We start from the raw sequence: 54435 nt of genomic DNA, 5'->3' as shown, positions 1-54435 counted from the left end.
AGCTGATTGGAAGCGGAGGCGCCTAGAAATTGGCGCCGGCCGCCGAGTTGTGCTCCCGATCGACGGGCGGCCCGATTTGTCTAAACGCCTTGAAAATTCAGCGACCCAGCCGCCGACGCAGTCTGGCGACGCCCGTCGCTGTCCAATCACCGCGGCCGGTTGGCGTTGGCACACCATCGGCTGTCAGCTTGGCAGCCAGTGCGCGTAAGCTGTCTGTGCCGTCCGGATCTAGGCGCGCGATTGTGTCCGAAATAGATGCCGCCCGCTGATCGGCGCGCCGACTGCGCGCGGCGCGCGCCAACGCTGTTTCCCGCGCCGTTCCAGCCCTGCCCCGAAAGCCGCCAAGCTTCACGCCTTTCGCTTTTGCAGCGGCAAGTGCGGCTTTCGTCCTGGCCGAAATCATCCGACGCTCTTCCTCCGCCACCAACGCCATGATTCCGACAGTCATACGGTTCGCGGATGGCATGTCAGCGGCGACAAAGTCGACTCCCTCTTTCGCCAAGCCGAGTAGGAAGTGAGCATCGCGTGCAAGCCTGTCTAACTTGGCTACCAGCAGCGTCGCGCGGTGCGATCGACACAAAGCCAAGGCCTCCGACAGTTTCGGGCGGGTGGCTTTGGCTCCGCTTTCTACTTCAATGAGCTCCGCGACCTGGCGCCACTGTCCGCTGTGCGTGAAGTCCGCAACGGATTTGCGTTGCGCCTCGAGGCCTAGTCCGGAACGTCCTTGCTTGTCTGTCGACACGCGTAGGTAGGAGACAAAACGCCGGTCCGACATAAGGAACTCTCCTCTGTATCAAAATATGCAACGCTCGTTGCTCACAATGATACTTTTTCGTTGACGCTCCGGCAAGCATGGCGCATTGTGCATTCGGAGCTTCAAACACTCCTCTTGTGACGCAAGCCGCCCCGATAGCAGCGGCGCTTATTCAACCGCTATCAGTCTCTTCCGGAGGACTCGCGCTATGTCCAAGGCGCAAGCCCAAAGGCGCGAGTGCCCGATCACATGCGGGTGTTTGAACCTCCGGAAGGCTGGCGCTTCAAACCGCCAGACGTCGCCAACGAAGCATGTGAGGTCACGTCGTGGACAACGTTCTTAAGGTCAAATTCGGAAAGGCAAAGTCGGCCAAGGCGCTTGCAGCGCGCGACGCGGCACGGGAGCGCGAGCGCTACGATTTCCTCGAAAAAGTGATAGACGCCTTCGATTGCCTCCGTTTCGTAAGGCAAGACTACATGGCGCGCTTTGGAGACGACCCGCTCGACTCATTCGATTCGCACAGTTCCGGGTTTGATATCTCTCGAGCTCTAGCCATGGCCGAAAAGTACAATCAGACGGAAGACGGACCGCCGCGACCAGTTCGCCACGAGCGCTCGCTGAAATGGTTCAATGGTGACGACGGTTACAAGCGTTTCGAGTTAACCGTACCGTCCGAAGGCATCGACCCCCAACTGTTCATGCGTTTGCACGACCTTGTGTTCGGCGAATGGCGCAAAGAGAATCAACCAGCACTCCCATTCCGCGTGATTTGGGAGCCGTCGGGGACTGAAGCGCCCGTTCACTAGGGGCCATTGCAATAGCCTGCGATGTGACGGCGGATGCGATGCATCCGCCGTTTTTGTGTGCGTCTGCTGAATGAGCGGGCCAACAGCAATCCGCGGTGGGAAGCTCGAGCGAGATTCCGGCGCGCAGACGCGCCGGCGGATATCGCCTGGCCGCGGCGTGTCAGTCGATAGCTGACAGGGCGGGCGCACCGGACCCACCCCCTGGTAACGGCTTGAAGCGCGAGTTCAAGTCGCCGTTTAACGGTCGTACAAAATTGCGCCACCACCAAACTTTTGTATGTCACTGTGACCTACGTCTGATTGAGTATGTCTGACAACTTGACAATTCGTCAGACAACTAAACGCGTAATATAGTGGCGTTTTTCCTAAGCTAAATCAACTGTCTGCATTGCACTTCTGGGTTGTCCACTAGGGAGCGCGCAGAATGAATAAATGCTCTAGGAGAGCAGTCCCCATTTGCCCTAGGCGTAGCGACGCGACCATGCGCACTCGAGATCCATACCTTAAGCGACACGAGAGCGGCATCATTTACATTCACTGGACAGAGCCCGGCCCAAAAGGTCAGAGCGGACGAGGTCGCAGAGAGAGTACCGGCCACAGTGACAGTGCGAAGGCCCAGATCGTCTTTGCAGAATGGATATTGGCCCGAAACCTCGCCCCGGTCTCGGCATCGGAAATGTTCCGTGTTTCCGACCTATGGGAGCTGTACCGGACCGGTCACATCTCGCAGAAAGTAGCCGCCAAAGACCGCCTTCACTTCGCATGGAATAATCTGAAGCCTCACTTTGGATCTCTGAGCCTCTGGAAATGGCCCGATGAAGCCGTCGACCAGTACCGAGCGAAGCGCCTGGCCGGAAAGATCGGGCGCAAAGCACAGCAGCCGACCATCCGGCGCGAGCTCAATGCCCTTAGAGCTTGCCTAAACTGGTGCGCGCACCCCGCCCGAAAGCTGATCGCACCGGCGACTATTCCTTATATTGAGTTGCCCGAACACGGCGAGCCGGCCGATCGCTGGCTGACGACGTACGAGATCAAGAAGCTGTTCGAAGCTGCGGCCAGAATGCGCCGAGTGGACAAGGATCGTCTGTCCAGATGCGAACGTTTCCTATGGCTAGCGCTCGAGACTGGTGCACGAAAAGGGGCAATTTGTGACCTCACCTGGGACAGGGTAGACTTCGAGACGAACGTCATTCACTACGACGTACCCGGCCTGCGCAAAACGAAGAAGCGGCGCCCCTCCCCGCCGATCTCTACGGCGCTGCGGGCAGCTCTCGAGCGGATGCGCGATGAACGCCGCCCGAAAGATGGCGACCTGGTCGTGTTCAACAATTCTGATCCTCGCACGATGGTGATGCGTGCGGCCAAGCTGGCCGGCGTCAGGGGCGTAACCCCGCACGTACTGCGGCACACAGCAGCAACGCACATGGCGCGCCGCGGCGTGCCCCTATGGAAGATCGCCAAGATCCTCGGCATCACCCTTGCGATGGTGGAGAGAACCTACGCCAAGCACTCACCCGACGACCTTCGCGAGGCAGTCGATACCATCACTGGAGGAGCGGTACAGAGTAGCCGATGAGTGTGCCGGCATAGGTAACCGGCCGACCGTGATATTGCCACAACGAGCGGTGCAGGCCGCCTGGCAGCATCGGCGCGCTTGGCCACCCCCGCACGCGCCTCAGACGGGACGGTGTCAGGCGAGGCCCGTAGCCCGGCTGGCGGCGGTGCTCGAGGGGTGCCCTGCCTGGTGGGTGCCACCTACCCCTGGGTACGGCTTGATGCGCGAGTTCAAGTCTCCGTAACCGCCTCGGACAAATTTGCGCCGACGTGGAAGTTTGACCCCGCCCCGATCTGCGCGGTAAAGGGCGAACGTGGCGGTTGAGACATCTTGTCGAGTCACCGACGGCGCACTGTCGAACATGGATATGCACCCGCAAGGGCGTAACTGGCCAACACCGCAAGTTCTAGATGCTGTTGTGCCGGGTTTCGTTGCAGGTAGTCGATGACGATACGAACAAGTTGAACTTTCGGCACCGGCCCCGGAATGCAAAACTTTACTTGATCATGAAGGAGCGCGGCCGCGATGACGGCGCCGGCACAATAACCTTGCATAAAATTCGAGGTCCGTGCGTCGTCGCGCAGTGCTTCGAAATCCCTGCATGCGTTCAACATTGCGGCCCCGGAGGTCTGCCCGCGTTCCTGTTGCGCCAGCACGGCAACCGGGACCGAACACAGCAGCAGCCCAGCGGAAGCAACAACTTCCTTCAACATGCGCAGCCGGGCGGGCTCTTGCAACGCTTCTTCGTGCTGATGCACGTATTCCCGCAAGGCTGGCCCTTCGTGCAGTGCTTGCAACAGGCGTCGGGGCTTCGGGCAAGTTGGGTCAGCAACTCGATCGGATCGCCAGGGCGATCGACCCAAGGTGAGTAGCTGGCCGCTTGCGCCGGCGTTCCCTCCAACGCCAGCAAGAGCACGACGAGGCGCAGCATCTCATTCGACCAGGTCGCAACGCGTTGCCTTCAGGCTGACGAACAAGCCTTCGCCCTCCTTGCGTAGCTGTTGGATAGACGGGCCGTTCCAATGGGCGTCGAACGCTTCGCCGCTTGCGTACAGCTCATACAGCATGATCGAGTCGGGCTGGTCATGCGGCACCAGGATCTCAAAGCCGAGCGTTCCCGGCTCTGTCGCGCGACAGCGCTCCCCGTGGGCGCGCAAATGCTTCATGTATTCGTCGCGCTTCCCCGGTGCCGTCGTGATGGTCGCAACAATGGCCAGCTTAGGCATAGCTCCTCCCTTTCCGCGTCTCGTGACATGGCGAGCGACGTGATGAACGGAAAGCCTCAGCGTCGCCGCAATGTCTCCCCCGTGCGGTCGTGTCTCGCTGTGATCGTACCACCAAGAGGCGAGGTATTATCAAATGAAATCTTGGGTTGCGGCAGTGGTAGTCCTCATGCTGTTGCCGCTGCAGGCCCTGGCATGGGGACCCGAAGGCCATTCGATCATCGCCGAGCTCGCGCAGCGCCGGATATCGCCCCGGGGGTGGTCGCAGAAGTCGCGCGCCTGCTAGGCCCTGGCCATTCCCTGGCCTCGGTCGCGAGCTGGGCAGACGACGTGCGGGACGATCGACCAGAGACCTACAACTGGCACTTCGTCGACTTGGCGCTGGCGGAAGACCGCATGACGCGGACAAGCACTGCCACGCCTCAGCAAAGGGCGATTGTATCGTCGCCGAGCTGGAGAGACTTAAGGTCGAGCTGCGATGTGCGCCGACCGACGATCGAAAGTGCGACGCGCTGCGCTACGCCGTCCACTTCGTCGACATACACCAGCCGATGCACACTGTGGGCGTAGGCAGAGGCGGGAACGACGTCGCATTCGAGGTCCGGCTTGCAGGCGCCAAGAAGTGTCGCGGTGGCCCATGCCAGATCACGTCCTACCGGTCCAATCTCCATCGAGTGTGAGACGGGACGCTGATCAAGGCCACGACCTGGAACTGGGGAGCGTACGTCGACAGGCTTGAAGGCGGTTGGCTGACCTCTCCGGAGGCGCAAGGCAAGGATGACGGCCGGCCGGTCAAATGGGCAGAGGAGACGTATCGGGCGGCGCGCTTCGTATGGGAGCAGCTGCTCGAAAGCCGGGTAGTCGACGACGCCTATTACGGCAAGATCCTGCCTACGCTCGGCCGGCAGCTCGGCTTGGCAGGACTGCGGCCGGCGCGGTTCTTGAACGACGTGCAGGCGCCGGGGCAGTGCCCACGCAATAATCGACCCGGCGGGGGAACCTTCTGCTATATTCGACGCCATGGACATTGAGATAGCAGCCGTCTTGCCATGACGGAACCAGCGCCGCGCAGGAGGAAAAATGGCCTTTAGGCACGACGACGCATCAGGTTACAGGATTGACGTGGCGGTGTCCGACCAACGGGTGTCGGCCAAGGTACTTGTCATCGAAACCAATCTTGAACTCGACCCAAATGCTCCAGAGTACGACAGCAGCAAGGTCAACGACCTACTCAAAGCTGGCTACGACTTCGTTCGCGACCCCAAGAACAAACTCGATTTGGTCAGACTGTCAGGGACACTCAAGGCCTGAGCCGTCATGGCAGCGGTGTTGCCTCTCGCAGTAGCAAGCTCACGCCTGCATCATATTGCTGGCGCTTTTCGATGGCGCGACCGAGTGCTCTCGAACTATATGGACGCCTTCTTCCTTACCCAAAGCTCCGATGTCTGCTCCATATCGATCAACTCGTCGGAAAACTTCCGCTGCTGGAGCGCCAGCAGATCGTCGAACGATCCGCGAAGCCACGCGTCCCATTCGGTTGGAAACAAGAACACGGGCATCCGGTTGTGCAGCCGTCGCGGTGTTCGCGTCGGTCATCGCGCCGGAATAGACCGGCCCCCATTCGGCGCTTTCACGCCACAGGCCGCCCCACGCAATGATGGGATGCTCTTTAATGTTGGCCCAGGTCCTAGTCATCTTGCCTTTCGGCCCTTCTGCTTCGGCTAAGTGCGTCACCGGGATGAGGCAGCGCCACTGCGGCTTGTTGGCAAGGCCCTTCCACATCCTCTTCGTCAGGTCGGCGATATTGTTGACAGGCTTCGGTTTCGAGTCCGGCTTCATGAACTTGAGCCGCAACGGAAAGCCCCGAGTCATCGACTGGAGAACTCGCTGACCATCCTGCTCGCGGATCACGAGGCCCGGTGTGCCAGGGTAGGCCTCGGCTGGCACGTTCGGAAACGAGGTTGGCGGCGTGACGCCGAAGTGACGAGCGACTTCATCGACGCTCTTGCGGACGGTGTAGAGATTGCACAAAATGTTAACCCTCCTGCTTCCTGCGTGGCCGGTTGCTGCGCTCGCTGAGCGGCACCCAGAGTTCGTTGGTGCGCGCCATCGCCATCCTGTCGGCGGGGAAAGGCGCGCGGAACTGAAAGCCGATCACATCCCGAATCGATGCGGTCAGCCACAGATCGTATTCATCCGGCGTCAGAATGACGGGCGATCGGTCGTTGAGTGGCTTAACCAGCGCGTTGCTTTCGCCCATCATCGCGGCATAGACGGCGCCCCATTCGGGGACGCTGCGGCAGAAGCCCGCCAGAGCGAACACCGGCCACTCGGGGATCGTGAACCGGGTGCGGGTCATCCGGCCTTTGGGGGCCGCCGGGCTTCCTATTGGAAGCATCGCTACAATTGGCACCGTCCTCATAGCAGTATTGGTTCGATATCACCCATCAGCACTCTCGCTCTGACGGGGAATAACCTGTTGAGGCTCCACATCTAGGGAACCAATTCGCGGTCTCGGCATCGAGTCCGGCAGTCAAGAGCGGACCAGCCGCTGACCGGCTGCCTCTCTCTCAGGCGCTGGACGACCTGAGTTACTCCAATCGCAGCGCCTGCAGGTGCTCTTGTGGTTGAATCTTGGCGCCGACGTAGGCGTTGCGGCCGACTGCCCGGCGCCACCCGCAGAACCCAACCTCGCCGCGCTGCGTCTATGCATGGTCCTATCGGCACGATGCTCAATCTCTGGTCGATTCCACATGAATGTGTACACTTATGGGTGAGAAAGCTGTCAGGGTGGTGACGCCTATGGCAATCTCCCGCCGACTTGCGATCGGTAGCTTGGCAGGGTGCGTTTGGATCGAATCCTGAACTACGCGCTCGCTTCGGCAATACGTGGCGCCAACGTACGTCGCGTTTGCCAATGCGGCGATCAACAACGTTACTAGCATCCGGGGGGGGGGGATTCTGTGCCGCTGCTCTACAAATATCGCCCTTTCACTACGCAAGAAGACAAGAAAAGGCTGTTCGACATAATAGAGACTGAAAAATTTTGGTTTCCAATGGCCAACGAAGTTAACGATCCATTCGAGCTCCGCTGTGCCATAGACTTTGAATCGGATCGAGAGGCGACCGAGGCCGCCTTTGTCGAGGTGGAGCGTCGCGTAAATCCATCTACCACGGAGGCGCAAGCGCGCGCCCGAGTAAAAGAAGTGCTCGCGGGCACTTCATCAGCGACATTGCGAGAACAGCAATGGGAGATGGCATTCAAAATTTGGCGCGCCTTATCACAAAGGACAGCGATGTGCTGCTTTGCCGGAACACCCGAGAGTACCTTGATGTGGTCTCACTACGCGGCGGGCCATACTGGCGTGGCCATCGAAGTCGAACCGATAGGGTTTGACAAATACGTGCACGCAGTAACGTATAGCAGTGAATTATCTCCTCTCCCCTTAAAGGAGCTGGTGGGAATTGAGCCTGGAAGTGCTCTATTTAATAGTCTCTTCTTGCGCAAAGCTCCATGCTGGGAATATGAACACGAGTATCGGACCATGCGTTTCGCGCTTCGTTCGCGCGCCTTCACGTTCGGGAAAGGCTCCATAAAGCGCGTCATCGTAGGCTGTGCCATGTCTCCGGAATCCAAGTTGCAGCTCTTAACGTGGATGAAGGCAAGCGCCCCTAACATCCAAATTGCCGCGGCATTACCATCTCAGGACGGGACATATTCCCTTCAAGTAGTTGATCTCGCGGAGCTGGACGCGGATGCGATTCCAACAAATGCTATCCCGAATCCTCCGAAGTTCAGACAACGGTGGTTATGGTGGTCGATCTTTGCCGGAATTGCTGCTATCGCCGTTGCAGTGTGGCGAAGGTAGGTTGTTGCGAGCTGCCCCACGACGGGACGCCTCGATCGCTTGCCCGACACTTCCGGACGATCAGTCTAGTCTGGCGGGCCGCACTAGCGATGCCACCGGCAGTTGCGGCACGAGCCCGACGCCGACTGGCGCGTGAGATGCCTTGAGGCAGTAGGACTTACCCACAGGGCGAACCAATAGCGTACTCGCGCGGCGACTGCTCACCACAAGCACGTGGCTGAGCCCAGATATCGGGGTTCAGCGGCCCACTGCACCGCTATTAGAGCAAAATTGCCGCCTCAGAATGTTCTTTTATTGTTCTCATTCGGTCAACTGGTCTAGGAGTCGCGCTCCAACACCATGGAGGACGACATGAGCAAGCCCGATACCGACGCCGCTCCCCTTTCAGGATGGATGGCGGGCCTGGCCTATTCCGAGCTGCAGGAAGTCACCTACCTGCGGCGCGCTCTTGAGATTGCCGAGCGAGACGGATTGGGAGTGTCACGCGCCGAGGTGCAGCGCATCGAGTCCACGTGGTCGATCGCCCACGGCGACTGGAGCGCCCTGGGCTTCGTCCTGCTGTTGCACGATGGAAGTAGGGTCTACCTTGATTACGACTTTGACTTCGCCGACGACCAGGAAGAGGTCGAGCTGCAGGTGATGACGGACGAGCGCTATCCTGTCATCAAGGCCGCCGGCATCGAATGGACCGACAATGTCGCTGAGCTGAATCGGCTGCTGCTGTCCTGACCTGCCTCATGGAGGCGGGGTCGATGGACTACGCCGAGCTGCACGTCACGACCAACTACAGCTTTCTGCGGGGCGGCTCGCATCCGGGTGAACTGGTCTTCCAAGCCGCGAACCTCGGGCACTACGCGATCGGCATCGCGGATCGCAACACGCTGGCCGGCGTCGTGCGCGCCTATGCTGCGGTTGGCGACTACTACGAGGAGACCGGCATCCCGAGGGAGCGGTGGATCAAGCTGCTGGTCGGCGCCCATCTCGAAACGCGCGACGGCTACTCGTTGCTCGCCTATCCGATGAACGTCGAGGGCTACAAGCGGCTGTCGCTGCTCCTAAGCCAGGGTAATCGCGAGGCGGTAAAGGGCGAGTGCGACCTCACGCTCAAGGATCTGGCCGAGTTCACAGGCGACCTGCTGACCATCGTCCTGCCGCCCCGAAGAATCGAGGACCCCGCCTTTCACGAGAGGCTGCGCCGGCTTGCGGACCTGTATCCCGGCCGCTGCTACCTCGCCGCCACCATGCTGTTCCGCGGCAACGATGCCAGGCGGCTCGACGCTCTCGACACCCTTGCAGGCCGAATGGGCGTGCGCCTGGTCGCCACCAACGACGTGCATTACCACGCGCCTGAGCGCCGGGCGCTGCATGACGTCGTCACTGCCGTCCGCCTCAAGTGCACGGTCGAAGAGTTGGGCTTCCGCCGCTTTGCGTCCGGCGAGCGACATCTGAAGCCTGCTACCGAGATGCACAGGCTGTTCCGTGAGCACCCGCACGCGATCGACTGCATTCGCGAAATCGTCGGCCGCTGCCAATTCAGCCTCGACCAGCTCCGCTATCAGTACCCCGTCGAGTACGAAGGCGGCGAGACGCCAACGCAGAAGCTGGAGCGGTTGACTTGGAAAGGCGCGAAAACGCGCTACAGCGCCGGCGTGCCCGACACAGTTGCCAACACGATCCGTCACGAGTTCGACCTGATAGAGCGCAAGAAAATCGCGCCCTACTTCCTCACGGTCCATGAGATTGTCGACCAGGCACGCGCGATGGGCATCCTGTGCCAGGGCCGCGGCTCGGCCGCCAATTCCGCCGTCTGCTATTGCCTCGGCATCACCGAGGTCGACCCCGACAAGAACGACGTACTTTTCGAGCGCTTCCTGTCGAACGAGAGAGACGAGCCACCGGACATAGACGTGGATTTCGAACACGAGCGGCGCGAGGACATCATCCAGTGGATCTACAAGACCAAGGGCCGGACCCGTGCCGCGCTTGCCGCAACGGTGATCGCCTATCGCAGCCGCAGCGCCATTCGCGATGTCGGCAAGGCGCTGGGCCTCTCGCCTGACATCCTGGGCGTGATGGCCAACACCGTCTGGGGCAGTGGAGGCGGCGGCATCGACCTGCAGCATGTCAGGCAAGCCGGCATCGATGCCGCCGACCATCGCCTCGCTCTCGCCCTGGAGCTGTCGGCGGCCCTGGTCGGCTTCCCGCGGCACCTGTCGCAGCATGTCGGCGGCTTCGTGCTGACGGCGGGCCGACTCGACGAACTGGTGCCAATCCAGAATGCGGCGATGGACGATCGAACCGTCATCGAATGGGATAAGGACGACCTCGACGCGCTGAAAATCTACAAGGTCGACGTGCTAGCCCTCGGCATGCTGACGGCTCTGCGCAAGAGCTTCGAGATGATCAAGGCGCATTACGGGGAAGACCGCGGGCTCGACATGCCGACGGACGACGAAAAGGTCTACGAGATGCTGTGCAAGGCCGACTCGGTCGGCGTGTTCCAGGTCGAGAGCCGGGCGCAGATGTCGATGCTGCCGCGCCTCAAGCCGCGGCGGTACTACGACCTGGTTGTCGAGGTCGCGATTGTGCGGCCCGGACCGATTCAGGGCGGCATGGTCCATCCCTACCTCCGCAACCGGGAGGTTCCCGAAGACCAGATCGCCTATCCCAGCGAGAAGCTAGAGAAGATTCTGCGCCGGACCCGTGGCGTACCGCTGTTCCAGGAACAGGCCATGCAGATCGCGATCGACTGCGCGGGCTTCCTGCCGGGAAAGGCCGACAAGCTCCGGCGCGCCATGGCGACCTTCCGGCGCTCTGGCACCATCCACAAGCTGAAGGACGACTTCATCAACGGCATGCTCGGCAACCACTATGAGAGCGAGTTCGCCGAGCGATGCTTCCGGCAGATCGAGGGCTTCGGCGAGTACGGCTTCCCCGAGAGCCACGCCGCAAGCTTCGCCATCCTCGTCTACGCCTCATCCTGGGTGAAATGGTACCACCCCGAGGTCTTTGCCGCCGCCCTACTCAACTCGCAACCGATGGGCTTCTACGCGCCGGCGCAGCTCGTGCGAGATGCCCGCGAGCACGGCGTCGAGGTCCGGCCGCCCGACGTGAACGCCAGCGAGTGGGATTGCACGCTGGAGAAGACCGGGGGGTACCGTCGCGCCCTGCGCCTCGGCTTCCGGCAAGTCACCGGCCTGCGCGAAGCCGACCTCAACAGGATGGTGGAGCAGCGGACGACGCCCTATCGCGATCCGGCCGACCTGTGGCGGCGCGGCGGGCTGAACAAGCGCCAGATCCTCGCGTTGGCGCGTGCCGACGCCTTTGCCTCGCTGGGCATGACCCGGCGCGACGTGCTGTGGGCGGTGCGCGCCTTCTCCGAAGCGTCACTGCCCTTGTTCGACGCGCGACCGGCGAGGGATCTGGAACCGGCGGTGAGCCTGCCGAATCTGACGCTAGGGGAACAGGTGGTCGACGACTTCTCGACCATCTCCATGTCCCTGCGCGCCCATCCGCTGCAGCTCCTGCGGCCGATGCTAAGCGAGCGGGGAATGAAGCACTCCGACGCGCTACGCGAGGCGCGCAACGGTGACCGCTTCGGCATGGCTGGACTCGTACTTATACGGCAGCGGCCCGGCACTGCTTCGGGGGTGGTATTCGTCACCCTCGAGGACGAATACGGCATCGCCAACCTGGTCGTCTGGCCCAAGGTATTCGAGACCCACCGGCGAATAGTCATGGGTGCGCGCCTTATGGGCGCCAGGGGCACCGTCCAGCGCGAAGGCATCGTGATCCATCTCGTGGCCGAGCAGCTTTGGGATTGGTCGGCGGACCTCGATCGCATCGCCAGCCTCGACGGTCGCTTTGAGCTTCGCACCGGCCGCGGCGATCAGGCGCGTTCCTCGACGCCTGACCCGCGTGACGGGCCGCAGGCTGGCTATGATCGCGACCGCGTTGTCCTGGAGCGGCCGGTCATCAAAATCGCGTCGCGCGACTTTCACTAACCCGGAGCGGACGGTTGGCAGGTCCCAACCCCCACGAGCTGCACTCTTTCCGGGAGCTGCGCGCGGTCATGGGAAAGGTTTACGTGGTCTGCGAGCCCTGCCGGCGCTATGCCGGCGTTGGGGCCTGGCTCGATGGCCTGGACTCCCGCGTCGTTACCTTCAGCTGCGCAGTTTGTGGCAGGCCCGGTAAGCTCACATTCGACGATCCGGCCGCGGCAGGCCTCCAGCACGATTTGCGCGCCAATCCCGTACGACATCCGGAAGTGGCCGCTCGGCTGAAGCACATGCAGCAGCTAGCCAACCCTTTTGGCCGTCGACCGTCGGTCGTCCGTGAGCTGCTGCCTCAGAGCGAGCGAACCAAGTTCGTGCCGGAGCCCCGCTACAGGCTCAAGCCCATGCCGTTCAGGACCTACGGCGATCTATCGCGCGTCAGCCTGGTGCTCGAGGTGTGGTGCTCCAGCTGCAAGAACAGCAGGCCGGTCGACGTGGGAGGGCAGCTGGCGGGCCGACGGTTCGGAGGTGTCCGCTTCGTCTGCGCCGGCCGCCGTCATGATGGCAAGCCCTGCGGAGGTCTTGGCCATCCTCACATCGTGCCCCTGCAGGGCATAGGGTCGAGTGGGGCCTTCGCATCGCTGAACTGCCCGCGCTGCGTACCACCTTGGAGTGCGAGCCCCGTCCACTTCATTCGACCGCCCTGGAGTGAGGCGCCGATCGACACTGCTACGGAGCGCTATCGCTGCCCGGCTTGCGGCGGGCAGGTGCGGGCCACCTTTCACGGTAACGCGAGCGGCGGTCCACGCTGAGAAGGTAGCGCCTATTCAATGGCGCCAGCTGGCCAAATGGCATTCTGGCCTTGCCAAGCACAGGCGTCGCCCTTGATGCTCGCGCTGGCACCATTACGAAAAGACAAGGACAGGCTGATCGTTCTCATGGGAAACGAAGATTCCAAGGCTTCGCACTTCATCATTGCTCCCGATAGACGTGCACGGCCGCTCAACGTCGTTGGCACGCAAGTCACTGTGCTTGCATCCAACGACACCACGAAAAGCTACGGGATCACCTTGCAGCAGGGCGACGAGGGCACAGGGCCACCACCGCACAGCCACGACTGGGATGAAGCGTTCTATGTCTTGAAGGGCGCAATTCGCTTCCATTGCGCCGGAGAGGTCCACGAGTGTGCGCCTGGAACTCTGGTGCACATTCCCCGCGGAACAGTGCACGAGTTTCACTACGGCCCGGGCGGTGGCCAAATGCTGGAAATCACCGGAGAGAAAACCCTGGCCGCGCAGATGTTTGCCGCGGTTGATGCTGCGATCCCGTCGGGGCCAACGGACGTGTCAGCTTTGCTGCAGGTTCTGGCGGCGAACGGAGTAAGCGTCGCCAAGCCTGCCACGTGATCGTGCTTGGGGTGGGGATCGACAAGCTTCACCGATCTGAAATCGCTTCGCGCGAGTAACGAGCCGAGGCGGACCTGTCCGACAGTAGCTAGGATCGCAGCACGGTGGACGGTTGGTGCTCCGGCATAGTGCGCTCGTCGAGCTAGTTTCGAGTGGCTAGTGGCGCCATTCGGGACCGCAGCATAGTCAGCCGCTGCAGGATCTCGTCGACCATCGCGGCGTCGAAGTCGAGGTGGATGCGGAGCGGTTCTGGCTAGCCGTGAAGCATCAGCGGCGGGACTTGCAGGCGGATGGTTTCCCCCGTCATCCGATAGCGTCCACATCTTCTCGGCCGGCATGTCGGCTTCCATCTCGCTCATCGCTGCCTCGGCCTCCTTTAACCGGGGCCCCTTGGCGCTATCCAAAATCATCTTGGGGTTCCAATCAACGGCTCACGCGGACACGAGACGGATTAGTTCATGAGCAATTATGATCGCCGAACTAACCCCGCCTAGGGCTAGTGCAAAGATCGGCTTCTCAGACTCGACTATTCGAGCCCAAAGTCGAAGTACAAAGCTATGCAATAGTGGGGCTACGATGAATCCTGCCACAAATAGAGCCGAAAAGCAGAGGCGGAGTCCATTGAGCGTGAAGCTAAGATATTGGAACGCCACATTCTTGCTGTCATCGCCTAAAAAGCTCCAAGCGCTCTTCCAGTCGCTAACCAACCAAGGCAAGGAGAGGTTGGGCCAGTTCGCTATCGTCTTAGATATCGTCCAGCTCAATGTAGCACTAACTCTCGCCCAATAGAGGTAAAGAATAATGTTGAACGCCAAGAGCGCGATGGGCGCAATCACTGCGTACCTATCAGAAGATTCGACAACGAGACGAGAACTGAACCTTGTAATCGAAAGTGAGACCATTGTTGCAAAAGTAAATACTATTAGGCCCGCCCAAGTTGACTGATCTTGAGGAATGAGGTCCGCCAGCGAGCGCATCCAATTGGGCCGCGACACTAGAGCAATAACCGGCATCAACTCTACAATCACTAAGGATACAAAAAGTCTTTTGAGTGAAAGAAGTCGATCGCCGACAATCACATCCCAAACGGCGATAGCCGATGCGGCCTCGGTCCGTCCGAGTCGTTTCCAGGGGACCTCAGAGAACTTGAGCCAGCCCGTCTCAAGCCAACCCAGAAGCATTTTCTTTTCTCTCTTGCTCATCATGAAGTCGATAAATGCGCCCAGCGCCGTGATTGCTCCGATCTTGGCAAGCGCATATAGAATCTGTTCAAGCATGCCGCCCTCCCCGGCGCCTACCGTAGCAGAAGAACCACAACCTATTGCAACTGGTAAGCGCGCTCAAAGGCTGGGCCGCTGGTGCCGCGGGGGCTAGCCACGGGAGGCTTGAGCAAGTCCTTATGGGCACGTTGGTTGATGTGCCAGGTGCCTTCTTTCGGCGTTGCTGGACTGGCGGTGGCTGGCATCCCTGAACTAAGGGAGCCGATCGGCCGGACTGACAGGCTTTGGGTGGCAGGCGTGCTCCTTGGAGCATCATCATTCGCTTGGCTGTTCAATCGCACGTTGACCCGTTGATTCGGCTGGTAGCCGGAGCCATGACGAGACCCTCAATACGCTACGCGGGAAGCTTTGCATTGTACAAGGCGCGCCGGTGCGGGCATTGACGCGAGCATCTTCCGGCTGGCCGACGACCGCCGAGCCCGCTGCCCAAGGTCGGCTCGACACTCGGACGTGGACCCCCGCCAAAGCTCTGTCAGCGATCCTCGGCGACAAGGTGACGGCGGAGCACACTGCCGACCGCGCCGGTCATCGCGCAAGACTAGCTCGCCGGCTCACAGCCCCGGCGAGCTTGGTGAGTAAATTGGTGGGCAAAATCATCGCTCGGCAAGGGAAAGCCGAATTTGATTGGCTTTCGTCGAGTTCAGTGGCGGAAAGGGTGTCCGCGTAAGATATAGTGTAATCAGGGTCTTATGGATGAAATAGGCCTCACACCCAACAAACCGCCCAACATCGTGCGGCGCGTACAGGCCCGGACAGAAAATCGCCCGCCGCAGCCGAAGCCGGGCGGGCTACTTCGGCTTCCACTCGCGCGCCAGATTCTGCGCTTCCGCGATCTGCGCGGGCGTCATCTTGGAGGCAACGCGGTCGCGGGCCGCGATGGCAAAGTCATTACCTTTGACAGCGGCGAGGTTGAACCACATGTGCGCCAGCACGTAGTCCTGCGGCACGCCTGTGCCGGCCTCGTAACTGGAACCGAGGTTAATCTGGGCGACAGCATGTCTCTGCTCAGCAGCCTTGCGATACCACGCCACCGCCGTCGCATAGTCTTGGGGCACGCCCCAACCCTCGTCGTACAGGAGGCCGAGGCGGGACTGGGCTTCGGCTATGCCCCGCTCGGCGAGAGGCCGCCACAGACGCAGTGCCGTCGCGTAGTCGCCCTTCTCGTATGCCGTGATCCCATCATCGAGCGGCTCGGCAATCGCAGGCGCAGCACCGCTCATGAGCAGCGCCACGATCAGCATCAGCAAGCGCATGGCGAGCGCCCTCCTCTGCATTCAGCGTGCCATGCCTCGGTCTGCGCCGCCACATGGTCACGGGCGAACGCCACGCCCCGAAAGCCAAGGCAAGTGCCAGCGGCTGTCCCGGCCGATGACGACGCATCGCGCACGGCGGTAAGTTTGACCATGGAAAGCCCGACGTCGATCGCCACCGCCCGCCGCAACAAAGCTGGGCACGCCACGAAATGCAGGGGATTGGGGGGCCAAGGCAATGGCCGAGCATCGTTGCTACGATTGCCTTTTGCTGAAGGGGGAAGTTGTGCCGCCGATTGATCCAGTTCCGCCAATCGCGCTGAACAGCAGCGGGAAGCGAAGCTTAGACATACTCTTGGAAGAGTTTCGGCGATGGGACGACGAACGACGAAAGGCCGAGGAGAAAAGGACGCGGGTGAGCTCTCCTCTGCACCATTACACGGACATGGCGGGCTTGGTCGGTATCATCGGATCGGCCAAGCTCTGGTTCACCGGCATCTTTCATATGAACGATCCGAGTGAGCTTCACCACGGCAGCGATCTGGCGAGGGAGCACCTGTTCGACATAATGCAAGATGAGCCCAGTCCGCAGACCTCCGAATTCTGCGCAGTGTTGTTGAAGTACCTCGATGGTACGTTCGGATCGGCATTCAGCTTCTTCGTCACGAGCTTCAGCCAAACACCGGACGACCTTGCTCAGTGGCAGACATATGCTGACGACGGTCGCGGAGTCGCCATTGAGGTGGCGCCAGACTGGCTCAAGCCCGACCCTTCCCGCGTTTGGGAGGCAGGAGTTTCAGATCCACGCGAGTTCTATTCTGTTGCAGCTGTTGTGTACAACGAAGCCGAGGCAAAGCAACGACAGAAGGAGGCAATAGACACTGCTATCTATGCGCTCAAGTGCGCGGAAAAGTGGGACCTTTTGGTAGACGAAGCTGACAGAAAAGCTTTTTTGAAGGAGTTGCGCGTTTGCCTTGGCGTGCCATTGCTCTGGAGCTTGATTACGACCAAGCACCATGCCTACCACCATGAAGCCGAAACTCGCTTAATCCTTGCAAATTCGGTCAGCGTGCTAGCGCCTTACGTATGCTCTCGCGCTCGCGGCAGCCAGATCGTCTCATACGTGCCAGTAGATTTTCCGATCGCATCGGCCGGCGTCCTAAGGCGCATCTGGATCGGACCAGCGGCAGCGGAGGGTGCCGAGAGGGGTGTCGCTGATCTGCTGCGCGCAAAGGGCATCAACCCCGATCGTGTTGTCCGACGGTCGACCATACCGTATCGGCCACGGTAGCGATGCGCAAAAAGAGAAGGCCCCGATGAGCGGGGCCAGTGCATCGCCGGGGAGAGCCGCAGCCCGCCCCGGCCGGTGTCGTGTCGCCATCAGCAGCGGCGGTCGAGAACCTCGGTCCCCAGCACCGCCGTGATCTTGCCGAGCTCCTCCTGCGCCATAAGCTCCAGTTCCTCGCATACGGAGCCGACATCGAAGCCGTCGTCGGCGTTGCGGGCGATGCTTTGCATCCCGGTCAGGATCGCCCGGACGCGGCCGATCCGGCGCTCGACCGTGAGCTCGTGCAAGTCGTCGAGGCGCGCGCTCATCGTGCACCTTCCCTGCGCACGGCCCAGCCTACGCGCTCTGCAGCTTTGCCGGCAAAGCTTTCCGCCCGAGAGGCACGTTCCTTGAGCGCGGCCAGCACGCCGACCCACGTCCGCAAGTCCTCGGTGCGTCTCAGCTGCTGGGCAAAGCGCGGACCTGTGTCGTCGGACGACCTGCCCAGCATCGCCAGATTCTCCTCCGCCTCGGCGAGCCTGATCGCGAAAAGCTCGTGCAAGCCGCTCGCAAGTCCCGATGTGGCGCGAGCATCGGTAAGCCCGCGCCGCATGATTTCGTCGAGTCGCTGCCAGCCATGAAGCGGCGGCGTGGTCGCCTTGGCCTTGCGCTTCCTTGGTGACCGCGCGGCGGCGGGCTTTCCTGCCGGCCGTGGATGCAGGGTCTCGACCTGCGCTGTCGAGTTGGCATTCATGTGCGCACCTCCGCCAGCTCGGCGTGCGTCACCAGCCGCCCGCCGGTGAGGCCGTACCGCAGACCGTCGCTCTTCCGGCCCGCCGGACACAGAGAGCAGCAGCCGGTGACGATCTCGGTCGCGGCGGCTTCTTCGGGTCGGTGCGGCGTCATGAAGACGTGCCGCATCCGGCACATCGGCAGGGAATACGCGGTGGTGCGCAGGATGGTCTTGGCATTGTCGTGTTGGACATGTGGTTGCTCTAGGAAGGCAGGCTTTTTCAGGGCCGGGCGCCAGCGGGCGGCGCTGGCACCGGGAGCTGAAAACAGGCCTAGAGTCCTGCCGGCACGACCTTCCCCGTGAGGGGTATTGTTTAGCCGTGCCACTGCGCCGGTCGCGGCCCACGGCAATGGGAGCGTCGCTTTCGGTGGCATGATGGTCCCGGCAAGGATCGCCCTGGCACCGCTCTAGGATGCCAAGGCCCGGCAAGGCTAGTGGCGTGAGTTTTCAGGCTACGCGTGCATCCTCGCTCAAATTCGCAGCGAGCGCCATCCCCTTCCGAGGGGAGGTTGCTGTGCGTTCTGGACTCGTCGTTTCCCCTTTCGCCTGCTTGACCCCGGTTGCCTATCTGCGCAATTCTCAACCGATCGAGTTTGGGGGAAACGATGAAATCCTTGATTGTTGTGTTGGCCGTTGCGGGCCTTGTGGGAGCGTGCGCGCCACCCGCGATTAGCGATATCGCCACCGACAAGGTGAAAGTTCAGAGCGAGGTCGACGACCCCAAGGCGGCTACCGCTGAAGCGGAGAAGGGCTGCGCGATCTACAAGCGCGTTCCCATCCCGATATCGCAGCGTCGCATCAGGACCGGCCCTTATACCAGCGTAATCGAATACCTCTTTGCATGCCAGGACCCGACCGGCGCCAACGTGACACCGCGCACAACTCCTCCGGCATCATAGAACCGCGCCGGCCCGGCCAGCCCGAGCGGGCGCTTAACTTCGGGGCGACCGCCATCAGTTCAACGCCCCAGCGTTGGGATACGCTGTCACGCGATCTGGGTAGGCACAGCATGTCGTGTTACGTCGTTCTCGAGTTCACCGCGAAGCCTGGAACCGGTCCTGCGCTTGCAGAAGCCTTGAAGCAGGCGTTACCGATCACCCGACAGAAGCAGGGCTGCGAAAGCCTGCAGCTCACGGTGAATCAGGACGATTCCGACAACATGGCAATCGTTATGTTGTGGCGGTCTCGTGCTGACTACGACACCTATCGAGCCTGGCGCGAAGCCAGCGGCGACGTGAAGAGCTTTGCCGAAGCAACGACGTCGGGGCTGACTACGCGCTTCTTCGATATCCTTCCTGCATAGCAGCCGACTGGCCGGCGCTCGACGATGCCGCGGGCAGACGGGTCGCCCCTTGCGCGCCCGCTCTGTCCCACCGGCGAAATCTGTGACATCTGCTGCCCGCACGCAGGCGGCGTCAGCCTCGCCCGACCGTGAGCCGATCGAGCCCCGCGAAGCCGAGCAGGCGAGGCCGCAGCGCCCGCATGAGCAGGCCTCCTAGACCTGCGCCGGCGCTGCTGGAAGCGAATTCGAACAGCGCTGCGGTCCGGCCCGGCATATACAGTTGCCCGGACTCGAGGATGCCGGCCAGCGCAATGAGCAGGAGAGTTTGAACGAGGAGCCGCGGCCTTTCGCGATACGCCAGGGCCATCACGATCGCCGTGCCGAAATAGGCCACGACATGCTCGAGGCGTCCGCTGGCTCCGGTTCGGACCATCTCATCGCCGGGCAGCCACGACAGAAGGACGAGCAGGGCGACGCACGCGAAGAAGGCCGGTCGGAAGGTCATGGCGAGCAGGCCAGCATACTTGCGAGGCATTCCAACTCCGGCGGCGCGATACAGTGCTCTTGTCGCCCGCCCCTCCTCATTGCGGCCAGGGAACTTCCGGGGCAGCCCGCCGGGGTAGGCTCGCCATCGGCCGGCCCCCGCGGGCGAGAGTCCAACGGAACCAACGAGCACCGAAGGCATTTTCACGGATAGTCGCGAGCAACCTCGTCTGCTCCGGTTAGGCCCTCGACCGAGGATCTCCCCCATCCGAGGTCGAGGGCCGCCCTTCGCCCACGTCCTGCAAGATCTCGACATGCCGCAGACCACACCCGAGCCAGCCCAACCCGACGAGCGCCTCGCCGCACGCATCTGCAGGCTAGCCAACGCCAAGGGAGTTACGAACGCCGACGCCGCCATTTCCGAGTTGAGGCGGCGGTTCGGCTTGGTCGCGATGAACGATGCCCTCCAGGTCGCGCTCGACTTGGGATGGCTGCGCCGCGACGGGGCAACCTACGTCGTCACGCCAACCGGCGCTGGCTTGGGGGCGTCGAGATCGGGGAAGAGGCCGCGGCGCGTGATGCCGTTCTGATGGCGGTCGACGATCGACGCTGGGGTCGATTTCGTGCCCGAAACAGCGCGTCCGCCCCGCCACCATATGCACACACGGCGAACGCCCATTCTGCGGCAATATTGCCTTGATTTTGCGCGCCGGTGGCGCTTACCTGCCCGCAAGCAAGGGAGGTCAGTATGGTGCGTGGTTTACGCGCCCCACTCAGTTCCCGAGAGGAGGCGGCGCTGCTCCGCGTCGCCCAGGGTAATGCGAGCCCGCAGGACGTGGCCGACGAATATGTTCGTCGGCTCGCGGTGCTAGAACTGGTGCAAGAGATCGACGGGAAACTCGCGCTGACGGAGTTGGGCCGCATGCGGGTTGCGCCAAAGCCGGAGAAGTGGATCGCCGATCAGGTGACCCTCAGGCGGCCGTAGTTGCGTTGCCCGATAAAAGCCAGCCATTCAGAGGCCGGCTGCATCTCGTAGCCGTAGCTGCGGTCTCCGAATGCCATCACTTCCCTTTGGCCAGTTGCCGGCCTGCTTCCCGCAGGGTGACGCTATGCGGCTGCTCGAGCGTGCGTCGCGCCTCCTTGGTGTGCTGAGACTGATCGTGCGTCACGTAGCCGGCCTTCGTCAGATCATCGGCCAGCGCGACCGCATCCTGGCCATCCATTCCGATGCGGCGCGCGATCGTGGCAATCGCGCACCACCATGGCTGCTGGCTGCGGCTGGCGCTGTCGGCATCCAAGGCTTCACAGAAGCGGCGGGCACGGTCGGCCGACAGCTTGCGCGGGCGCCTCACAACCGGACCTATGGTAATACAGCCGCGCCGTCGCGACCAGCCAACGCGCCATTGCTCCACGCGGCCAGGCGCCGTTGACCGGCTGGAAATCGTGGCTGATATCTGGGCCGCCCGCCGGATCGGGGAGCCCGACCGCGATATGCGCTGGCGGCGTCGGCTGGACCCATCACCAGCCGACACTTGTGGCGCGTGTCCATGCGGACCGACCGGCCAATCGCCGGGCAGCCTGGGTTGCACTACCATGCGTGACCCCTCCACAGTATCACAAACTCCACTTCGGCATGAACGGCTGGCGTACAGGGCTGTGCCGCTGAGCCTGAAAAGCAATCGCTTCCACTCAGAAAGATTGTTCAGCTTCGAATCACCTCCTGCACGGCATCAGGCGCTATCGCTGCGACGCTACGCTTTCAGGTTGTGCCCAACAGCGGAATCGTTAAATTGTATTTCGGTTGGCAATTTCAATGCAGTGTGAAGGGGCGATAACATGGCCATTACGGCAACGCTCTCTCCTGTCACCGGCGTACTGACGGTAACCGGCGACGATTCGGACAACTATTTCAACATCTACCGGGATTCCGCCGGCAACCTGTTCGTCAACGGCGACGGCGACATCGACGTCGTGGTCCAGGGCGGCACGCCTACCATGACCAATACGACACGGATCGAGATATTCGGCCTGGGCGGTAACGACGACGCCATACACTCCGACATCATCAACGGCCTGCTACCTCCTACCACCCTAGCTTTCGGCCCGGGCGACGACACCTACATCGTCGAGAATGCCAGTCGCCACAAGGTGATCGAGAAAAGCGACGAGGGAACCGACACGGTAATCTGCTTCGGGAGTTACAGCCTCAAAGGCCAGTACATAGAGAATCTGACTTTAGCAAGTTATACCTTGGCCGGCGAAAGCAACTTCAATGGCACGGGAAACTCGCTCGACAACATCATCCTTGGCAATGACTACAACAATGTCCTCGACGGCGGCGCCGGCGCGGACAATATGACGGGCGGCGCGGGTAACGACACATACATCGTCGACAATGCCGGCGATGTCGTGAAAGAGAACAACAGAAAGGGAACCGATCAGGTCGAAAGTTCCGTCAGCTTCGACCTGACGGGCCAATATCTCGAACGATTGACCCTGACAGGAAGCGGCAACACTTATGGCAGGGGCAACTCCCTCGACAACACCCTCACCGGTAATGCCGGCAACAACTACCTCAACGGTAGTGCGGGGGCGGACGTACTGACCGGAGGGCTCGGCGCCGACGCCTTCGTCTTCCGTGACACCCTCGTTGCAGGCATCATCGATACGATCACTGATTTCAATGTCGCGGACGACCGAATTCAATTGGGGCGCACCGCGTTTGCAGCCATAGCAACTGGAGCACGCTTGAGCGTGGCTCAGTTCGCCGCCAATGCCAGTGGAACGGCGCAGGACGCCAGCGACCGCATCGTCTACGAAACCGATACTGGCAAGCTGTTCTACGACAGCAACGGCAATGCCGCCGGCGGGGCGGTCCAGTTCGCGAAGATCGACGCCGGACTAGCGTTGACCAGTGCTGATTTCGTCATTCGCTAAGGTTGTATGAAGGGCCGCCGATTGAGCGGATTGGCTCCATCGTGGTGCTAGCCGGGTTTGACAGTGTTTTTCGCTGTGTATGCCCTCCGCCGCTCCAAGGACCCGCCGCGCGCGCGGCGGGCCGCAGCGAGTCAACTAACGCCCGGCGCGGTTGAACGGCTTGGTGTCGCCTAGCCCACGCGCGGCCCCTCACGAACTGCCGGACCAATGCCGAGACGACGAGAAACGTTCCCGCCGTATGGTTCGGGTGTTATTGTGGGATGATGCAACTTTGGTTGACGCCGTTGGTCGCCGCGGTCCTCTTCGCAATGCCGGCCACTGCAGAGGTTCGGACGATCGACGGCAAGCTCTATCGCCTGTGGGGCATCGACGCTGCCGAGCAAGGTCAACGGTGCGCCGATGGGTGGCGGGCCGGATTCGAGGCCCGCACAACGCTGCGAAAGTTAATCGCCGGGCACGCCATCGCCTGCGAGGCACGCGACAGGGACCGTTACGGCCGCATCGTGGCCGTATGCCGAGCCGACGGGCAGGATCTCGGCGCTGCAATGGTGAGCGCCGGCATGGCATGGGCGTTCACGCGGTACAGCTCCGACTACGTCGGCCAGGAGCTAGCTGCGATCGATGCGCGTGCCGGGGTGCACGCCCACGACTGCGCGAAGCCTTGGGACTGGCGGGCGCAGGTCAGGAGTCGACCGCCGGTATCGGAGGCAGTGCCACGATGAGTGAACTCCGAGCGCGTCTCGGTCCGGCTCGCCATCCGCTGCGCTCGACGCACTCGCCAAGCCAAGACATGCCGCGGCGGCCCGTGGCCGGTCATGGCCTACAGGTCCAACCTTCGCCGGGTGCGGGATAGTACTCTGATCAAGGCCACGACCTGGAGCTGGGGCGCGTACGTCGACAGGCTCGAGGGCCGGTGACGCCGCCATGGTAGTCAGGGTCAGCATGGACCCGGTGCTTGGCGATCCGACCTTTGCGGCGCGGTTGAAGGATATGGGCCTCGTTCCGGTAGGCTCGGGACCGCAGGAATTTGGCGAGCTTCTTCCGAAAGAGATTGCTCGCATGCAGGCAGTCTTGGCCCAGCTCGGGCGAAGGCTCGGTGAGAGCAGCGCGCACGATATCGAATCCCAAGTGCACCACGCGACACGTCGCGCCCGTCAGTGGCGGCGAGCGATCCAGTTCGCAACACTCGCTCCCGGCCTCGCGCTGACCAACGCCGACTTCACCGTCATCTGACGTCGACCTGCCAGGAGCGCGGCACTCCAGAGCCGCTCTTCCTGGGACTGCCATATCCATGAGCGCCACTTTAGCGAATTCACATTCGCCTCTAGCGGCGCACTCCCGGCAGACTCCACTTTTGCACGGTTGTTCCTGATCGCGGGTTCGCTAGATTGAATTTTAATCTCCAATCTCGCTTCAGTGTGAAAGGACGACGACATGGCCGTTAAGGCGACGTTTTCTCCCACCAACTTCGGCGCGGGCGCGGGAGGGAAGCAATGGCAACGATAACGGGCAGCGCGGGCAAGGAGTTCATCCACCGGCTCGGCGACGGGAAGGTTGCACCGGTGGGATATGCGGACGTGACGGGGGTCACGACCGGCGATGACGTGATCAGCGGGCTCGGCGACGATGACATCATCTTTGCCGACTCCGGCAACGATCTGATCGACGGCGGGGCCGGCGCGGACACCATGACGGGCGGCGCGGGCAATGACACCTACGTGGTGGACAGTGCCGGCGACACGGCCGTCGAGGCCTCAGGCAGCGGGACGGACCTGGTGCAGAGCTCGGTCACGTACAGCCTGGCCGGCCAGTATGCCGAGAACCTCACCCTGACCGGCAGCGGGAACATCAACGCCACCGGCAACTCTTTGCTCAATATCCTTACCGGTAACTCGGGCAACAATGTCCTGAACGGCGGGAGCGGCGCGGACACGATGGCGGGCGGCGCGGGCGACGACACCTACGTGGCGAACAGCGCCGGCGACATAGTGGTGGAAGCGGCTGGGGGCGGAACGGACCTGGTGCAGAGCTTGGCGAGCTACACGTTGGGAGCAGAGGTCGAGAACCTGACCCTGACTGGAAGCGCCAACGTCAACGGCACCGGCAACGCGCTGGCCAACAGCATCGCAGGCAATTCGGGCAACAACGCGCTGGATGGCGCGGTCGGTGCCGACTCGATGACGGGCGGCGCGGGCAACGACACCTACGTGGTGGACAATGCCGGCGACACGGTGGTGGAGGCCTCAGGCGGTGGGGCGGACCTGGTCCAGAGTTCTGTCAGCTTCAGCCTGGCCGGTCAGTTCATCGAGAACCTGACCCTGACCGGCAGCGGGAACACCAACGCCACCGGCAACGGCCAAGCCAACGCGTTGACCGGCAATTCGGGCAACAACGTGCTGGACGGCGGGACCGGCGCGGACACGATGTCGGGCGGGGCGGGCAACGACACCTACTACGTCAACGGCAGCACCGACCGCGTGATCGAGACGGCCGGCGAGGGGATCGACCAAGTGTTCAGCTCGCGCAGCTACAACCTGGCCGGCCAGCATATCGAGAACCTGGCCCTGCTGGGCAGCGGGAACACCAACGCCGCCGGCAACACGTTGGCCAACATCCTCATCGGCAATTCGGGCAAAAACGTGCTGAACGGCGAGGCCGGCGCGGACACGATGGCAGGCGGCACGGGTAACGACACCTACTTGGTGGACAATGCCGGCGACGTGGTGATGGAGGCCACGGGCGGCGGGACGGATGACCTAGTACAGAGCTCGGTCACCTACAGCCTTGCCGGCCAGTTCGCCGAGAAACTGACCTTGACAGGGAGCGCGGACATCAACGGCACGGGCAACTCGCTGGCCAACAACATCACCGGCAACTCGGGCAACAACGTGCTGGATGGCGGGGCTGGCGTGGATTATCTGGTGGGCGGTGCAGGCAACGACACGTTGACCGGCGGCGAGGGTGGCGACGCCCTCACCGGCGGAGCCGGCGTGGACACGCTTTCCGGCGGTGCTGGCAACGACGATATACGCACCGGCGTCGATGGAATCCTTGTTGGCGAGACCTACGACGGCGGCGACGGCGGCGATACCTTGGATGGAAGCGCGGCCGCATCTGCGGCGACGTTTGCTGGCGCGACCATCATCAACATGGAGGGCCTGTACGGCTTCTTCAATGGACTGACGCTGACGGCGGCGCAGCTCGCTTCGTTCGCCAGCATCAGTACAGGCGAAATCACGCTATCGAGCGCCGGCGCAGTCGATCTGTCCGAAGCCACCGTCTATACGCAGGCCTTCAACCTGTCGGACGGGGGCAACAGCCTCACCTTGAACAACGACCGAGCGCTCAACTTCACGGTGAATGGCGGCGCTGGTGCCGACACGGTGACGATCCTGAATTCGAGGTTTGCCTACGCTGGTGCCCAGCTTTACGGCAACGGTGGCAACGATACGCTGACCGGCGCCGATGGCAGCGACACCCTGACAGGTGGCACCGGAGCGGATACGCTGACAGGCGGAGGCTTCGGCGATACCTATGTCTACCAGAGCGCTGCCGAATCAACCGGCTTGAACTACGACACCGTGGTCGGCTTCCAGGCCGCCATCGACTTCTTCGACGTCGTGACGGGCGTGTCCGATGTGGACACGCCAATCACCACCGGCACCCTCAGCACGGCGACGTTCGACACGAACCTCGCCGCGGCGATGAGCGGCCTGCAGGCCAACCACGCGGTGCTCTTCACCGCGAATGCCGGCACACTTTCCGGTGTGACGTTCCTTGTCGTCGACCAGAACAGCACCACAGGCTACCAATCAGGCGGGGATCTGGTGATGCGGGTCAACGGCCTGTCGGGCGCGCTCAGCACGGCGAATTTCGTCTAGGCGCCCATATTCTCACCTGCCCTTTGTGGCGCTCTTCTCAGACTATGAGCGCCATTCCGCCGAACAGCGGCATCAAGCGCGTGTTTCTCTGATGCGGTCGCTGCGGTTGGGAAATCCACGACGTGCGGCAGGATCAACCGCCCTGGACCGAATACCCGATCGACCACGCTAGCGAGCGCTACCGATGCCTTGGCTGCGGCGGCTTGGTGAGTGGCCAGTGGCGGCGGGGGTGGGACAACGCCGTGGACGGAAGGATATAGGTCGAAGTAGAAGCCGCCCGACCGGGCGCGGGGTCGTCTAGGAGGGTTCGCTTACCCTAGTGGTGCCGTCGGGAGCGCTGGCGTCGATTGAATGCGAGGCGCCACCGACGAAATAGCGGCATCGATAAGAGGGCAGCCACGCAGACGCCAGACGCCGCCGAGGAGATCAGCATTACCCATTCCAAGGTGCTTTCCCACTCGGGATCGAGGAATACGCCAAGCATGGTTGAATGGTAGGCGGTACTGCGCCTTCAGCCCAAATGCGGACTACCCACGCCAGCGATCAACTTCCCGTCATGGCCTGGATACGAGACGCAAAGCGCGCAAACGCCGATGGGCGGGTGCTAACGGCGCCGTGTCTTTGCATCCGAAATGCTTTGCTGCGTCGCGCCGAGCTCAACGCCTGCCGCGCCCCTCAGTTGCATACCGTTTTTCTCGCCACCTTTACCGAGGCGGACCGTTTGAGTGCCACTCGGATCAACAACAGAGGAGCCAATCATGAATCGCCCATTTGTGATCGCTACCATCGCCGCCGTGGCTGCCACGATCGCGATGCCGACGCTCGTCACGCCGGCGAATGCACAGGTTGATGTCTACATCGGCACACCTCAGCCGCAGCCCCAACCGCCGCGCGGTGGCGCATGGGGCGACCGTGACCGGGACGGCATTCCGAACGCCTACGATGCGCGCAACAACAATAGGCAACAGGCTTGGGGTGACCGCGACCATGACGGCTTGCCGAACCGTTACGACAGGGACAAGGACGGTGACGGCGTGCCCAACCAGTGGGACCGGAGGCCCGGCAACCCCTACCGGTAACTCCATCGGCTGATCTTGCGAGATCCCTGCGCGGCGCGAGCCGCGCAGCCTTCGCGTCGTCGCAAATGCGTCTGGCCTGCTCAATCACGTCATCGCCCAAGAACGTCCGCATCAAGCGCAGATTGCGGTTGCACGCGGTCCTCTCGGCCCGCTCCAACTGTCGCAACGGCGTTTCTTTTGCGTCCATGGGGCACCCATTCACGAGGGTATGCGGGAATAACCGTTCTAGCGGCGTTAGGCTCCCTCCAGCCGTCGCCAACCACCGAAATCTCCCGCTAAGCGCCTCCGTCCGTCTTCCTCAGTACAGCGTACGGCCTGTGGGAACGTTCAGCTTGAGACCGAGAGCGCCTATCTCGGGCTCGATATCCGCAAAAAACTTCCCGACGTGCCGTGCGATGAGACGTTTGAGATCGACGGTAAGTTCGTCGTCGCCGGTCACGGTAAGCCCGACCTTGTTGTCGAATAGAACCCAAACGACCGGGAAGCGCGGCGCAGCTTCAAGCCCGATGATTGAAACCAAGCCGTACGCGTGAGCTCCCATCTGGCGGGCGAACCGACCGGGCATATTGTCTGCTTCGGGTTGGCCAAGGCTAATCGCAAGGGTTCCGGATTTACCGCCGAAGCTGAAATCATACTTGCGATGCAAGATCGCGCCTTCCCGGATATCGGCCTTCGCGCTCATCGGACTCTCAGTCCCGGCAGCGTCGGAGAGATTGTATTCACTGCTGCTTCTCCCTCACTAGCGCCCAGCCTGGCCCCGCCAAGGTAACACTATGCGGCCGGACTGCCTCGCGCCTGTCGGCCGCGGTGTGCTGCGACTGATCGTGCATCACTAGCCCCTCGCGGGCGCAGTCGTCGGCGAGCTCGACGGCGTCGTCACCCGGCATGCCGAGCCGATCGGCGACGGTTTGGATCGACACCCACCAATTCGGGCGGTCGCGGGTTTCCGTCGCCAACGCAGCGCAGAACCGGCGGGCGCGGTCGGCCGCCAGCTTGCGCGGGCGCTTCACGACCGGACCCGCCGATAGTACAGCCGGGTCGTCTCGATCAACCATCGCGCCATGGCGCCTCGAGGCCAAGCGCCGTCGACCGGCTGGAAATCGTGGCGGATATCGGGACCCCCGGCCGGATCATGGAGGCCGACCGAGATATGCGCCGGCGGCGCGTTGACGATCCAGCAGTTGATTTCAGCGTCTTGCAGCCAGAGCACCACCGATTCCAAATCTTCGGCATCCGGCGCGATGGACGCGCGCCGATACTGGCCGACCGGCCAGTCGCCGGGCAGCCTCAATTGCAGTTCCATTGGACCCCTCCACGAACTGCCGGATTCAATGCAGGAACGGCGCGAGCGTTGCGCAAATCGCGCTTGATATGGGCGCGGCGGTCGACCCGCACGAGTTTCCGGCCTGACATGGGGACCGGCTATGGTTGCCGACCCGTCTGCTGACGTGCGCCGTCAAAGCGCTATCGGTGTCTGGCGTCCGGTGGGCAAGTGCGGGCGACCTTCACGGCCGAATGTCGCAATCATAGGGGCGCCCTATCCGGCAACGGCGGTGTACCCGCACGTCTGGCGGTGTACACGCACCACTGAAGTAAGCAATTTGGTTGCCACCGCTGGGCGAGGATTTTAACCTGGCTACTCGTTCCAAAGCGCTCAAGTGAGATGAGAGACGAAATCGCTGCGAAGCCTAGTGGCGCACGCTTTTTTCGCGCCGACCTCCATATACACAGCCATCCGGCGAGCCACGACGTCACGGATGCCACGTGCACGCCGGAAGCCATCGTCACGACCGCGAAACGCGGAGGCCTCGATTTCATCGCCGTAGCCGACCACAACGAGATCGACGGGTCCCTTCGCGCGGTGGCCGCCGGCGCAACGGCCCGATTCCTCGTGATCCCTGCCGTGGAACTGTCCACCCTGCAGGGCCATCTGCTTTGCTACCTACCGACCACAAGCGCCCTTCAGGCCTTCTACGGTCGCCTCACTATCCTCGATAAAGGTAAGGACACCTGCCACTGCACGCAGAGCATGACCGACTGTCTAAACTTGCTGGCCGAGCAGCAGGGCTTCGGCGTGTTGGCGCACGTCGATCTCCCCAAGGGTTTCGAGACGAATAGCCCGACCTCTACTCCCTTCAAGATCTCGGTCATCACGCACCCAGCCCTCCTTGGTATCGAGCTCTCAGCTGCCGGTGTCGAGATCTCCTACGCCGACAGCGACCCAGACGCAGCGCGCCGCATCCTCGGCAAGAACCGCCTTGAGCGCCTTGGCAGCGGCAGCCACCTCCTCGCGCGCATCCTCAACTCCGATTCCCATACGCTCGACCGCGTCGGCCGCAACGCAGCGTCCCAAACCAAAGTAACGCGGTTCAAGATGAACGCTCTGTCTTTCGAGGGATTCCGTGTTGCAATGATGGAGTGCGACGCGCGTGTCCGCATCGAGGAACACATCCCCTTCACCGTGCCCCAAGTCGTAGGGGCACGGCTCACGGGTGGCTTTCTGGACGCCCAGACGTTGCACTTCTCGAGCAACCTCAACTGCATCATCGGCGGCCGGGGCACCGGGAAATCCACCCTCTTTCACGTCATCCGCTGTCTATGCGCCTACCCCGGCACGCCCGGGGGCATGCTCGACACGGACGTATGGCCTGACGAGGTTGACCTACTTGTAAAGGACGCGGCTGAGCAGTTCCACGGCATCAGCCGCGTCAAATTCGGCGAGTTGCTCAACGCAGACGACATGCTCAACAGCCCCGTGCCGTTCCCCATCGAGTGTTACGCCCAGGGGGAAACCCACGACATTGCCCGTCGCGCCAAGGAGGACCCCTCAGCACTCCTTCAGTATCTCGACCGTTTCGTAGAGGTAGGGGACGACATTGACGAAGAGCAGAAGCTTTGCGCGCAGCTCACCACGCTACACACCAAGATCGCTGACCTCGACGTCAGAATCGCACGCATCCCCGGCCTCCAGACGGAACTGAAGGCCACCCAGGACAAAATAAAGGCCATAGACGACAACAAGGGCAAGCAGGTCATCGTCATCCATCAGACGCTGGCTCAGGAGAAGATGGTCCGGGAATCCATCGTGCGCCTTGCGATCGAGATCAGCTCGTCTACAGACCGACAGGACCTACGCGAAAGCCTCGGGTCCATCAGGGCTGCAGCAGACATAAAAGCCCTCAAGGTGGGCGGAACCGAGTTCGGCGCCATAACTATGCTCGCCGATACATTCGAAAAGTCCCTCTCCGACACCGACGGCACGCTCAAGAAGAGCGCCGACGCCCTCAAAAAGGGCGTAGAGGAGGCGCTGGCCGAATGGAGCAAGAAGGCCAACGCGATCGCGGGCACCATCGCCAGCCAGGTCAAGCAGCTCACCGACAAGGGCATCAAGGTCAACACGGCATTCTTCCAACAGGTCACCAACCGGGAAGCCCAGATCGGTAAGCAGTTGAAGGAACTGAACGCCCTCAAGGCCGTCCGGCTGAAGACGGCCAAGGAGTATCAGGAGACGCTCGCAAACCGCTGGGCGTGCCGGTCTCGTATTGCCACCAAGCGAGTTGCCTTCGCAAAGATCGCAAGCGACGCGCTCAAGGGTGCGCTTACCGACCTGAACGTGTCCCTGAAGTACGACAGTAGCTCCCATTCGCCGGAGGGCGAGCGGACTATCATTCAGGCGATGGATTGGCGGACCAATCAGCAGGTTCGCGCCAGAGCGCTTACGGCTGACCTCACCATCCAGGAGCTGCTCAAGACGGTCGCAGCGAAGAGTGTGGCCCCGCTGCTTGCGCTCAAGAACCACGATGGGAAGGCCATCTTCAGTCGTCAGGAGGCCAGTAACGTTATAGCACGCCTTGCCGAGCCGCCGATCCGGTCTGAGCTGGAGACCTGCGAGATCGTCGACCTGCCACGGCTCACGGTGACCCGGACGGTCGCGCACGATGGCGGGCAGCGTCGCCTGGTCAAGGACTTCACTACTCTATCCTTCGGCCAGCAGCAGTCGGTCCTGCTTGCCCTGATGCTTTCCTCCAAAGCGACCATCCCGCTTGTCATCGACCAGCCCGAAGATGACCTTGACGGGGAGTTCATCTACGGCAGCATTGTTCCGGCGCTTCGTCTTGCGAAGGAGCGGCGTCAGATCATCGCCGTGACCCACAATGCCAATATCGCCATCCTAGGTGATGCGGAACAGATCATCGTCCTGAAGAGCACCGCGGAACGAGCTACCGTTCACGCTACCGGGTCCATTGACGATCCAACGACCCGCGATGCCGCGTGCAACATCCTTGAGGGGCATCGAGACGCCCTAAAGCGCCGCGCATCGATATACGGTTTCGTTATCAAGGAACGCAGCGCATGACGCCGTCTCTGTCTGGTGCTGATCGCGAGAGGGGCGGGAAAGCAAATAGCTCCACCCGTAACTTGCGTCCACAGCGTGTCCATTGGTTAACGCAAAGGCGTCTGGCGTTTGCACGTGCTCGCCTGCGGATGAGCCAACCCATTGATCAATCTACATAAAAAGACGGCCGGACCCAAAGGTCCGGCCGAGTCAAACAGGGAGGCTTCACGTCTGGGAGACGTGGGATCATGAGGATCCCGAGTTTCGAACGCGATCGGCAGAACCTTTCGTTTCGAAAACCTGAAGACAAACTACGCCGTCGAATGGAAATTGTGAGCGCCGTTGTTTTGGACACTGGCATGCGAGGTGCGCATGCCTTTCGTTTCACCTGCAATACACATTCTCGGGTCGGCTAAAAGCGTGTCTCGGCCACCTTGCGTAGCAGGAAGTCGCGGAATACCGCGATTCGCTTGGAATGACGCAATTCCTCGGGGTAGGTGAAGTAGACATCCGTCGTGCGGACGTTGAGTTCCGGGAGCAGCATCTCGAGCTTGGTCGATTCGCGCGCGAGATAGTCCGGCAGCGAGGCAATTCCCAGCCCAGACTCCACGGCGCGGAAGATGCCGTAGGTGTTGTTGACCCGCAGCACCACGAGCCGCGGATTCTGGTCGAGGTTGCCCTCGCGCAACAGCCAGTTCACGTCCTGGACGGGCGCCCGGGCATCTTCGCCAAAGATGATCATGCGATGCTGGTCGAGTTCCTCGGCGGTCTGCGGCTTGCCGTATTTCTGCACATACGTATGCGACGCATAGACATGGCTGCGCACTGTCAGCAGGTGGCGCTGCACCAGGCCGGGCTGCCGCGGCATCACCATGCGGATCGCGACGTCGGCCTCGCGCATGCCGAGATCGAGCTCGTTGTCCGACAGCACCAGGCTGACGTCGATATCGGGATAGGTGGTGATGAACTCGTGCATCTGCGCCGTCAGCCACGTCGAGCCGAAGCCGACGGTGGCATGGATCTTCAGCCGACCCGCCGGCTTGTCCTGATTGGCGCGCAGCAGCGCCTCGGCGGTGTTGACCTTGGCCGCCATGTCGCGCGCGGTGCGATAGAGCAGTTCGCCCTGCTCGGTCAGGATCAGCCCACGAGCATGGCGGTGGAACAGCATGACGCCGAGCTGCTCCTCGAGCGCGCCGATCTGGCGCGAGATCGCCGACTGGCTGAGCTTCAGGCCCTCGCCAGCATGCGTGAAACTGCCCGCATCCGCCACTGCCTGGAAGATGCGCAGCTTGTCCCAATCCATCAACGTTGCCTCCCGCGCCGCCGCCGTTATTCCGCGGCGTGCGCCAATCTCGATTCCTGCCCTGCCAACCACTTCTCGGCTTCCAGCGCCGCCATGCAGCCGGTGCCGGCCGCTGTCACGGCCTGGCGGAAGATCTTGTCCTGCACGTCACCCGCCGCGTAGACGCCTTCGATATCGGTCGCCGTCGAATCGGGCCGAGTCAGCAGGTAGCCCTCGCTGTCCATGGCGAGCTTGCCCTTGAACAGCTCGGTATTGGGCGAATGGCCGATGGCGATGAACACGCCGTCAGTCGGCAAGGTGCCCTCCGCACCGGTCTTGACGTTGCGCAGCCGCACCGCCTTCACGAGCGGCGCCGGCGCCGTCTCGCCCATGATCTCCTCGAGCACGGTGTCCCACAGGACAGTGACCTTGGGGTTCTTGAACAGCCGGTCCTGCAGGATCTTCTCGGCGCGGAAGCTGTCGCGCCGGTGAATCAACGTCACCTTCGATGCATGGTGTGTAAGGTAGAGTGCCTCTTCCACAGCAGTATTGCCCCCGCCGACCACGACCACTTCACGATTGCGGAAGAAGAAGCCGTCGCAGGTCGCGCAGGCCGAAACCCCGCCGCCTCGGAACGTTTCCTCCGTGGGGAGGCCGAGCCACCGGGCCGTTGCCCCGGTCGAAATGATCAATGCGTCCGACTCATAGCGATCGCCGGAATCGCCGATGCAGACGAAGGGGCGTCGGCTGACGTCGACCTCGACGATGGTGTCGAAGAAGAGCTGGGTGCCGACATGCTCGGCCTGCGCCTGCATCTGCTCCATGAGCCACGGACCCTGGATCACGTCCGCGAAACCCGGATAGTTCTCGACATCCGTGGTGATGGTGAGCTGCCCGCCGGGCTGGATGCCCTGCACCAGCATGGGCTTGAGGCTCGCGCGCGCCGCATAGATGGCGGCCGTGTAGCCGGCCGGGCCCGATCCGAGGATCAGAATCTTACTGTGATGAGTTGCTGCCATGACCTACTCGCATCCCGTCCTCCGCATGACGCTGACATATATGCAAACCTCAGCCAGGATGCACGGGGCTTTACGGGACACGAGCAATTGTCCTCAGTAATTTCGGGGATTCCAGCAACTTTATTGCGCGCGCGGCACGGTTCTGGCATAGACGCCCGCCAATGGAGGGAACCTGATGGCTCGGGCAAAGCTCGATCGTATTGACCGACGTATTCTCAGTGACCTGCAGGCCAACGGCCGCATGACCAACGTGGAACTGGCCGAACGGGCCGGCATCTCGGCACCTCCCTGCCTGCGCCGGGTGCGCGCGCTGGAGCGCGCCGGCATCATCAGGGGCTACCACGCCGATCTCAGCCCCGAACAATTGGGCTACAGCGTCTCCGTGTTCGCCCTCGTCGGGCTGAACAGCCAGGCAGAGGCCGACCTGAAGTCGTTCGAGGAGCTGGTCTCGGGCTGGAACGAGATTCGCGAATGCCACATGCTGGCAGGCGAGGCCGACTTCCTGCTCAAGATCGTGGCCGAGACGTGGGACGAGTACCAGAAGTTCCTGACCACGCGACTGACGTCCGCGCCCAACGTCAGCCACGTGAAATCGATGATGGTGTTTCGCAACGCCAAGCAGCTGCCGGGCGTGCCGATTTACATAGATTGACAGACGGGGAGTACGACGATGGACGGCTTGACCGGTGTCGATGTTACCCTGGAGCGACTGCACGAGATCGCTGACGCCTTTGCACGCCGCGACGTCGACGGCATCGTGAATTCGTTCGCCGAGGACGGCGAGTTCCGCAACGCCAGGGGCCCCGACTTCTGGGGCCAGAGCTACAAGGGCAAGGCGGCGATCCGCTCCTACTTCTCGCCGCTGTTCGCCTCGACGGGCGATGTCGCCTGGAAGCACACCAGCGAATTCATCTGCGGCAACAGGGCGGTGACCGAATGGCACCGCACGGCGACGCTCGCGACCGGCGAGAAGCAGTCGTGGCTCGGCTGTGACCTCTACACCTTCCGCCGCGGGCTGATCGTCATGAAGGACACCTACATCAAGGTAGTGCTGTAGATTTTGATCTGCCGGAAACGGCGTCTGGTGATAGCCTAGGATCAATTCACGGCGTTACCCTTTAACCGGCATCGACGGAGGATCGCATGAAGAACCTGATCCAGGCGGGGCGCGTGCTGGCGTCCGACCTCGCCTCGACGATCCTGTTCCTCGTGATCTACCTCGCCACCGACAATCTCTATGTCTCCGTCGGCCTCGGCATGGCGCTGGGCGTGGCGCAGATCGGCTGGGCGCTCTATCGCCGCCAACCGATCGGCAGCCTGCAGCTCCTGAGCGTGGTGCTGATCCTGATCTCCGGCACGGCGACGTTCTTCACCCACGACCCGACGTTCGTGATGCTCAAGCCAAGCGCCATCTACTGCATCGTCGGCGTGGTGATGCTGAAGCGCGGCTGGATGAACCGCTACCTGCCGGAGCGTGCCGCACCGGTAGCCGACGTCGGCACCGCCTTCGGCTATGCCTGGGCCGGGCTGATGTTTGCCTCCGCTGCGCTCAATATCGGGCTCGCCCTGTCGCTCGACGCCAAGACCTGGGCCGCGGTGATGTCGGCGTGGGGCATCTTCAGCAAGATCGGACTGTTCCTGGTCCAGTACGCCGTGATGACCGCCGTCGGAAAGCGCCGCGCCGCGGCAGCTGGCACGACGGGAATGGCGACAACGTAGTCTTATCGACCCTTGAAGGTCATGCGTGTGGTCTCCGTCCGGCGTTTTGACGGTAGAAATCGTGCAGCTTGGCTCGCAACAGGCTCTTGTCGGGGAGCTGGGTCCGGTATTCGGCAATCAGGGTCGGCGAGAGCGCGGCGGCATGGTGGCGCGAGACGGCTGGCGTGTGGCGGAGAACGCACGGCGCGCTCGAACAGCGCCCCTCAAGCTGCCGTTCCAGCTCCCGGCTGCGCCAGAACTCCCGCTCATCGAGCCGCGTGCACTGGCCGAAAATGATCCGATGATGCGTCCACGGAAATTGTCGCCGCAGTGCGACGACTAATTCGCGCGCACAGCTCTCCTGTGCGCTCCTACTTGAACTGGACGGTGACGACTTCGTAGGAGCGCGCGCCGCTCGGGGTCTGGACCTCGACGGTGTCACCGACGGTCTTGCCGATCAGGGCGCGGCCGATCGGCGAGGTGACCGAGATGCGCCGCTTGGTGAGGTCCGCCTCATAGGGACCGACGATCTGGTATTTCACCTTCTCGTCCGTGTCCTCGTCGGCCAGCTGCACGGTGGCGCCGAATTTCACGACGGTGCCCGTCAGCTTGAAATAGTCGATCACCTCGGCACGCGAGATGATGTCCTCGACCTCGATGACCCGGCCTTCAATGAAGCCCTGCTTCTCGCGCGCAGACGTGTATTCGGCGTTCTCCGAGAGATCGCCATGCTCGCGCGCCGCGGCGATCGCCTTGATGATCGCCGGCCGCTCCACGCTCTTCAAAATCTTCAACTCGTCCTCGAGGCTCTTCAGCCCCTCGGCCGTCATCGGCACCTTTTCCATGGCGGCAATCGTCCCCAATCAATCGAGCGGCGTCAACGCCCAAGCGCAGATCATGGTTGCCGCGCCTAACTTAATTCCCCGCAGCGGGCGAGGCTAAAAGGTGCTCTTGAAATAGGACTGAAGAGGCGCCACGTCGAGCGCCCCGGCCCTCACGGCGGCGATCCCTTCGACCGAGGCCTTGGCGCCCGCGACGGTGGTATAATAGGCAATCTTGTTCATCAGCGCCGTCCGCCGAAGCGTGAAGCTGTCGGTCAGCGCCGACGCCCCGTCGACGGTATTGAAGACGAGCTGGATCTTGCCGTCCTTCATCAGGTCGACGATGTGCGGCCGGCCCTCCAGCACCTTGTTCACCCGCTGCGAGACGATGCCGTGCCTGGCGAGGAAATCGGCCGTGCCGCTGGTCGCCACGACCTTAAAGCCGAACTCGACCAGCCGCTTGACCGGCTTCACCAGCGCCACCTTGTCCTGGTCCTTGACCGAGACGAAGACCTGCCCGCCGACCGGCACCTTGCTGCCCGCCCCGAGCTGGCTCTTGGCGAAGGCGCGGCCAAAATCCAGGTCCAGCCCCATCACCTCGCCGGTGGAACGCATCTCGGGTCCGAGGATCACGTCGACGCCGGGGAAGCGCGCAAACGGGAACACCGCCTCCTTGACCGCGATGTGCTTGCCCCTGTTCTTCTTGATGGCGAGGCTCTTCAGCGACTCGCCGGCCATCAGGCGGGCGGCGAACTTGGCGATCGGCTGGCCCGTCGCCTTGGCGACAAACGGCACCGTGCGGCTCGCGCGCGGGTTGACCTCGAGCACGTAGACGTCGCCGTCCTTCACCGCGTACTGCACGTTCATAAGCCCGACGACCTGCAGTGCCCTGGCCATCGCCTCGGTCTGGCGCTCGATCTCGACGATGATCTTGTGCGGCAACGAATAGGGCGGCAGCGAGCAGGCGGAATCGCCGGAATGGATTCCGGCTTCCTCGATATGCTCCATGATGCCGGCGACGAAGACGTTCTGGTCCTTGTCGGCCAGCGCGTCGACATCGACCTCGATCGCGTCGCGCAGGTAGGAATCGATCAGCACCGGATTGGCGCCCGAGACCTTGACCGCGTCGCGCATGTAGCGCTGCAGCGCGTCGAGGTCGTAGACGATCTGCATGGCGCGGCCGCCCAGCACATACGACGGCCGGATGACGACGGGATAGCCGATCTTCTCGGCGATCTTGATCGCTTCTGCCTCGGAGGTCGCGGTGCCGTTCTCCGGCTGGCGCAAGGCGAGCTTGCGGATGAGCTTCTGGAAGCGCTCGCGGTCCTCCGCGAGATCGATCGCGTCGGGCGAAGTACCGAGGATCGGGATGCCCGCCGCCTCGAGCGGCTTGGCGAGCTTCAGCGGCGTCTGGCCGCCGAACTGCACGATCAGACCCAGCAGCTCGCCGGAACGGCGCTCGACCTCGACCAGCTCGATCACGTCCTCGGCCGTCAACGGCTCGAAATAGAGGCGGTCGGCAGTGTCGTAGTCGGTCGACACGGTCTCGGGGTTGCAGTTGACCATGATGGTCTCGTAGCCGGCCTCGCGCAGGGCGTAGACGGCATGGACGCAGCAATAGTCGAACTCGATGCCCTGGCCGATGCGGTTCGGCCCGCCGCCCAGAATGATGATCTTCTTCCTGTCGGTCGGCTCGGCCTCGCACTGCGCCGGACGATGGCCGTCGCCCTCGTAACAGGAATAGAGATAGGGCGTGTGCGATTCGAACTCGGCGGCACAGGTGTCGATGCGCTTGTAGACCGGCCGCACGCCCGCCGCGCGGCGGCGCTTGGCGACCTCGGCCGACGACAAGTTGGCGAGCTCGCCCAGCCGGTCGTCCGAGAAGCCCTTCTTCTTGAGCTCGAGCAGCGCCTTGGCGCCCTTGGGCAGGCCGTCCTTGCGCAGCACCGCCTCGATCTCGACGAGCTGCTCGATCTGGCGCAGGAACCACGGCTCGTACTTGGAGGCGTGCGCGATCTCTTCGACCGACAGGCCGTGCCGGAAGGCCTGCGCGATCACCAGGATACGGTCGGGCGTCGGCCGCGACAGCGCGCCGACGATCGCCGACTTGTCGGGCGCGCCCTTGATCTCGATCTCGTTGAGCCCGGTCAGGCCCGTCTCCATCGAGCGCAGCGCCTTCTGCAGCGATTCCTGGAAGGTCCGGCCGATCGACATCGCCTCGCCCACGCTCTTCATCGAGGTGGTGAGCAACGCTTCGGCGCCGGGGAACTTCTCGAAGGCGAAGCGCGGCATCTTGGTGACGACATAGTCGATCGTCGGCTCGAAGGCGGCCGGCGTGTTGCCAGTGATGTCGTTCAGAAGCTCGTCGAGCGTGTAGCCGACCGCCAGGCGCGCGGCGACCTTGGCGATCGGAAAGCCCGTCGCCTTGGAGGCCAACGCCGAGGACCGCGAGACGCGCGGGTTCATCTCGATCACCACCATGCGGCCGGTCGCCGGATCGATGGCGAACTGCACGTTCGAGCCGCCGGTATCGACCCCGATCTCGCGCAGGCACGCGATCGAGGCGTTGCGCATGATCTGGTATTCCTTGTCGGTGAGCGTCAGCGCCGGCGCTACAGTGACCGAATCGCCGGTGTGGATGCCCATCGGGTCGACGTTCTCGATCGAGCAGATGATGATGCAGTTGTCGTGGCGGTCGCGCACGACCTCCATCTCGTACTCTTTCCAGCCGAGCACGGACTCCTCGACCAGCACTTCCGTCGTCGGCGAGGCCTCGAGGCCGCCCTGCACGATCTCGAAGAACTCGTCGCGATTGTAGGCGATGCCGCCGCCCGTGCCGCCCAGGGTGAAGGATGGACGGATGATTGCCGGCAGGCCGACGAACTCGAGCGCCTTGGCTGCCTCTTCGCGATTGTGGACAACCTGGCTCTTGGGCGATTCGAGCCCGATCCTGGTCATGGCGTCGCGGAACAGAAGACGGTCCTCGGCCTTGTCGATCGCCTCGGCGTTGGCGCCGATCAGCTCGACGCCGAGCTTCTCCAGCCGTCCGTCGCGATGCAGCGCCATCGCCGTGTTGAGCGCGGTCTGCCCACCCATCGTCGGCAGGATGGCGTCGGGCTTCTCCTTCTCGATGATCCGGGCGACCATGTCGGGCGTGATCGGCTCGATGTAGGTCGCGTCGACCAACCCCGGATCGGTCATGATCGTGGCCGGGTTGGAATTGATCAGGATGACCCGGTAGCCCTCGTCCTTCAGCGCCTTGCATGCCTGCACGCCCGAATAGTCGAACTCGCAGGCCTGGCCGATGACGATCGGCCCGGCGCCGATCACGAGGATGGATTTGATGTCTGTGCGCTTGGGCATGGTCTTATTCTTCCGGACCGCGAGCCTCTGGCTCGCTCATGATCATGAGGCGAGCCAGAGGCTCGCGGTCCATATGAGCTTGAAATGACCGCATCACTTGCCCTTGCTCCTGTCGATCATCTCGACGAAGCGGTCGAAAAGGTAGTGGCTGTCGGTCGGGCCGGGCGAGGCCTCGGGATGGTACTGCACCGAGAAGGCCGGCTTGTCGGTGCAGCGGATGCCTTCGTTGCTGCCGTCGAACAGCGAGGTGTGCGTCACCTCGACGGTCGCGGGCAGCGAGTCCTCGATCACGCAGAAGCCGTGGTTCTGAGAGGTGATCTCGACCTTGCCGGTGGTCAGGTCCTTGACCGGCTGGTTGGCGCCGCGATGGCCGAGCTTCATCTTCTGCGTCTTGCCGCCCAGCGTCAGCGCAAGGAGCTGATGGCCGAGGCAGATGCCGAAGATCGGCACCTTACTGTCGAGCACGCCCTGGATGGCGGGCACGGTGTAGCCCACCGTCGCGGCCGGATCGCCCGGGCCGTTCGACAGGAACACGCCGTCCGGCTTGTGACGCAGGATGTCCTCGGCCGTCGCCGTTGCCGGCACGACCGTGACCTTGCAGCCGGCGTTTGCGAGGCAGCGCAGGATGTTGCGCTTGGCACCGTAATCGACCGCCACGACATGGTAGCGTGGCTTGTCGAGCTTGCCGTAGCCCTTGCCGAGGGCCCAGGTCGTTTCGTTCCACTGGTAGCTTTGCTTGGTCGTCACCTCGATGGCGAGGTCCATGCCGTCGAGGCCGGGCCAGTCGCGCGCCGTTTTGGTGAGCGCCGGAATGTCGAACTTGCCGTCCGGGGCATGGATCACGACACCGTTGGGCGCCCCGCCGTCGCGCACGCGCCGTGTGATTTCGCGCGTATCGACGCCGCAGATGCCGGGCAGGTTGTGGCCCTTCAGCCAGTCGTCGAGCGGCTTGGCGTTGCGCCAGTTGGCGGGCTCCGTGATGTCGCCGCGCAGCACCACGCCGCGCGCGGCGGGGTTGATGCTCTCGATGTCCTCGAGGTTGGTGCCGACGTTGCCGACATGCGGGAAGGTGAAGGTGATGATCTGGCCGGCATAGGACGGGTCGGTGATGATCTCCTGGTAGCCGGTCATCGAGGTATTGAAGCAGACCTCGCCGACCGCCTGTCGAGCAGCGCCGACACCCTTCCCCCAGAATACGGCGCCATCGCCCAATACGAGCGCGGCCGTGGCCCAACGCGGCGCGGCGGTCTCGGCGCCGGCGGTCTTTGGTGAGGTCATGATGCTTTCCGTTTTATCGGCCCGCAGACGGTCAGCCCGAGCCGCGCGGGTTGTAACCGCGCCGTCGCACAGGGTCAAGGCGCGGCTGGACGGCAATTCCTAAGCCTTTTCAATAACTTATTTGCTTTGCCAACAGATCGGGAGACGATTAGTTTCCGCTTCTTCCGCTATTGGGATGCAATCATGCTGCGCGACAAGCTGAACGAGGCGATGAAGGATGCCATGCGCGCCCGTGACACGGCCGCACTCGGCACCATCCGGATGATCCTGGCCAAGCTCAAGGAGATCGACATCGCCTCCCGCACCGAGGCCAGCCGCGAGGGCGTGGCCGACGACAGGATCCTGTCGATGATGCAGGGCATGATCAAGCAGCGGAACGAATCGATCGCGCTCTACGAGAAGGGCAACCGCGCCGACCTCGCCGACAAGGAGAAGGCCGAGATCGCCGTGATTGAGCGCTTCCTGCCGCAGCAGATGGACGAGGCCGCCGTCCAGGCCGCGGTCAGCGACGCCATCAAGACGGCCGGCGCCACCTCGATCAAGGACATGGGCGGCGTGATGGCAGCGCTTAAGGCCAAATTTGCAGGCCAGATGGACTTCGCCAAGGCTTCCACGGTCGTGAAGAAGACGCTGGCCGGATAGCGCGGCGGTGCTTAGCTAGCGCACTGTGTGCGTTTCCGCTGGGCGGGCGCGAGGTACGGATAATAGGCCAGTATCTCGTCGATGCTATGTCCTGCACCCACTTGACGGACGACCATGCCGACAGTGACGCGCAATCTCCGTATGCACGGCCTGCCGCTCATCACTCCGGGATCCTGTGTGGTACGATCCAAGTGCGTCCCGATGGCACTCCCTTTCGCAGGTTACTCTGGAACGGATGATTAAGTGTGCGGCCAGCTTCGGCTCAAAGTCCGTGGCGACCGAGTTGAGGTCGGCGTCGTACCCTATGACACACGAGCCGCCGGTACATCGTCCAAAAAGCCGATGCATCCGCCTGTCCGAGTCCCCCGCCGACTTCCGATCGAGCACGCAGGCCGCGCTTGCGGCATAGGGATGCTCGGCGGGCCGCTATCTTGGAAGGGAGAACGCTTCGCCCTCATCCATGCTGAAGCGCAAGCGCCCACCGGCGACGTGCAGGCGCAGGCGCCGGTGCTTGGCAAGGTAGTGGATCACGACGATCGCCGCGGCCAGTCCCGCCGCGGCGCCCACACCGAGGGCCCAGCGCGGGCCGAAGCGGTCCGCGACCCAGCCGACGACCGGCGCGCCGATCGGCGTGCCGCCGAGCGCGATGGCGAGCCGGATCGCCATCACGCGGCCGCGCATGGCGGGCTCGGTCGACAGCTGCATCAGGCTGTTGCTCGAATTGGTGACGGTGAGCGCCGAGACGCCGATGACGACGAGGACCAGGCCGAACAGCCAGTAGTTGGGCATGACCGCCGCCAGCGCGCAGCCGAGCGCGAAGACCGCGGAGCCGGACAGCAGCAGATCGATGCGCGGTCTCTCGCGGCCTGCGGCGAGCAGCGCCCCTGCTATGGTTCCGATCGCCATCATCGAGGAGAGGAGCCCGTACTGCCCGGCGCCGGCATGGAACTCGGTGACCGCCATGGTCGAGATGAAGATCGGGAAGTTCATGCCGAACGTGCTGATCAGGAACAGCATGAGGAGGATCGCTCGTAGGTCAGGGCGGCTCCAGACGTAGCGGAAACCGGCGACGAAGCCGCCCGGGGCGCGCGCGGCGCGCCGGTTCGGACGCAGATCGGCCACACGCAGGAACGCGAGCGAACAGAGCACGCCACCGAACGACAGGGCGTTGGCGAGGAACGCCCAGCCCGTCCCCACGCCGGCGATCAGCAGGCCCGCGAGGGCGGGACCGACCATGCGCGCAGCGTTGAACGAGGTGGAGTTGAGCGCCACCGCATTCGGCAGGTCGGCCTCGCCGACCAGATCCGAGACGAACGTCTGCCGCGCCGGCGCATCGAATGCCGCGGTGCAGCCATGCAGGAAGGCAAACACGTAGACATGCCAGAGCTGGACCACGCCGGTGACCGTGAGCAGGCCCAGCCCCAGGGCGCAGAGGCCCATTCCGGCCTGGGTGACCATCAGGAGCTTGCGCCGGTCGAAGAAATCGGCGGCAAAGCCGCTCAACGGCAGCATCAGCATCTGCGGCCCGAACTGCAGCGCCATGACGAGGCCCAGCGCGCTGGCGTTATTGTCGGTGAGCTGAGTGAGCACCAGCCAATCCTGCGCGACACGCTGCATCCATGTGCCGACGTTCGAAACGATCGCGCCGCTTGCCCAGAGCCGGTAGTTGTAGTTGGCCAGCGAACGGAAGGTACCTGTATTCGGGAAGAGCCGTGTCATTGCCGGGGTGAGCGTTTCGGATGCCTGCCGCGCAGCATCCTTGGCCGGTCTATATAGCAATGATGAACCAGCCACAGTGGGTGAGATAGTCCCATGCCCTACGACATTCGGGCTGCGGACGGCCTTCGCGTTCTTCTGAGCGACCGTCACGACGTCGTCGAGCGGAAGATGATGGGCGGCCTCGTCTTCATGGTGGGCGGTAACATGTGCGTCGTGGTGAGCGGCCGCGGTGGCCTGATGGTCCGCGTCGGCGCCGATGCCCAGGCGCGGGTACTGAAGGAACCGCATGTGAAACCGATGACCATGGCCGGCCGGCCGATGACCGGCTTCGTGCGGATCGCGCCGGAGGGCTATCGGACGGCAGCGGCCTTGCACAAATGGCTCAAACGCGGCCTCGACTACGTCGAGACTTTGCCGGCCAAGGCCCCGAAGCGCCGGCCGGCGCGCACCGCACGATAGCGATTATCCCCGCGACGCCCCCTCACGCGCGCGAAGCAAGACGTTTACAGTCAGACCATGGCCTTCCCTCCCGGCTTCCTCGACGAACTGCGTGCCAGGCTCAGCCTGTCCGATGTCGTCGGGCGCAAGGTGGCGCTGAAGCGGCGCTCGGGCAGCGAGTATGCCGGGCTCTGCCCGTTCCACAACGAGAAGACGCCGTCCTTCACGGTCAATGACAAGAAGGGCTTCTTCTACTGCTTCGGTTGCCACGAGAAAGGCGACGTCGTCGGCTTCGTGATGAAGACCGAGGGCCTCTCCTTCCCGGAATCGGTGGAGAAGCTGGCGCGCGAGGCCGGCCTGGAGGTGCCGCGCGCCACGCCGCAGGAACGCGAGCGGTCCGAACGCGCTGCCACCCTGCAGGACGTCGTCGAGCAGGCGGCGCGCTGGTTCCAGAAACAGCTGCGCCTGCCGGTCGGTCGGCAGGGCCTCGACTACCTTCGCGGGCGTGGCCTATCCGACGCGACGATCGACGAGTTCCGCCTGGGCTTCGCTCCCGATTCGCGGGACGGCCTGCTCGGCGCGCTGACACGCGAGGGGGTGCCGCTCGACAAGCTGGTCGAGGCGGGCCTCGTCATCCAGCCCGAGGAAGGTGGGCGCAAGCCCTACGATCGCTTCCGCGGCCGGGTGATGTTCACCATCAACGACCGGCGCGGGCGGGCGATCGCCTTCGGCGGCAGGGTGATGGGCGCGGGCGAACCCAAGTACCTCAACTCGCCGGAGACGCCGCTCTTCCACAAGGGCGCCAACCTCTATTGCCTCGACAGGGCGCGTGTGGCGTCGACCAAGGACCAGCCGGTGATCGTGGCCGAAGGCTACATGGACGTGATCGCCCTGCACGGCGCGGGCTTCACCGGCGCGGTGGCGCCGCTCGGCACCGCCCTGACCGAGGGCCAGCTCGGCGAGATGTGGAAGCTCGCCGACGAGCCCTATCTCTGCTTCGACGGCGACAACGCCGGCCGCCGCGCGGCCCAGCGCGCCGCCGACCGTGCGCTGCCCCTGCTGCGGCCGGGCAAGAGCCTTCGCTTCATCGCCCTGCCGGCCGGCGAGGATCCCGACAGCCTGATCCGCGCCCGCGGGCCGGACGCGATCCGCCGGGTGCTCGAGCTGGCCCGGTCCCTAGCCGACGTGATTTGGGAGCTGGAGACCGAAGGCAAGCCGGCCGATACACCGGAACGGCGGGCGAGCATCAAGAGCGCGCTGCTGGCGCGGGTCGCCACCATCGCCGACGGCTCGGTCCAGTCCTATTACCGGAGCGAGATGTTCGAGCGCCTTGACAAGGCGCACCGGCCACCCCCGTCGGCCCGCTGGTCGGGCGGCGGCCGGCGGCCGTTCGGCCGAGGCGCACCGGGACCGGAGCCCGCCCCCTTCCCCGCCGGCACTGCTGCCCGTCTGGCCGGAGCCGATCTCGACAGCTCTCGCCAGGAGCGGGCGCTGCTGGGCGCCCTGATCGAGCGGCCAGTCCTGCTCCATGCCGTGTTCGACGACGTGGAAAGGCTGAAGATCACCAATCCCGAGCTGAGGCGGTTGGAGATCGCCCTGCATGAGTTCCTGTCCGAACCGCCTTCCGTAGAACCTGCAGCCGGGGAGATCATTGACGAAGGCGCCCTTGAAGAACGGCAGCTTGCGCAGCATCTGCAGCGCAGCGGCCTTGATGGCGTCGCCAGAAGCGCCCGTGCCAAGGCCCGGGAATTGTTTCGCGAGAAGGAGAACGACGCTTGGCTGGCGCGCTGGCGGCGGATTTTGGAGCGCCTCATCGCGAGAAAGGCCGCGGCGGCCCATCTGCTCGAGGCGGAGCAGGCCTTCGCGGCGCAATCGACGGAGGAAAACTGGCTGCATTTCCTGGCCGCCCGCCAGCATCACCAGGAAGTGGCAGCGTCCGAAACCGGATAGCGGGTCTGCGCATTTTCATGTGGGCGGACCTATCGAAGCTTGAACTTATGCCCCATATAGTAGAAGGGTATCTTAGAGCGGGTTCGCCCACCCGCACCCCCTTCTCGCAGCCTTCCAACGGCCTGAACCGGCCGGCGGAAGTGTTTGTCGCAGGACCCTATTAGTTCGTCGCGCATCCAAGGAAATGAAATGGCGACCAAAACCGCAGTAGTGACCCAGCCCGACGCAGCCGAAGCCCGCGAGGAGGGCCCCGACGCCCCGTTGCTCGATTCGCTCGGCGCCGAGCTGAAGAAGCTTGTCCAGAAAGGCAAGGAGCGCGGCTATGTCACCTATGACGAGCTGAACGCGGCCCTGCCGCCCGACGAGGTGTCCTCCGAGCAGATCGAGGACACCATGGCGATGCTATCGGAAGCCGGCGTCAACGTGGTCGAGGCCGAGGAGCAGGAAGAGGCTCCCGCGGCCAATCCGGCGGAGCCCGCCAAGACCGCCGTGGTGGCAGCCGAGGCGACCGGCGAGGACGAGGAACTCGGCCGCACCGACGACCCGGTGCGCATGTACCTGCGCGAGATGGGCTCGGTCGAGCTGCTGAGCCGCGAGGGCGAGATCGAGATCGCCAAGCGGATCGAGGCCGGCCAGGACAAGATGATCGGCGGCATCTGCGAGAGCCCGATGACCATCACCGCGCTGCTGGCGTGGCGCGATGCGATCAATGAAGGCCGCATGCTGCTGCGCGACGTGATCGACCTCGAGGCGACCCAGGGCGGCTTGCCGGGCGAGGCCAAGCCGGCGGCCGAGGGCGGCGCGGTCAACGGGGCGGCGCCTGCCTCACCGCCGGTTCCGCGTCCGGCCATGCCGAAGCCGCCTGTGATACGCCTAGCGCCGATGCCGCAGGTCAACGGCGAGGCCGGCCCTGCCGTCGAGGGTGCGGTCGAAGCCGGCGCCGAGGAGGACGACGAGAACGCGCTGTCGCTGTCGGCCCTCGAAGAGAAGCTGAAGCCGGAAGTCCTGCGCACGCTGACCAAGATCCACAAGGTCTACGTCGAGATGTCGAAGGTGCAGAACCGGCGCCTGTCGACGCTCAGCCGCGGCCAGAAGCCCAGCCCCGAGTTCGAGAGGAGCTACGAGAAGCACCGCAAGAAGATCGTCGAGCTGGTGCGCACCGTGCACATCAACGCCGGCCGCATCGAGCAGCTCAAGCTCTCGCTTTACGACCTCAACCGCAAGCTGATGGCGCATGAGGGCAAGCTGCTGCGCCTCGCCGAGGGCTTCCGCATCCCACGCCAGGACTTCCTCGACAACTACCTGACGCACGAGATCGACCCGAACTGGCTCGACAAGGTCGGCAAGCTCTCCGGTCGCGGCTGGAAGGACTTCGCCAAGAAGCGCGCGATCGACGTCGAGAAGGTGCGGGCCGAGATCAAGGTGATCTCCGATTCCGCCGGCGCGCCGATCTTCGAGTTCCGCCGCATGTGCAAGACGGTGCAGGACGGCGAGCGCGAGATGATGCGCGCGAAAAAGGAGATGATCGAGGCCAACCTGCGCCTCGTGATCTCGATCGCCAAGAAGTACACCAACCGCGGCCTGCAGTTCCTGGATCTCATCCAGGAGGGCAACATCGGCCTGATGAAGGCGGTCGACAAGTTCGAGTACCGCCGCGGCTACAAGTTCTCGACCTATGCGACGTGGTGGATCCGGCAGGCGATCACCCGCTCGATCGCCGACCAGGCGCGCACCATCCGTATCCCGGTGCACATGATCGAGACGATCAACAAGCTGGTCCGCACCAGCCGCCAGATGCTGCACGAGATCGGCCGCGAGCCACAGCCCGAGGAGCTGGCCGAGAAGCTCGGCATGCCGCTCGAGAAGGTGCGCAAGGTGCTGAAGATCGCCAAGGAACCGATCAGCCTCGAGACGCCGATCGGCGACGAGGAGGATAGCCACCTCGGCGACTTCATCGAGGACAAGAACGCGGTCATCCCCCTCGAGGCGGCGATCCAGGGCAACCTGCGCGAAAGCACCACGCGGGTGCTGGCCACGCTGACGCCGCGCGAGGAGCGCGTGCTGCGCATGCGCTTCGGCATCGGCATGAACACCGACCACACGCTCGAGGAGGTCGGCCAGCAGTTCTCGGTCACCCGCGAACGTATCCGCCAGATCGAGGCCAAGGCGCTGCGCAAGCTCAAGCACCCGAGCCGCAGCCGCATGTTGCGCAGCTTCCTCGACCAGGGCTGATTCCGAACGAACAGACGAGCTTGAAGGGCCGGCATCGCCGGCCCTTTTTCGTGGCTACGCTCTAGGACGTTTGGCGGATAATCACGGCTTGACGTTTTGGCAGCCGGCTCCCTGCCAGCGATAGCCGTTGGCCGAGCCACCGACCATCGTCCATTCGACGATGCAGCTCTGCCGCACGAGTGTTGGCGGAAAGCCGCCCATCGCCGTCCACGGTCCGCCTCCCCACCCCCAGCCCCAACCGCCGTAGCGGAAAAGGGGCGGCGTGCCGGGGTCGATATAGGAGGTGTCCCAGCGCCACTGCAAAATCTTGCTCCCGTCCTCGAGCTGGTAGCTGTTGTCCGGGATTCGGCCCATGCCGCTCAGCAGCTTGGCTTCCGGCGCGCCTGCCATCTCGCGCAGCTGGTTGTCGAAGGCTGCCTCACGCTCCGCTCGCGTGGCGCAGCCGACCAGCGACAGCAAGGCGAGCAGGGCAAGAATGCGACGCGGCACTTCATCCACCATTCATCCAAGCTTGCACGAAAACCGCCCTCGCAGGAAGACGGCCTACTCTGCCAGAGCGGATTTGGCCGAGCCGCGACGGTGCACGGACATGTCGATCAGTTCGGCGCGCTGTTTGGGCAGGGCGCCGGGGAATTCTTCTTGCAGGAACAGGATCAGCTTCTCCCGCACCTCGCACCGCAGGTCCCACGCTTGGGGTGAGGTGCGGGCGCTGACCAGCGCACGCAGCTGGACCGCGCGCTCGTTGCTGTCGACCACCTGCAGGTTGACCACCTGGCCGTCCCACAGCTTGCTCGCCCTGGCGATCTCCTCGAGCTTCCGGCGAATCGGCGCCACCGGGACGGTATAATCCACCCACAGCAGCACCGTCCCGATGAGGTCGGTGCTGTGCCGCGTCCAGTTCTGGAACGGCCGCTCGAGGAAGTAGGACAGCGGCACCACCATGCGCCGCCAGTCCCACAGCTTGATCACGACATAGGTGCCGGTGATCTCCTCCACCCAGCCCCACTCGTTCTCGACGATCACCGCGTCGCCGATGCGGATCGGCTGGGTGATGGCGAGCTGGATGCCGGCGAACAGGTTGGTGAGCAGCGGCCGGAGTGCGAGGCCGACAACGATGCCCGCTGCGCCCGCAGAAGCGATCAGGCTGACGCCGTATTGCTTGACCGAATCGAAGGTCATCAGCGCCGCCGCGACAGTGACGACGCCGACCAGCGTGACGGTGACACGCCGCAGCACGCGCACCTGCGTGACGTGCTTGCGCGCCAGCGGATCGGAGCCTTCGCCGATCGTCGAGCGGCGCAGATAGAAGTCCGCCGCCAGTGTAAGCGCCGTGGTGGCACTCCAGCCCAGCAGGACGATGAAGGCGACGAACAGCATGTGCGCGGCGATACGCGTCGCCGACGGCCCGAGCGGCACTGCGGGCAGCACGATCGCCAGCGCCAGGATCACAAGGCCGACGCGCGTCAGCGTGTGCGTGCGATCGAGCAGCGTGCGCCCGTACTCGAAGCTCGCGGGAAGGAGCCGACGAACCATGCGCATGGCCGCGCCATGCAGCAGCAACGCCAATGCCGCCGCGATGACGAGAGCCGCGAGGCCGATCGTCCAATCGGGCATCCACCCCGCGGACCGACTGATTTGCTCGAGAATTTCGTGCAGGTCCATCAGGAGAGTAAGACTCCGCCCCGTTGACGGTTGCAGCCTTCACAAAACCGTCCCAGAGCCGTTCATCGTCATGGCCGCACCCTGCTGCCCAGCCTTGCGCGGGGGATAGGGGAACTCGATTCGCCGTACAACGTTGGGCTTGCGGTGGCGGGCGGCGGCGCTTTCATCGCAGAGCAGCACGGCGCCTTCGATTCGACGACGACAACAGCTGCCGTGCCCCTTCCCGGCGCCGACACCCGCTCCCGCGCCGCCGCCCCCGGCTCCCAAGCCGCCTGTCGTGGTCATGCCTCAGCCTGCTCCACCGCCGCCTCCTGCTCCCGCGGCACCTGCCGGTCCGACAGCAGCGCAGATCAAGCAGCTTCGGCAGCTCGTGCTCGATGCGCGGCGCGCCATCACGCGCGGTGACTTCGCCAGCGCCGGCCGCGCCCTCGACCAGGCCGAGCGGATCGACCCGCACTGGTCCGACGCGACTATGCCACTGCCGAACGGCTGCTCGACCAGGCAGAGAGGATGGACGCGCGCGATCACGACGTGCAGCAAGCACGCGCCGAGCTCAATGCCGCGCAGCAGCAGGCCGGTCGCGACAACAACCGTCGCGTCGACGGGCTGGTGGCGCAAGCCCGCTCGGCGATCGCCCGCCACGATTATGCAGCGGCGGATCGCCTGCTCGACCAGGCGGAAAACATCGATGCCCTCGACCGCGACGTCCAGCAGGCCCGCGCGGAACTCAACGCCGCCGCGCGGCCAGGACCGGGCCGACGCTAAAGAAGAACGAAGGAGTGTCGGCTAAGCGGCGAAGCGCGGCATCACTTTGGTCGCCATCAGCTCGAGTGACGTCAGGATCTGGCTGCGATCGTGCAGCCCTTGCGGGATCAGAAGGACGACCTCGTCCTGATCCGGCAACAGCCGCTTCACCTCGTCGAGGCGGCGGCTGATCGTCTCGGGTGAACCGATCAGCAGCTCGGGCACGCCTTGGCCGAACGGCGTGGCCCAGCTTTGCCAGAACCACATCATGTCCTTCGCCCATTCCTGCGCCTGAGCGTCGGTTGGTGCGCAGATGAAGATGCCGCCCCATGCGGCCTGCTGGCCGTTCCTGATGGTGCGGCCGTGCTTCGCCGCCTCGGCGGTGTAGGCCGTGCAAAGCTGGCCGTAGAAGTCGAGGTTGTCTGTCAGCACGATTGGCTTGCCGCCGTACTTCGCCCAGAACAGCGCCGTGCGCATCGAGGCGGCGAAGCCGCCATAGAGTGGCGGATGCGGCGTCTGCAGCGGGCGCGGCGCGATGCCGATCTCGTCGATCCTCATGTCCGGCGCGACGCCCTGGCCGTACTTCACATAGACCGGATGGTCGTGCGGATTGACCATGCCGTCGGGCGGGAAGGTCCAGTACTTGCCGCGATGGCTGAAGGTCTCGCTCGACAGCGCCTTGACCACGATGTCGACGAACTCGCCGAAATACTCGCGATTGGCGACGTCGGCCGGCTGGTCCTTGTTCCACGGCCCGACCGCGTTCAGCTCGCCGCGTATCTTGAAGTTCTCGACCCAGCGCGCCTGGTAGCCGCGCACCAGGCCAACGCCGAAGCGGCCGCCCAGCATGTGGTCCATGGTCGCAATGTCCTCGGCGACCCGGAGCGGATTGTGGGTCGTCGAGACGAAGCCGCAGGTGATGACCCGGAGCCGCTTGCTGTGCCGGCCGAGCCACATCGACATCAGCTTCGGATCGTTGGAGATCTCGAAGCCCTCGATCTGCAGGTGATGCTCGGGATGGCCGAAGCCGAAATAGCCCGCGTCGTCGGCGAAGCGGACGTACTCGGCAATCTCGTCGAGCATGCGCTGGTAGAGCACGGGATTGCGCCCCGCCATGCCGGCCTCGAGCTCCGCCCGCCGTCCGACCGTGCAATACATGAAGAGCGAAAAGCGCATCGCTGCATTACCTTGATTCGTTCTGAACCGCGCGGGCTCCCGCGCCTCAGTGATTTGGTCGGACACGACCAAATCACCCGAAGGCGCTGCCGCCCGCCGCTCGCCGCCTACGCGGCGAGCTTGTACAGCTCCACCACGTTATCGCGCAGGATGCGCTTCCTGAGCACGGGATCGAGGTGCGAGGTCTGCTCCTTGATCACGTCCTGGCTCCACGGCCAGGTCGAATCGCTGTGGGGGAAATCGTTCGCCCACATCAGCTGGTGCGGCCCCAGACGGTCGGCGAACTGGAATGCCGTCCAGTCGTCCTGGAAGGTGAGCGAGATATGGTCGCGGAAGTATTCCGACGGCAGGCGGGCCAGTTCCCTGCCCTTCATCCAGTAGCGGTGGCGCTTGTAGGCGTGGTCCATGCGGTAGCTGAAATGCGGCGCCCATCCTGCGTCGGCCTCGACGCAGACGACACGCAGGCCGGGATGACGCTCGAACACGCCGCCGAACACCAGCATGCCCATGATGTCCTGGCAGCCGCGGATGATCGCCAGGAAGCCGTTGAGCTTCGGACCGCGCGGCTTGGAGAGCTGGTTGTCGCCGCTCGAGGTCAGGATGTGCCAGGAGAGCGGCAGCTCGAGCGCGACCGCGGCTTCCCAGAACGGGTCGTACATCGGATCGTCGTAATCCTTCTCAGCGGGATTGCCGGGCATCATCACGCCCTTGAAGCCCATTGCCTTGATGCGCTCGAGGTCGGCGATCCCCTCCTTCACCGAGCGCATCGCGGTCTGGCCCATGCCGACCAGGCGGTCGGGGCTCAGGCTGCAATATTCCTGGAGCCAGCGATTGTAGGCGTCGAAGCAGGCTTTCTTGTAGTCGAAGTCGGGATGGTTGCAGATCATCATCCCGACCGTGGGATAGATGATCTCGGCGGCGACGCCGTCCTTGTCCTGGTCCGCCAGCCGGTTCTTGGGATCCCAACCGCTGCGATGCAGGTCCTCGAATTTCGCGCCCCCCATGCGCAGATCCTTCGGCGCGATACCGGCGGCGGCGACCAGGCCGAGCGGAACCGGCGTTTTCATACCCTCGACGATGAAGGTGTCGCCGATGCCCTCGCGGTGCACCACCCGGGGCGCACGCTCACGGTAAGCCGGGTCGATATGGTCGACGTAGCAGCTCGGTGGCTCGGTGATATGCGAATCAGCGGAAATCGGGCGCCAGTCCATGGGTTTCCTCCATCATCTTTGAGCGGGATGGTAGGCATCGGCCAGTGCCGACCGCAAGCCGCCTGGATCGCATGGTTTCGGCGGGCGGGAGCGGTTGAACCGCCCGCCCCCCTATGGCATATCCCCGCCCGCGCTCGGTGTCGGGCGCCGTTGCTGCCGTAGCTCAGTGGTAGAGCACTCCCTTGGTAAGGGAGAGGTCGACAGTTCAATCCTGTCCGGCAGCACCATTTAATCCCTTGGCATATGGACTTTCTGTCTTCCACAGCGCCCGTCCCGCGACAGGGAGAGACAGAGTTTGCCGTGAACACGACAGCAACCGTTGGGGAAGCCTGGGGAGGAGTTCACGTGCTGTTCGCTGGCCGGAGCGATACGAGTGCCGCCCATGGGCATGAAGAACTGGCCACACCGTCCCGGCACCTGCCGCGCCGTCATCTGGGCGCATGGCCCGCAGGTCGTCGTCTGCCATCCTTGCCGGCGCTACGCGTACATGCCGGCACTGGAGGTGCCCTTCGACCCCTGCCCGTTCGTCTGCGCACGCTGCAGGGCGCGCGGCGAGATCAGGGACGCAGACGACGCGCCGCCCGCCTATAGCCACGAGACGCGGCGGACCGGCCGGGAGTTCGTGGCACCGAAGCTGCGCTGGAAGCCGACGCGCTGAAACGAAAAAAGCGCCCGCCACCCCGTAGGGCAGCGGGCGCAAGGTTAGGGAGGAAACGCCCACGCGCCTTCGCAGGCGCGACGCGGGCACGGCCTTGCGGCCGTATCGGGCACCGGACGAATCCAGTGCCGATCTCGTGGGCTACCCGCCGCCGGGCACAGCGCGCGCGACGGCCTGGTCCTGCCGGATGATCTGCTCGAGATGGTCCCACTCGACGTGAACTGCCGAGCGGTTTTCGGCGATCACCCGCAGGCAAGCCTCGCGGATGTCTGGACCGATCCGCCCATCGCGGATCATGCCATCGAGCGCCGGCACGAGCCGCAGCAGCAGCACGAGGATGGCGGGT

General features: G+C 63.5%; 56 protein-coding genes, 1 tRNA gene and 1 pseudogene (1 of these 58 only partly in view). 31 read left to right on the top strand and 27 right to left on the bottom strand.

The window, feature by feature from the left end:
• Window positions 1–97 precede the first annotated feature (97 nt).
• Window positions 98–775 (bottom strand): recombinase family protein, encoded by a 678-nt coding sequence (locus ACQY8M_RS15855; protein WP_428673845.1) that lies wholly within the window; start codon window positions 773–775, stop codon window positions 98–100.
• A 305-nt stretch (window positions 776–1080) separates the two neighbouring features.
• On the opposite strand from ACQY8M_RS15855, the gene ACQY8M_RS15850 reads away from it, so the two are divergent.
• Window positions 1081–1560 carry a hypothetical protein gene (locus ACQY8M_RS15850; RefSeq protein ID WP_428673843.1) on the top strand — a complete coding sequence of 160 codons (480 nt, stop codon included), beginning with the start codon at window positions 1081–1083 and terminating at the stop codon, window positions 1558–1560.
• Window positions 1561–2236: 676 nt separating this feature from the next.
• Window positions 2237–3136: a tyrosine-type recombinase/integrase gene (locus ACQY8M_RS15845; protein WP_428673841.1), complete on the top strand. Its 900-nt coding sequence runs from the start codon at window positions 2237–2239 to the stop codon at window positions 3134–3136.
• 317 nt (window positions 3137–3453) lie between these two features.
• On the opposite strand, the gene ACQY8M_RS15840 is transcribed toward ACQY8M_RS15845, so the two are convergent.
• Together ACQY8M_RS15840 and ACQY8M_RS15835 are read right to left on the bottom strand one after the other, a co-directional pair.
• On the bottom strand, window positions 3454–3885 hold the full coding sequence (locus ACQY8M_RS15840) for a Rap1a/Tai family immunity protein (RefSeq protein ID WP_428673839.1): 432 nt from the start codon (window positions 3883–3885) through the stop codon (window positions 3454–3456).
• Window positions 3886–4047: 162 nt separating this feature from the next.
• Window positions 4048–4341 carry a putative quinol monooxygenase gene (locus ACQY8M_RS15835; RefSeq protein ID WP_428673837.1) on the bottom strand — a complete coding sequence of 98 codons (294 nt, stop codon included), beginning with the start codon at window positions 4339–4341 and terminating at the stop codon, window positions 4048–4050.
• A 133-nt stretch (window positions 4342–4474) separates the two neighbouring features.
• On the opposite strand from ACQY8M_RS15835, the gene ACQY8M_RS15830 reads away from it, so the two are divergent.
• The 3 genes from ACQY8M_RS15830 (at window position 4475) to ACQY8M_RS15820 (ending at window position 5649) form a co-directional block, all read left to right on the top strand.
• Window positions 4475–4624 (top strand): hypothetical protein, encoded by a 150-nt coding sequence (locus ACQY8M_RS15830; RefSeq protein WP_428673835.1) that lies wholly within the window; start codon window positions 4475–4477, stop codon window positions 4622–4624.
• Between the two features lie 31 nt (window positions 4625–4655).
• Window positions 4656–5018 carry a S1/P1 nuclease gene (locus tag ACQY8M_RS15825; RefSeq protein WP_428675371.1) on the top strand — a complete coding sequence of 121 codons (363 nt, stop codon included), beginning with the start codon at window positions 4656–4658 and terminating at the stop codon, window positions 5016–5018.
• A gap of 400 nt (window positions 5019–5418) precedes the next feature.
• On the top strand, window positions 5419–5649 hold the full coding sequence (locus ACQY8M_RS15820) for a hypothetical protein (protein ID WP_428673833.1): 231 nt from the start codon (window positions 5419–5421) through the stop codon (window positions 5647–5649).
• A 39-nt stretch (window positions 5650–5688) separates the two neighbouring features.
• Here the strand turns inward: ACQY8M_RS15820 and ACQY8M_RS15815 are convergent, their stop codons facing one another.
• Together ACQY8M_RS15815 and ACQY8M_RS15810 are read right to left on the bottom strand one after the other, a co-directional pair.
• The gene (locus ACQY8M_RS15815; protein WP_428673831.1) at window positions 5689–6369 is read right to left on the bottom strand and encodes a DUF159 family protein; all 681 of its coding nucleotides are present in this window, start codon (window positions 6367–6369) and stop codon (window positions 5689–5691) included.
• Window positions 6370–6373: 4 nt separating this feature from the next.
• On the bottom strand, window positions 6374–6697 hold the full coding sequence (locus ACQY8M_RS15810; protein WP_428673829.1) for an SOS response-associated peptidase family protein: 324 nt from the start codon (window positions 6695–6697) through the stop codon (window positions 6374–6376).
• A 30-nt stretch (window positions 6698–6727) separates the two neighbouring features.
• On the opposite strand from ACQY8M_RS15810, the pseudogene ACQY8M_RS15805 reads away from it, so the two are divergent.
• From ACQY8M_RS15805 to ACQY8M_RS15785, 5 genes and pseudogenes are all read left to right on the top strand, one after another.
• Window positions 6728–6835 (top strand): annotated as a pseudogene (locus ACQY8M_RS15805) (IS481 family transposase); the annotation flags it as partial.
• Window positions 6836–7301: 466 nt separating this feature from the next.
• Complete coding sequence (locus ACQY8M_RS15800; protein ID WP_428673827.1) at window positions 7302–8207, top strand: DUF2971 domain-containing protein; 906 nt, start codon at window positions 7302–7304, stop codon at window positions 8205–8207.
• Between the two features lie 351 nt (window positions 8208–8558).
• On the top strand, window positions 8559–8936 hold the full coding sequence (locus ACQY8M_RS15795) for a hypothetical protein (RefSeq protein ID WP_428673825.1): 378 nt from the start codon (window positions 8559–8561) through the stop codon (window positions 8934–8936).
• A 23-nt stretch (window positions 8937–8959) separates the two neighbouring features.
• Complete coding sequence (locus tag ACQY8M_RS15790; protein WP_428673823.1) at window positions 8960–12211, top strand: error-prone DNA polymerase; 3252 nt, start codon at window positions 8960–8962, stop codon at window positions 12209–12211.
• A gap of 878 nt (window positions 12212–13089) precedes the next feature.
• A complete protein-coding gene (locus ACQY8M_RS15785; protein ID WP_428675370.1) occupies window positions 13090–13608 on the top strand; it encodes a cupin domain-containing protein in 519 nt (172 codons plus the stop codon).
• Window positions 13609–14039: 431 nt separating this feature from the next.
• On the opposite strand, the gene ACQY8M_RS15780 is transcribed toward ACQY8M_RS15785, so the two are convergent.
• Window positions 14040–14885 (bottom strand): hypothetical protein, encoded by an 846-nt coding sequence (locus ACQY8M_RS15780; protein ID WP_428673821.1) that lies wholly within the window; start codon window positions 14883–14885, stop codon window positions 14040–14042.
• A 791-nt stretch (window positions 14886–15676) separates the two neighbouring features.
• Window positions 15677–16141 carry a tetratricopeptide repeat protein gene (locus tag ACQY8M_RS15775; protein WP_428673819.1) on the bottom strand — a complete coding sequence of 155 codons (465 nt, stop codon included), beginning with the start codon at window positions 16139–16141 and terminating at the stop codon, window positions 15677–15679.
• A gap of 235 nt (window positions 16142–16376) precedes the next feature.
• On the opposite strand from ACQY8M_RS15775, the gene ACQY8M_RS15770 reads away from it, so the two are divergent.
• A complete protein-coding gene (locus ACQY8M_RS15770) occupies window positions 16377–17429 on the top strand; it encodes a DUF2971 domain-containing protein (RefSeq protein WP_428673817.1) in 1053 nt (350 codons plus the stop codon).
• Window positions 17430–17518: 89 nt separating this feature from the next.
• Here ACQY8M_RS15770 and ACQY8M_RS15765 read toward each other — a convergent pair whose 3' ends face one another.
• The 3 genes from ACQY8M_RS15765 to ACQY8M_RS15755 are packed head-to-tail and all read right to left on the bottom strand — an operon-like array spanning window position 17519 to window position 18326.
• On the bottom strand, window positions 17519–17734 hold the full coding sequence (locus ACQY8M_RS15765; RefSeq protein WP_428673815.1) for a hypothetical protein: 216 nt from the start codon (window positions 17732–17734) through the stop codon (window positions 17519–17521).
• Window positions 17731–18159: a hypothetical protein gene (locus ACQY8M_RS15760; RefSeq protein ID WP_428673813.1), complete on the bottom strand. Its 429-nt coding sequence runs from the start codon at window positions 18157–18159 to the stop codon at window positions 17731–17733. Before ACQY8M_RS15760 ends, ACQY8M_RS15765 begins: the two co-directional genes overlap by 4 nt.
• Window positions 18156–18326 (bottom strand): hypothetical protein, encoded by a 171-nt coding sequence (locus ACQY8M_RS15755; protein WP_428673811.1) that lies wholly within the window; start codon window positions 18324–18326, stop codon window positions 18156–18158. The genes ACQY8M_RS15760 and ACQY8M_RS15755 overlap by 4 nt, the downstream gene beginning before the upstream one ends.
• A gap of 477 nt (window positions 18327–18803) precedes the next feature.
• Between ACQY8M_RS15755 and ACQY8M_RS15750 the strand changes: the two genes are divergently transcribed.
• On the top strand, window positions 18804–19097 hold the full coding sequence (locus ACQY8M_RS15750) for a hypothetical protein (RefSeq protein ID WP_428673809.1): 294 nt from the start codon (window positions 18804–18806) through the stop codon (window positions 19095–19097).
• A gap of 110 nt (window positions 19098–19207) precedes the next feature.
• Window positions 19208–19501, top strand: coding sequence for a putative quinol monooxygenase (locus tag ACQY8M_RS15745; RefSeq protein ID WP_428673807.1), 294 nt, complete (start codon window positions 19208–19210; stop codon window positions 19499–19501).
• A gap of 112 nt (window positions 19502–19613) precedes the next feature.
• Here ACQY8M_RS15745 and ACQY8M_RS15740 read toward each other — a convergent pair whose 3' ends face one another.
• Window positions 19614–19985 carry a hypothetical protein gene (locus tag ACQY8M_RS15740; protein WP_428673805.1) on the bottom strand — a complete coding sequence of 124 codons (372 nt, stop codon included), beginning with the start codon at window positions 19983–19985 and terminating at the stop codon, window positions 19614–19616.
• A gap of 292 nt (window positions 19986–20277) precedes the next feature.
• Here ACQY8M_RS15740 and ACQY8M_RS15735 point away from each other — a divergent pair, with 292 nt between their 5' ends.
• A complete protein-coding gene (locus ACQY8M_RS15735) occupies window positions 20278–20553 on the top strand; it encodes a hypothetical protein (protein ID WP_428673803.1) in 276 nt (91 codons plus the stop codon).
• Between the two features lie 158 nt (window positions 20554–20711).
• On the top strand, window positions 20712–20948 hold the full coding sequence (locus ACQY8M_RS15730; RefSeq protein ID WP_428673801.1) for a hypothetical protein: 237 nt from the start codon (window positions 20712–20714) through the stop codon (window positions 20946–20948).
• A 76-nt stretch (window positions 20949–21024) separates the two neighbouring features.
• Here ACQY8M_RS15730 and ACQY8M_RS15725 read toward each other — a convergent pair whose 3' ends face one another.
• Window positions 21025–21261, bottom strand: coding sequence for a hypothetical protein (locus ACQY8M_RS15725; RefSeq protein ID WP_428673799.1), 237 nt, complete (start codon window positions 21259–21261; stop codon window positions 21025–21027).
• Between the two features lie 538 nt (window positions 21262–21799).
• On the opposite strand from ACQY8M_RS15725, the gene ACQY8M_RS15720 reads away from it, so the two are divergent.
• The 5 genes from ACQY8M_RS15720 to ACQY8M_RS15700 all read left to right on the top strand — a co-directional run bounded on the left by ACQY8M_RS15720 (window position 21800) and on the right by ACQY8M_RS15700 (window position 27860).
• Entirely contained in the window at window positions 21800–22900 is a 1101-nt protein-coding gene (locus tag ACQY8M_RS15720) for a calcium-binding protein (RefSeq protein WP_428673797.1), read from the top strand.
• A 308-nt stretch (window positions 22901–23208) separates the two neighbouring features.
• Window positions 23209–23622: a thermonuclease family protein gene (locus ACQY8M_RS15715; protein ID WP_428673795.1), complete on the top strand. Its 414-nt coding sequence runs from the start codon at window positions 23209–23211 to the stop codon at window positions 23620–23622.
• A gap of 220 nt (window positions 23623–23842) precedes the next feature.
• Window positions 23843–24133, top strand: a complete 291-nt coding sequence (locus ACQY8M_RS15710; RefSeq protein WP_428673793.1) for a hypothetical protein — start codon at window positions 23843–23845, stop codon at window positions 24131–24133.
• A 260-nt stretch (window positions 24134–24393) separates the two neighbouring features.
• A complete protein-coding gene (locus ACQY8M_RS15705) occupies window positions 24394–26781 on the top strand; it encodes a beta strand repeat-containing protein (protein ID WP_428673791.1) in 2388 nt (795 codons plus the stop codon).
• Between the two features lie 758 nt (window positions 26782–27539).
• Window positions 27540–27860, top strand: a complete 321-nt coding sequence (locus ACQY8M_RS15700) for a hypothetical protein (RefSeq protein WP_428673789.1) — start codon at window positions 27540–27542, stop codon at window positions 27858–27860.
• Between the two features lie 298 nt (window positions 27861–28158).
• Here the strand turns inward: ACQY8M_RS15700 and ACQY8M_RS15695 are convergent, their stop codons facing one another.
• The 3 genes from ACQY8M_RS15695 to ACQY8M_RS15685 are packed head-to-tail and all read right to left on the bottom strand — an operon-like array spanning window position 28159 to window position 29163.
• A complete protein-coding gene (locus tag ACQY8M_RS15695; protein ID WP_428673787.1) occupies window positions 28159–28542 on the bottom strand; it encodes a hypothetical protein in 384 nt (127 codons plus the stop codon).
• Between the two features lie 37 nt (window positions 28543–28579).
• Window positions 28580–28870, bottom strand: a complete 291-nt coding sequence (locus tag ACQY8M_RS15690) for a hypothetical protein (RefSeq protein WP_428673785.1) — start codon at window positions 28868–28870, stop codon at window positions 28580–28582.
• A complete protein-coding gene (locus ACQY8M_RS15685; protein WP_428673783.1) occupies window positions 28867–29163 on the bottom strand; it encodes a hypothetical protein in 297 nt (98 codons plus the stop codon). The genes ACQY8M_RS15690 and ACQY8M_RS15685 overlap by 4 nt, the downstream gene beginning before the upstream one ends.
• A 360-nt stretch (window positions 29164–29523) precedes the next feature.
• On the opposite strand from ACQY8M_RS15685, the gene ACQY8M_RS15680 reads away from it, so the two are divergent.
• Window positions 29524–32217, top strand: a complete 2694-nt coding sequence (locus tag ACQY8M_RS15680; RefSeq protein ID WP_428673781.1) for a TrlF family AAA-like ATPase — start codon at window positions 29524–29526, stop codon at window positions 32215–32217.
• A 391-nt stretch (window positions 32218–32608) separates the two neighbouring features.
• On the opposite strand, the gene ACQY8M_RS15675 is transcribed toward ACQY8M_RS15680, so the two are convergent.
• Complete coding sequence (locus tag ACQY8M_RS15675; protein ID WP_428673779.1) at window positions 32609–33499, bottom strand: LysR family transcriptional regulator; 891 nt, start codon at window positions 33497–33499, stop codon at window positions 32609–32611.
• Between the two features lie 26 nt (window positions 33500–33525).
• Window positions 33526–34497: a thioredoxin-disulfide reductase gene (trxB, locus tag ACQY8M_RS15670; protein WP_428673777.1), complete on the bottom strand. Its 972-nt coding sequence runs from the start codon at window positions 34495–34497 to the stop codon at window positions 33526–33528.
• 175 nt (window positions 34498–34672) lie between these two features.
• Here trxB and ACQY8M_RS15665 point away from each other — a divergent pair, with 175 nt between their 5' ends.
• The 3 genes from ACQY8M_RS15665 to ACQY8M_RS15655 all read left to right on the top strand — a co-directional run bounded on the left by ACQY8M_RS15665 (window position 34673) and on the right by ACQY8M_RS15655 (window position 36216).
• Window positions 34673–35149: an Lrp/AsnC family transcriptional regulator gene (locus tag ACQY8M_RS15665; protein WP_428673775.1), complete on the top strand. Its 477-nt coding sequence runs from the start codon at window positions 34673–34675 to the stop codon at window positions 35147–35149.
• A gap of 18 nt (window positions 35150–35167) precedes the next feature.
• The gene (locus tag ACQY8M_RS15660; protein ID WP_428673773.1) at window positions 35168–35554 is read left to right on the top strand and encodes a nuclear transport factor 2 family protein; all 387 of its coding nucleotides are present in this window, start codon (window positions 35168–35170) and stop codon (window positions 35552–35554) included.
• An 86-nt stretch (window positions 35555–35640) separates the two neighbouring features.
• Complete coding sequence (locus tag ACQY8M_RS15655) at window positions 35641–36216, top strand: inner membrane-spanning protein YciB (RefSeq protein WP_428673771.1); 576 nt, start codon at window positions 35641–35643, stop codon at window positions 36214–36216.
• A gap of 350 nt (window positions 36217–36566) precedes the next feature.
• Here the strand turns inward: ACQY8M_RS15655 and greA are convergent, their stop codons facing one another.
• From greA to carA, 3 genes are all read right to left on the bottom strand, one after another.
• The gene (gene greA / locus ACQY8M_RS15650) at window positions 36567–37040 is read right to left on the bottom strand and encodes a transcription elongation factor GreA (RefSeq protein WP_428673769.1); all 474 of its coding nucleotides are present in this window, start codon (window positions 37038–37040) and stop codon (window positions 36567–36569) included.
• 93 nt (window positions 37041–37133) lie between these two features.
• Window positions 37134–40379 (bottom strand): carbamoyl-phosphate synthase large subunit, encoded by a 3246-nt coding sequence (carB, locus tag ACQY8M_RS15645; protein ID WP_428673767.1) that lies wholly within the window; start codon window positions 40377–40379, stop codon window positions 37134–37136.
• 93 nt (window positions 40380–40472) lie between these two features.
• A complete protein-coding gene (gene carA, locus ACQY8M_RS15640; protein ID WP_428673765.1) occupies window positions 40473–41657 on the bottom strand; it encodes a glutamine-hydrolyzing carbamoyl-phosphate synthase small subunit in 1185 nt (394 codons plus the stop codon).
• Between the two features lie 183 nt (window positions 41658–41840).
• Between carA and ACQY8M_RS15635 the strand changes: the two genes are divergently transcribed.
• On the top strand, window positions 41841–42299 hold the full coding sequence (locus ACQY8M_RS15635; protein ID WP_428673763.1) for a GatB/YqeY domain-containing protein: 459 nt from the start codon (window positions 41841–41843) through the stop codon (window positions 42297–42299).
• An 11-nt stretch (window positions 42300–42310) separates the two neighbouring features.
• Here ACQY8M_RS15635 and ACQY8M_RS15630 read toward each other — a convergent pair whose 3' ends face one another.
• The gene (locus ACQY8M_RS15630) at window positions 42311–42460 is read right to left on the bottom strand and encodes a DUF433 domain-containing protein (RefSeq protein WP_428675369.1); all 150 of its coding nucleotides are present in this window, start codon (window positions 42458–42460) and stop codon (window positions 42311–42313) included.
• Between the two features lie 265 nt (window positions 42461–42725).
• Window positions 42726–44018 carry an MFS transporter gene (locus tag ACQY8M_RS15625; RefSeq protein ID WP_428673761.1) on the bottom strand — a complete coding sequence of 431 codons (1293 nt, stop codon included), beginning with the start codon at window positions 44016–44018 and terminating at the stop codon, window positions 42726–42728.
• Between the two features lie 93 nt (window positions 44019–44111).
• Here ACQY8M_RS15625 and ACQY8M_RS15620 point away from each other — a divergent pair, with 93 nt between their 5' ends.
• From ACQY8M_RS15620 to rpoD, 3 genes are all read left to right on the top strand, one after another.
• Window positions 44112–44477 carry a TfoX/Sxy family protein gene (locus tag ACQY8M_RS15620; RefSeq protein WP_428673759.1) on the top strand — a complete coding sequence of 122 codons (366 nt, stop codon included), beginning with the start codon at window positions 44112–44114 and terminating at the stop codon, window positions 44475–44477.
• 57 nt (window positions 44478–44534) lie between these two features.
• Entirely contained in the window at window positions 44535–46406 is a 1872-nt protein-coding gene (dnaG, locus tag ACQY8M_RS15615) for a DNA primase (protein WP_428673757.1), read from the top strand.
• Between the two features lie 189 nt (window positions 46407–46595).
• Window positions 46596–48638, top strand: a complete 2043-nt coding sequence (gene rpoD / locus ACQY8M_RS15610) for an RNA polymerase sigma factor RpoD (protein WP_428673755.1) — start codon at window positions 46596–46598, stop codon at window positions 48636–48638.
• Between the two features lie 81 nt (window positions 48639–48719).
• Here rpoD and ACQY8M_RS15605 read toward each other — a convergent pair whose 3' ends face one another.
• Together ACQY8M_RS15605 and ACQY8M_RS15600 are read right to left on the bottom strand one after the other, a co-directional pair.
• Window positions 48720–49127 (bottom strand): hypothetical protein, encoded by a 408-nt coding sequence (locus tag ACQY8M_RS15605; protein WP_428673753.1) that lies wholly within the window; start codon window positions 49125–49127, stop codon window positions 48720–48722.
• 54 nt (window positions 49128–49181) lie between these two features.
• Window positions 49182–50252, bottom strand: a complete 1071-nt coding sequence (locus tag ACQY8M_RS15600; protein WP_428673751.1) for a mechanosensitive ion channel family protein — start codon at window positions 50250–50252, stop codon at window positions 49182–49184.
• Window positions 50253–50810: 558 nt separating this feature from the next.
• Between ACQY8M_RS15600 and ACQY8M_RS15595 the strand changes: the two genes are divergently transcribed.
• A complete protein-coding gene (locus tag ACQY8M_RS15595) occupies window positions 50811–51065 on the top strand; it encodes a hypothetical protein (protein WP_428673749.1) in 255 nt (84 codons plus the stop codon).
• A gap of 21 nt (window positions 51066–51086) precedes the next feature.
• Here the strand turns inward: ACQY8M_RS15595 and ACQY8M_RS15590 are convergent, their stop codons facing one another.
• The gene (locus tag ACQY8M_RS15590) at window positions 51087–52220 is read right to left on the bottom strand and encodes an LLM class flavin-dependent oxidoreductase (RefSeq protein WP_428673747.1); all 1134 of its coding nucleotides are present in this window, start codon (window positions 52218–52220) and stop codon (window positions 51087–51089) included.
• Between the two features lie 107 nt (window positions 52221–52327).
• Window positions 52328–53431, bottom strand: coding sequence for an amidohydrolase family protein (locus ACQY8M_RS15585; protein WP_428673745.1), 1104 nt, complete (start codon window positions 53429–53431; stop codon window positions 52328–52330).
• Window positions 53432–53583: 152 nt separating this feature from the next.
• Between ACQY8M_RS15585 and ACQY8M_RS15580 the strand changes: the two genes are divergently transcribed.
• Together ACQY8M_RS15580 and ACQY8M_RS15575 are read left to right on the top strand one after the other, a co-directional pair.
• Window positions 53584–53658: transfer RNA gene (locus ACQY8M_RS15580), tRNA-Thr, on the top strand.
• A gap of 161 nt (window positions 53659–53819) precedes the next feature.
• Window positions 53820–54089 (top strand): hypothetical protein, encoded by a 270-nt coding sequence (locus ACQY8M_RS15575; RefSeq protein WP_428673743.1) that lies wholly within the window; start codon window positions 53820–53822, stop codon window positions 54087–54089.
• A gap of 141 nt (window positions 54090–54230) precedes the next feature.
• On the opposite strand, the gene ACQY8M_RS15570 is transcribed toward ACQY8M_RS15575, so the two are convergent.
• Window positions 54231–54435 carry the 3' portion of a hypothetical protein gene (locus ACQY8M_RS15570; protein WP_428673741.1) on the bottom strand. The gene runs 14 nt beyond the window's last position, so the window shows 205 of its 219 coding nt (coding positions 15–219); its start codon lies off the right edge, out of view — the gene reads right to left on this strand; it ends in the stop codon at window positions 54231–54233.

The sequence above is a fragment of the Reyranella sp. genome (assembly GCF_965279465.1).
In the GTDB taxonomy this organism is placed as follows: domain Bacteria; phylum Pseudomonadota; class Alphaproteobacteria; order Reyranellales; family Reyranellaceae; genus Reyranella.
Note: the sequence above shows the minus strand (reverse complement) of the source record. Positions and strands in the feature narration are given on the sequence as shown.

What these genes read in the sequence shown, in the direction of transcription:
- ACQY8M_RS15695 (WP_428673787.1), bottom strand. Translation starts at nt 28,542, where the DNA reads ATGAGCGCGAAGGCCGATATCCGGGAAGGCGCGATCTTGCATCGCAAG.
- ACQY8M_RS15730 (WP_428673801.1), top strand. Translation starts at nt 20,712, where the DNA reads ATGGTGCGTGGTTTACGCGCCCCACTCAGTTCCCGAGAGGAGGCGGCG.
- ACQY8M_RS15855 (WP_428673845.1), bottom strand. Translation starts at nt 775, where the DNA reads ATGTCGGACCGGCGTTTTGTCTCCTACCTACGCGTGTCGACAGACAAG.
- ACQY8M_RS15685 (WP_428673783.1), bottom strand. Translation starts at nt 29,163, where the DNA reads ATGGAACTGCAATTGAGGCTGCCCGGCGACTGGCCGGTCGGCCAGTAT.
- ACQY8M_RS15835 (WP_428673837.1), bottom strand. Translation starts at nt 4,341, where the DNA reads ATGCCTAAGCTGGCCATTGTTGCGACCATCACGACGGCACCGGGGAAG.
- ACQY8M_RS15830 (WP_428673835.1), top strand. Translation starts at nt 4,475, where the DNA reads ATGAAATCTTGGGTTGCGGCAGTGGTAGTCCTCATGCTGTTGCCGCTG.
- ACQY8M_RS15755 (WP_428673811.1), bottom strand. Translation starts at nt 18,326, where the DNA reads ATGCGGCACGTCTTCATGACGCCGCACCGACCCGAAGAAGCCGCCGCG.
- ACQY8M_RS15720 (WP_428673797.1), top strand. Translation starts at nt 21,800, where the DNA reads ATGGCCATTACGGCAACGCTCTCTCCTGTCACCGGCGTACTGACGGTA.
- rpoD (WP_428673755.1), top strand. Translation starts at nt 46,596, where the DNA reads ATGGCGACCAAAACCGCAGTAGTGACCCAGCCCGACGCAGCCGAAGCC.
- ACQY8M_RS15595 (WP_428673749.1), top strand. Translation starts at nt 50,811, where the DNA reads ATGGACGCGCGCGATCACGACGTGCAGCAAGCACGCGCCGAGCTCAAT.
- ACQY8M_RS15700 (WP_428673789.1), top strand. Translation starts at nt 27,540, where the DNA reads ATGAATCGCCCATTTGTGATCGCTACCATCGCCGCCGTGGCTGCCACG.
- ACQY8M_RS15760 (WP_428673813.1), bottom strand. Translation starts at nt 18,159, where the DNA reads ATGAATGCCAACTCGACAGCGCAGGTCGAGACCCTGCATCCACGGCCG.
- ACQY8M_RS15775 (WP_428673819.1), bottom strand. Translation starts at nt 16,141, where the DNA reads ATGCGCTTGCTGATGCTGATCGTGGCGCTGCTCATGAGCGGTGCTGCG.
- ACQY8M_RS15750 (WP_428673809.1), top strand. Translation starts at nt 18,804, where the DNA reads ATGAAATCCTTGATTGTTGTGTTGGCCGTTGCGGGCCTTGTGGGAGCG.
- carB (WP_428673767.1), bottom strand. Translation starts at nt 40,379, where the DNA reads ATGCCCAAGCGCACAGACATCAAATCCATCCTCGTGATCGGCGCCGGG.
- ACQY8M_RS15590 (WP_428673747.1), bottom strand. Translation starts at nt 52,220, where the DNA reads ATGCGCTTTTCGCTCTTCATGTATTGCACGGTCGGACGGCGGGCGGAG.
- ACQY8M_RS15635 (WP_428673763.1), top strand. Translation starts at nt 41,841, where the DNA reads ATGCTGCGCGACAAGCTGAACGAGGCGATGAAGGATGCCATGCGCGCC.
- ACQY8M_RS15630 (WP_428675369.1), bottom strand. Translation starts at nt 42,460, where the DNA reads ATGAGCGGCAGGCCGTGCATACGGAGATTGCGCGTCACTGTCGGCATG.
- dnaG (WP_428673757.1), top strand. Translation starts at nt 44,535, where the DNA reads ATGGCCTTCCCTCCCGGCTTCCTCGACGAACTGCGTGCCAGGCTCAGC.
- ACQY8M_RS15575 (WP_428673743.1), top strand. Translation starts at nt 53,820, where the DNA reads ATGAAGAACTGGCCACACCGTCCCGGCACCTGCCGCGCCGTCATCTGG.
- ACQY8M_RS15665 (WP_428673775.1), top strand. Translation starts at nt 34,673, where the DNA reads ATGGCTCGGGCAAAGCTCGATCGTATTGACCGACGTATTCTCAGTGAC.
- ACQY8M_RS15780 (WP_428673821.1), bottom strand. Translation starts at nt 14,885, where the DNA reads ATGCTTGAACAGATTCTATATGCGCTTGCCAAGATCGGAGCAATCACG.
- ACQY8M_RS15625 (WP_428673761.1), bottom strand. Translation starts at nt 44,018, where the DNA reads ATGACACGGCTCTTCCCGAATACAGGTACCTTCCGTTCGCTGGCCAAC.
- ACQY8M_RS15715 (WP_428673795.1), top strand. Translation starts at nt 23,209, where the DNA reads ATGCCGGCCACTGCAGAGGTTCGGACGATCGACGGCAAGCTCTATCGC.
- ACQY8M_RS15655 (WP_428673771.1), top strand. Translation starts at nt 35,641, where the DNA reads ATGAAGAACCTGATCCAGGCGGGGCGCGTGCTGGCGTCCGACCTCGCC.
- ACQY8M_RS15810 (WP_428673829.1), bottom strand. Translation starts at nt 6,697, where the DNA reads ATGACCCGCACCCGGTTCACGATCCCCGAGTGGCCGGTGTTCGCTCTG.
- ACQY8M_RS15770 (WP_428673817.1), top strand. Translation starts at nt 16,377, where the DNA reads ATGGCCGAGCATCGTTGCTACGATTGCCTTTTGCTGAAGGGGGAAGTT.
- ACQY8M_RS15740 (WP_428673805.1), bottom strand. Translation starts at nt 19,985, where the DNA reads ATGACCTTCCGACCGGCCTTCTTCGCGTGCGTCGCCCTGCTCGTCCTT.
- ACQY8M_RS15710 (WP_428673793.1), top strand. Translation starts at nt 23,843, where the DNA reads ATGGACCCGGTGCTTGGCGATCCGACCTTTGCGGCGCGGTTGAAGGAT.
- ACQY8M_RS15845 (WP_428673841.1), top strand. Translation starts at nt 2,237, where the DNA reads ATGTTCCGTGTTTCCGACCTATGGGAGCTGTACCGGACCGGTCACATC.
- greA (WP_428673769.1), bottom strand. Translation starts at nt 37,040, where the DNA reads ATGGAAAAGGTGCCGATGACGGCCGAGGGGCTGAAGAGCCTCGAGGAC.
- ACQY8M_RS15790 (WP_428673823.1), top strand. Translation starts at nt 8,960, where the DNA reads ATGGACTACGCCGAGCTGCACGTCACGACCAACTACAGCTTTCTGCGG.
- ACQY8M_RS15795 (WP_428673825.1), top strand. Translation starts at nt 8,559, where the DNA reads ATGAGCAAGCCCGATACCGACGCCGCTCCCCTTTCAGGATGGATGGCG.
- ACQY8M_RS15600 (WP_428673751.1), bottom strand. Translation starts at nt 50,252, where the DNA reads ATGCCCGATTGGACGATCGGCCTCGCGGCTCTCGTCATCGCGGCGGCA.
- ACQY8M_RS15745 (WP_428673807.1), top strand. Translation starts at nt 19,208, where the DNA reads ATGTCGTGTTACGTCGTTCTCGAGTTCACCGCGAAGCCTGGAACCGGT.
- ACQY8M_RS15735 (WP_428673803.1), top strand. Translation starts at nt 20,278, where the DNA reads ATGCCGCAGACCACACCCGAGCCAGCCCAACCCGACGAGCGCCTCGCC.
- ACQY8M_RS15675 (WP_428673779.1), bottom strand. Translation starts at nt 33,499, where the DNA reads ATGGATTGGGACAAGCTGCGCATCTTCCAGGCAGTGGCGGATGCGGGC.
- ACQY8M_RS15680 (WP_428673781.1), top strand. Translation starts at nt 29,524, where the DNA reads ATGAGAGACGAAATCGCTGCGAAGCCTAGTGGCGCACGCTTTTTTCGC.
- ACQY8M_RS15620 (WP_428673759.1), top strand. Translation starts at nt 44,112, where the DNA reads ATGCCCTACGACATTCGGGCTGCGGACGGCCTTCGCGTTCTTCTGAGC.
- ACQY8M_RS15820 (WP_428673833.1), top strand. Translation starts at nt 5,419, where the DNA reads ATGGCCTTTAGGCACGACGACGCATCAGGTTACAGGATTGACGTGGCG.
- carA (WP_428673765.1), bottom strand. Translation starts at nt 41,657, where the DNA reads ATGACCTCACCAAAGACCGCCGGCGCCGAGACCGCCGCGCCGCGTTGG.
- trxB (WP_428673777.1), bottom strand. Translation starts at nt 34,497, where the DNA reads ATGGCAGCAACTCATCACAGTAAGATTCTGATCCTCGGATCGGGCCCG.
- ACQY8M_RS15765 (WP_428673815.1), bottom strand. Translation starts at nt 17,734, where the DNA reads ATGAGCGCGCGCCTCGACGACTTGCACGAGCTCACGGTCGAGCGCCGG.
- ACQY8M_RS15705 (WP_428673791.1), top strand. Translation starts at nt 24,394, where the DNA reads ATGGCAACGATAACGGGCAGCGCGGGCAAGGAGTTCATCCACCGGCTC.
- ACQY8M_RS15585 (WP_428673745.1), bottom strand. Translation starts at nt 53,431, where the DNA reads ATGGACTGGCGCCCGATTTCCGCTGATTCGCATATCACCGAGCCACCG.
- ACQY8M_RS15660 (WP_428673773.1), top strand. Translation starts at nt 35,168, where the DNA reads ATGGACGGCTTGACCGGTGTCGATGTTACCCTGGAGCGACTGCACGAG.
- ACQY8M_RS15785 (WP_428675370.1), top strand. Translation starts at nt 13,090, where the DNA reads ATGCTCGCGCTGGCACCATTACGAAAAGACAAGGACAGGCTGATCGTT.